The organism is Streptomyces sp. NPDC001920, from assembly GCF_053594495.1.
On record NZ_JBSFEP010000006.1, the window covers coordinates 1 to 57,671 of the forward strand.

43 protein-coding genes, 9 tRNA genes, 1 pseudogene and 1 riboswitch (1 of these 54 running past the window's edge) are annotated in these 57,671 nt (G+C 71.0%); of the genes and pseudogenes, 29 read left to right on the forward strand and 24 right to left on the reverse strand.

What is annotated here, in order from left to right:
* Nucleotides 1–515: 515 nt before the first annotated feature.
* Nucleotides 516–1,064: a MarR family winged helix-turn-helix transcriptional regulator gene (locus ACWCPI_RS11490; protein WP_451037941.1), complete on the reverse strand. Its 549-nt coding sequence runs from the start codon at nt 1,062–1,064 to the stop codon at nt 516–518.
* Between the two features lie 132 nt (nt 1,065–1,196).
* On the opposite strand from ACWCPI_RS11490, the gene ACWCPI_RS11495 reads away from it, so the two are divergent.
* Nucleotides 1,197–2,465, forward strand: a complete 1,269-nt coding sequence (locus ACWCPI_RS11495) for an MFS transporter (RefSeq protein WP_451038211.1) — start codon at nt 1,197–1,199, stop codon at nt 2,463–2,465.
* Nucleotides 2,466–2,495: 30 nt separating this feature from the next.
* Here ACWCPI_RS11495 and ACWCPI_RS11500 read toward each other — a convergent pair whose 3' ends face one another.
* Both ACWCPI_RS11500 and ACWCPI_RS11505 read right to left on the reverse strand, forming a co-directional pair.
* Nucleotides 2,496–4,160, reverse strand: coding sequence for an ATP-binding SpoIIE family protein phosphatase (locus tag ACWCPI_RS11500; RefSeq protein WP_451037942.1), 1,665 nt, complete (start codon nt 4,158–4,160; stop codon nt 2,496–2,498).
* Between the two features lie 190 nt (nt 4,161–4,350).
* On the reverse strand, nt 4,351–5,730 hold the full coding sequence (locus ACWCPI_RS11505; RefSeq protein WP_451037943.1) for an NAD(P)/FAD-dependent oxidoreductase: 1,380 nt from the start codon (nt 5,728–5,730) through the stop codon (nt 4,351–4,353).
* Between the two features lie 384 nt (nt 5,731–6,114).
* Between ACWCPI_RS11505 and ACWCPI_RS11510 the strand changes: the two genes are divergently transcribed.
* Both ACWCPI_RS11510 and ACWCPI_RS11515 read left to right on the forward strand, forming a co-directional pair.
* Nucleotides 6,115–6,897: a TetR/AcrR family transcriptional regulator gene (locus tag ACWCPI_RS11510; RefSeq protein WP_451037944.1), complete on the forward strand. Its 783-nt coding sequence runs from the start codon at nt 6,115–6,117 to the stop codon at nt 6,895–6,897.
* Nucleotides 6,898–7,455: 558 nt separating this feature from the next.
* Complete coding sequence (locus tag ACWCPI_RS11515) at nt 7,456–9,468, forward strand: sigma-70 family RNA polymerase sigma factor (RefSeq protein WP_451037945.1); 2,013 nt, start codon at nt 7,456–7,458, stop codon at nt 9,466–9,468.
* Between the two features lie 186 nt (nt 9,469–9,654).
* On the opposite strand, the gene ACWCPI_RS11520 is transcribed toward ACWCPI_RS11515, so the two are convergent.
* A complete protein-coding gene (locus ACWCPI_RS11520; protein WP_451037946.1) occupies nt 9,655–11,754 on the reverse strand; it encodes an asparagine synthase-related protein in 2,100 nt (699 codons plus the stop codon).
* A 713-nt stretch (nt 11,755–12,467) separates the two neighbouring features.
* Here ACWCPI_RS11520 and ACWCPI_RS11525 point away from each other — a divergent pair.
* From ACWCPI_RS11525 to ACWCPI_RS11540, 4 genes are all read left to right on the forward strand, one after another.
* Complete coding sequence (locus ACWCPI_RS11525) at nt 12,468–13,892, forward strand: MFS transporter (protein ID WP_451037947.1); 1,425 nt, start codon at nt 12,468–12,470, stop codon at nt 13,890–13,892.
* A gap of 165 nt (nt 13,893–14,057) precedes the next feature.
* Nucleotides 14,058–15,266 (forward strand): L-2-hydroxyglutarate oxidase, encoded by a 1,209-nt coding sequence (lhgO, locus tag ACWCPI_RS11530; protein ID WP_451037948.1) that lies wholly within the window; start codon nt 14,058–14,060, stop codon nt 15,264–15,266.
* Nucleotides 15,267–15,350: 84 nt separating this feature from the next.
* Nucleotides 15,351–16,205: a tRNA (guanosine(46)-N7)-methyltransferase TrmB gene (trmB, locus tag ACWCPI_RS11535; protein WP_451037949.1), complete on the forward strand. Its 855-nt coding sequence runs from the start codon at nt 15,351–15,353 to the stop codon at nt 16,203–16,205.
* An 84-nt stretch (nt 16,206–16,289) separates the two neighbouring features.
* A complete protein-coding gene (locus tag ACWCPI_RS11540) occupies nt 16,290–17,693 on the forward strand; it encodes a PrsW family intramembrane metalloprotease (RefSeq protein ID WP_451037950.1) in 1,404 nt (467 codons plus the stop codon).
* A 172-nt stretch (nt 17,694–17,865) separates the two neighbouring features.
* Here the strand turns inward: ACWCPI_RS11540 and ACWCPI_RS11545 are convergent, their stop codons facing one another.
* The 4 genes from ACWCPI_RS11545 to ACWCPI_RS11560 all read right to left on the reverse strand — a co-directional run bounded on the left by ACWCPI_RS11545 (nt 17,866) and on the right by ACWCPI_RS11560 (nt 21,804).
* On the reverse strand, nt 17,866–18,810 hold the full coding sequence (locus ACWCPI_RS11545) for an aldo/keto reductase (protein ID WP_451037951.1): 945 nt from the start codon (nt 18,808–18,810) through the stop codon (nt 17,866–17,868).
* Nucleotides 18,811–18,997: 187 nt separating this feature from the next.
* A complete protein-coding gene (locus ACWCPI_RS11550) occupies nt 18,998–20,020 on the reverse strand; it encodes a M23 family metallopeptidase (RefSeq protein WP_451037952.1) in 1,023 nt (340 codons plus the stop codon).
* Between the two features lie 11 nt (nt 20,021–20,031).
* A riboswitch (cyclic di-AMP (ydaO/yuaA leader) is annotated at nt 20,032–20,196 on the reverse strand.
* 325 nt (nt 20,197–20,521) lie between these two features.
* Nucleotides 20,522–20,595, reverse strand: a tRNA-Met gene (locus tag ACWCPI_RS11555).
* A 75-nt stretch (nt 20,596–20,670) separates the two neighbouring features.
* On the reverse strand, nt 20,671–21,804 hold the full coding sequence (locus ACWCPI_RS11560) for a dihydrofolate reductase family protein (protein WP_451037953.1): 1,134 nt from the start codon (nt 21,802–21,804) through the stop codon (nt 20,671–20,673).
* Nucleotides 21,805–21,895: 91 nt separating this feature from the next.
* Between ACWCPI_RS11560 and ACWCPI_RS11565 the strand changes: the two genes are divergently transcribed.
* Together ACWCPI_RS11565 and ACWCPI_RS11570 are read left to right on the forward strand one after the other, a co-directional pair.
* Nucleotides 21,896–22,411, forward strand: a complete 516-nt coding sequence (locus ACWCPI_RS11565; protein WP_451037954.1) for a MarR family winged helix-turn-helix transcriptional regulator — start codon at nt 21,896–21,898, stop codon at nt 22,409–22,411.
* Between the two features lie 132 nt (nt 22,412–22,543).
* On the forward strand, nt 22,544–23,188 hold the full coding sequence (locus ACWCPI_RS11570; RefSeq protein WP_451037955.1) for a GTP cyclohydrolase II: 645 nt from the start codon (nt 22,544–22,546) through the stop codon (nt 23,186–23,188).
* A gap of 112 nt (nt 23,189–23,300) precedes the next feature.
* On the opposite strand, the gene ACWCPI_RS11575 is transcribed toward ACWCPI_RS11570, so the two are convergent.
* Nucleotides 23,301–26,582 (reverse strand): S8 family serine peptidase, encoded by a 3,282-nt coding sequence (locus ACWCPI_RS11575; RefSeq protein ID WP_451037956.1) that lies wholly within the window; start codon nt 26,580–26,582, stop codon nt 23,301–23,303.
* Between the two features lie 215 nt (nt 26,583–26,797).
* The gene (locus ACWCPI_RS11580) at nt 26,798–27,577 is read right to left on the reverse strand and encodes an MBL fold metallo-hydrolase (RefSeq protein WP_451037957.1); all 780 of its coding nucleotides are present in this window, start codon (nt 27,575–27,577) and stop codon (nt 26,798–26,800) included.
* A gap of 292 nt (nt 27,578–27,869) precedes the next feature.
* On the opposite strand from ACWCPI_RS11580, the gene ACWCPI_RS11585 reads away from it, so the two are divergent.
* Together ACWCPI_RS11585 and ACWCPI_RS11590 are read left to right on the forward strand one after the other, a co-directional pair.
* The gene (locus ACWCPI_RS11585) at nt 27,870–28,085 is read left to right on the forward strand and encodes a hypothetical protein (RefSeq protein WP_451037958.1); all 216 of its coding nucleotides are present in this window, start codon (nt 27,870–27,872) and stop codon (nt 28,083–28,085) included.
* Nucleotides 28,086–28,094: 9 nt separating this feature from the next.
* Nucleotides 28,095–28,271, forward strand: coding sequence for a hypothetical protein (locus ACWCPI_RS11590; protein WP_451038224.1), 177 nt, complete (start codon nt 28,095–28,097; stop codon nt 28,269–28,271).
* Nucleotides 28,272–28,501: 230 nt separating this feature from the next.
* Here the strand turns inward: ACWCPI_RS11590 and ACWCPI_RS11595 are convergent.
* From ACWCPI_RS11595 to ACWCPI_RS11610, 4 genes and pseudogenes are all read right to left on the reverse strand, one after another.
* A pseudogene (locus ACWCPI_RS11595) lies at nt 28,502–28,660 on the reverse strand (transposase); the annotation flags it as partial.
* 837 nt (nt 28,661–29,497) lie between these two features.
* Nucleotides 29,498–29,570: transfer RNA gene (locus ACWCPI_RS11600), tRNA-Lys, on the reverse strand.
* 223 nt (nt 29,571–29,793) lie between these two features.
* Nucleotides 29,794–31,890 carry a DEAD/DEAH box helicase gene (locus ACWCPI_RS11605; protein WP_451037959.1) on the reverse strand — a complete coding sequence of 699 codons (2,097 nt, stop codon included), beginning with the start codon at nt 31,888–31,890 and terminating at the stop codon, nt 29,794–29,796.
* A gap of 935 nt (nt 31,891–32,825) precedes the next feature.
* Complete coding sequence (locus ACWCPI_RS11610; protein WP_388802840.1) at nt 32,826–33,176, reverse strand: metallopeptidase family protein; 351 nt, start codon at nt 33,174–33,176, stop codon at nt 32,826–32,828.
* A gap of 83 nt (nt 33,177–33,259) precedes the next feature.
* On the opposite strand from ACWCPI_RS11610, the gene ACWCPI_RS11615 reads away from it, so the two are divergent.
* The 8 genes from ACWCPI_RS11615 to ACWCPI_RS11650 all read left to right on the forward strand — a co-directional run bounded on the left by ACWCPI_RS11615 (nt 33,260) and on the right by ACWCPI_RS11650 (nt 40,531).
* Nucleotides 33,260–34,822 carry a metallophosphoesterase family protein gene (locus tag ACWCPI_RS11615; RefSeq protein WP_451037960.1) on the forward strand — a complete coding sequence of 521 codons (1,563 nt, stop codon included), beginning with the start codon at nt 33,260–33,262 and terminating at the stop codon, nt 34,820–34,822.
* A gap of 80 nt (nt 34,823–34,902) precedes the next feature.
* Nucleotides 34,903–34,975 (forward strand) — tRNA-Glu (locus ACWCPI_RS11620).
* A 37-nt stretch (nt 34,976–35,012) separates the two neighbouring features.
* Nucleotides 35,013–35,087: transfer RNA gene (locus ACWCPI_RS11625), tRNA-Asp, on the forward strand.
* 25 nt (nt 35,088–35,112) lie between these two features.
* Nucleotides 35,113–35,186 (forward strand) — tRNA-Phe (locus tag ACWCPI_RS11630).
* A 328-nt stretch (nt 35,187–35,514) separates the two neighbouring features.
* Nucleotides 35,515–35,853, forward strand: a complete 339-nt coding sequence (locus tag ACWCPI_RS11635) for a DUF6233 domain-containing protein (RefSeq protein ID WP_451037961.1) — start codon at nt 35,515–35,517, stop codon at nt 35,851–35,853.
* 134 nt (nt 35,854–35,987) lie between these two features.
* Nucleotides 35,988–39,965: an ATP-dependent RNA helicase HrpA gene (gene hrpA, locus ACWCPI_RS11640; protein WP_451037962.1), complete on the forward strand. Its 3,978-nt coding sequence runs from the start codon at nt 35,988–35,990 to the stop codon at nt 39,963–39,965.
* A gap of 93 nt (nt 39,966–40,058) precedes the next feature.
* Nucleotides 40,059–40,133: transfer RNA gene (locus tag ACWCPI_RS11645), tRNA-Asp, on the forward strand.
* A 200-nt stretch (nt 40,134–40,333) separates the two neighbouring features.
* Nucleotides 40,334–40,531, forward strand: a complete 198-nt coding sequence (locus ACWCPI_RS11650) for a DUF6274 family protein (RefSeq protein ID WP_451037963.1) — start codon at nt 40,334–40,336, stop codon at nt 40,529–40,531.
* 538 nt (nt 40,532–41,069) lie between these two features.
* On the opposite strand, the gene bldC is transcribed toward ACWCPI_RS11650, so the two are convergent.
* Nucleotides 41,070–41,276, reverse strand: coding sequence for a developmental transcriptional regulator BldC (gene bldC / locus ACWCPI_RS11655; protein WP_003949541.1), 207 nt, complete (start codon nt 41,274–41,276; stop codon nt 41,070–41,072).
* 575 nt (nt 41,277–41,851) lie between these two features.
* Nucleotides 41,852–42,694: a hypothetical protein gene (locus tag ACWCPI_RS11660; protein ID WP_451037964.1), complete on the reverse strand. Its 843-nt coding sequence runs from the start codon at nt 42,692–42,694 to the stop codon at nt 41,852–41,854.
* A gap of 220 nt (nt 42,695–42,914) precedes the next feature.
* On the opposite strand from ACWCPI_RS11660, the gene ACWCPI_RS11665 reads away from it, so the two are divergent.
* Nucleotides 42,915–44,003 (forward strand): Leu/Phe/Val dehydrogenase, encoded by a 1,089-nt coding sequence (locus ACWCPI_RS11665; RefSeq protein WP_451037965.1) that lies wholly within the window; start codon nt 42,915–42,917, stop codon nt 44,001–44,003.
* 318 nt (nt 44,004–44,321) lie between these two features.
* A complete protein-coding gene (locus tag ACWCPI_RS11670) occupies nt 44,322–44,573 on the forward strand; it encodes a DUF3073 family protein (protein ID WP_019753413.1) in 252 nt (83 codons plus the stop codon).
* A gap of 69 nt (nt 44,574–44,642) precedes the next feature.
* Here the strand turns inward: ACWCPI_RS11670 and purM are convergent, their stop codons facing one another.
* From purM to purS, 7 genes are all read right to left on the reverse strand, one after another.
* On the reverse strand, nt 44,643–45,716 hold the full coding sequence (gene purM / locus ACWCPI_RS11675) for a phosphoribosylformylglycinamidine cyclo-ligase (protein ID WP_451037966.1): 1,074 nt from the start codon (nt 45,714–45,716) through the stop codon (nt 44,643–44,645).
* Nucleotides 45,717–45,750: 34 nt separating this feature from the next.
* Nucleotides 45,751–47,280 (reverse strand): amidophosphoribosyltransferase, encoded by a 1,530-nt coding sequence (gene purF / locus ACWCPI_RS11680; RefSeq protein ID WP_451037967.1) that lies wholly within the window; start codon nt 47,278–47,280, stop codon nt 45,751–45,753.
* A gap of 61 nt (nt 47,281–47,341) precedes the next feature.
* A complete protein-coding gene (locus ACWCPI_RS11685) occupies nt 47,342–48,109 on the reverse strand; it encodes an META domain-containing protein (RefSeq protein WP_451037968.1) in 768 nt (255 codons plus the stop codon).
* Nucleotides 48,110–48,188: 79 nt separating this feature from the next.
* Nucleotides 48,189–48,986, reverse strand: coding sequence for a sterol carrier family protein (locus ACWCPI_RS11690; protein ID WP_451038212.1), 798 nt, complete (start codon nt 48,984–48,986; stop codon nt 48,189–48,191).
* Nucleotides 48,987–49,522: 536 nt separating this feature from the next.
* Nucleotides 49,523–51,781 carry a phosphoribosylformylglycinamidine synthase subunit PurL gene (gene purL, locus ACWCPI_RS11695; protein WP_451037969.1) on the reverse strand — a complete coding sequence of 753 codons (2,259 nt, stop codon included), beginning with the start codon at nt 51,779–51,781 and terminating at the stop codon, nt 49,523–49,525.
* Nucleotides 51,778–52,458, reverse strand: coding sequence for a phosphoribosylformylglycinamidine synthase subunit PurQ (gene purQ / locus ACWCPI_RS11700; protein WP_451037970.1), 681 nt, complete (start codon nt 52,456–52,458; stop codon nt 51,778–51,780). Before purQ ends, purL begins: the two co-directional genes overlap by 4 nt.
* Entirely contained in the window at nt 52,455–52,718 is a 264-nt protein-coding gene (gene purS, locus ACWCPI_RS11705; protein ID WP_003991326.1) for a phosphoribosylformylglycinamidine synthase subunit PurS, read from the reverse strand. The genes purQ and purS overlap by 4 nt, the downstream gene beginning before the upstream one ends.
* 333 nt (nt 52,719–53,051) lie before the next feature.
* Here purS and ACWCPI_RS11710 point away from each other — a divergent pair, with 333 nt between their 5' ends.
* The 8 genes from ACWCPI_RS11710 to ACWCPI_RS11745 all read left to right on the forward strand — a co-directional run bounded on the left by ACWCPI_RS11710 (nt 53,052) and on the right by ACWCPI_RS11745 (nt 57,540).
* The gene (locus ACWCPI_RS11710) at nt 53,052–53,369 is read left to right on the forward strand and encodes a histone-like nucleoid-structuring protein Lsr2 (RefSeq protein ID WP_030947653.1); all 318 of its coding nucleotides are present in this window, start codon (nt 53,052–53,054) and stop codon (nt 53,367–53,369) included.
* Nucleotides 53,370–53,504: 135 nt separating this feature from the next.
* Nucleotides 53,505–53,576, forward strand: a tRNA-Gly gene (locus tag ACWCPI_RS11715).
* Nucleotides 53,577–53,656: 80 nt separating this feature from the next.
* A tRNA-Gly gene (locus ACWCPI_RS11720) sits at nt 53,657–53,729 on the forward strand.
* Between the two features lie 126 nt (nt 53,730–53,855).
* Nucleotides 53,856–54,818, forward strand: a complete 963-nt coding sequence (locus ACWCPI_RS11725) for an ABC transporter ATP-binding protein (protein WP_451037971.1) — start codon at nt 53,856–53,858, stop codon at nt 54,816–54,818.
* Nucleotides 54,815–55,591 carry an ABC transporter permease gene (locus tag ACWCPI_RS11730; RefSeq protein ID WP_451037972.1) on the forward strand — a complete coding sequence of 259 codons (777 nt, stop codon included), beginning with the start codon at nt 54,815–54,817 and terminating at the stop codon, nt 55,589–55,591. The genes ACWCPI_RS11725 and ACWCPI_RS11730 overlap by 4 nt, the downstream gene beginning before the upstream one ends.
* A gap of 18 nt (nt 55,592–55,609) precedes the next feature.
* Nucleotides 55,610–56,833 (forward strand): sensor histidine kinase, encoded by a 1,224-nt coding sequence (locus tag ACWCPI_RS11735; RefSeq protein WP_451037973.1) that lies wholly within the window; start codon nt 55,610–55,612, stop codon nt 56,831–56,833.
* Nucleotides 56,830–57,444, forward strand: a complete 615-nt coding sequence (locus tag ACWCPI_RS11740; RefSeq protein WP_019757310.1) for a response regulator — start codon at nt 56,830–56,832, stop codon at nt 57,442–57,444. The genes ACWCPI_RS11735 and ACWCPI_RS11740 overlap by 4 nt, the downstream gene beginning before the upstream one ends.
* A 23-nt stretch (nt 57,445–57,467) precedes the next feature.
* Nucleotides 57,468–57,540: transfer RNA gene (locus ACWCPI_RS11745), tRNA-Gly, on the forward strand.
* Between the two features lie 45 nt (nt 57,541–57,585).
* Here the strand turns inward: ACWCPI_RS11745 and ACWCPI_RS11750 are convergent.
* A protein-coding gene (locus ACWCPI_RS11750) for a phosphoribosylaminoimidazolesuccinocarboxamide synthase (RefSeq protein ID WP_451037974.1) crosses the window boundary here: on the reverse strand, nt 57,586–57,671 show its final stretch. Its footprint extends 814 nt past the window's final position; only the last 86 of its 900 coding nucleotides appear in the window; its start codon lies beyond the right edge, outside the window; it ends in the stop codon at nt 57,586–57,588.

Below are 57,671 nucleotides of genomic sequence, written 5' to 3' on the forward strand. Positions count from 1 at the left end.
GGCGTTGACTTTTGGCACGCTGTTGAGTTCTCAAGGAACGGTCGCTTCCTTCGTACTCACCCTCTCGGGCTTTCCTCCGGGCGCTTCCCTTCGGTCTTGCGTTTCCGACTCTATCAGATCTTTTCTCGATCCGATTTCCTCGGTGCTTTCCAGGTTCCCGCTCTCGCGTTTCCCTTTCCGGCGCTTCCGACTTTATCAGATCTTTCCGGGTCTGACTCCCAGTCAGCGGGGTCTGTCTTCGCGGCTGTTGGGCCGTTCCGACGTCTCAAACCTTAGCGGATCCTCTCGGCGATTCCCAATCGGGCCGCCGAGTCCCAATTCGAATTGAATTCGGGCACGCCGAAATCAACCCCGTCGGGAGATCGTGCTGATGGTTTGGTTTGCCGCTGTCGCGGCGGGAGGTGCTGTCGCAGAACCGTTACGGCTCCGCGGCAACCCGAAGAACTTTACGGATCGGGGAGGAGGGTGTCAAGCACCCTCTGTCAAGATCTTTTGCGGCGGCGACAGGGGCCGCGTCAGTCGAGGTCGGTGAGGCGTCCGCCGGCGTCCGGCTGGGCGTGCTCCACCCTGCGGAGCAGGCGTGTGAGGACCTCGCCGAGAGCGGTGCGCTCCTCGGGAGAGAGGTCCTGGAGCAGGTCCTCCTCGAAGACCGTCGCAAGTCTCATCGCCTCCAGCCACTTCTCGCGCCCCTCGCCGGTCAGCTCCACGATGACGCGGACGCGGTTGGACTCGTCCCGTTCACGGGTCACCAGTCCTTCGGCGACCATGCGGTCGATCCGGTGGGTCATGGCGGCCGGCGTGAGGCCGAGCCGCTTGGCGAGGTCGCTCGGGCCCATGCGGTAGGGGGCGCCCGACAGGACCAGGGCCTTGAGGACCTCCCACTCGGCGTTGCTGATGCCCAGGGCCGCGGTCTGGCGGCCGTAGGCGACGTTCATGCGCCGGTTCAGGCGGGACAGCGCCGAGACGATCTTCTCGACCTGGGGGTCGAGGTCCTGGAACTCGCGCTGGTAGGCGGCGATCTGCTCTTCGAGGGTCGGCTCGCTGAGGCCGGAGGGGTCGCCCATGGGCCGAGTATCGCATGGGCGTGCTTGGCGTCGAAGTCCTTCGATGTGTACTGTTTACCTTCGAAGTTTAGCTTTGAAGTCTTCACATCTATAGCGAGAGAGGTGAACGTGACCAGGGCGATGGGCGCAGCGATGCGCCGGATCCACGTGGGCAACGCACTCAGCGCGTTCGGGCTCGGTTTTACCGTCCCCTACCTGTACGTCTATGTCGCGCAGGTACGAGGGCTCGGTGCCATGACCGCGGGGCTGGTCCTCGCCGTCTTCGCCGTGGCCGCGCTGGTGGTGCTGCCGTTCGCCGGGCGGGCCATCGTCCGGCGGGGCCCGCTGCCGGTGCTGCTCGCCGCTCTGGTCACCGCCGCGCTGGGGTCGTTGTGCCTCGGGCTCGCGGGCGACGCCGTGTCCGTCCTGCTGTCGGCGGCGGCGCTCGGGGCGGGGCAGGCCGTGATGCAGCCGGCGCTCGCGACGATGATCGTGGACTGCTCGCCGTCGGAGACCCGGTCGCGGGCGTTCGCGATGCAGTTCTTCCTGCAGAACCTGGGGCTCGGGGTCGGCGGCCTCATCGGAGGGCACCTCGTCGACACGTCGAGTGTCTCGTCCTTCACTGTGCTGTTCGCGATCGAGGCGGCGATGTTCCTGCTGCTCGTCGTGGTGATGTCGACCGTCCGGATGCCGCGTGCGCCTCGGATCGAGGGTGCGCCGGGCGGCGGGCCGGTGAAGGGCAGCTGGAGGCAGTTGCTCGGGAACCGGGCGATGGTCCAGCTGTGCGTGCTGGGCTTCGTGCTGTTCTTCGCCTGCTACGGGCAGTTCGAGTCGGGGCTCGCCGCGTACGGGGTCGAGGCGGCCGGGGTTTCGACCTCGGCGCTCGGGACCGCGCTGGCGGCCAACACCGCGATGATCGTGGTGGCGCAGTTCGCCGTGCTGAAGTTCGTGGAGCGGCGCAGGCGGTCCCGTGTGATCGCGGCCGTGGGGCTGATCTGGGCGGTGGCCTGGGTCGCGGCCGGGTATGCGGGGCTCGGTCATGCGAGTCAGGCGATGGCCACGGCGGCTTTCGTCTCGACGTATGCGCTGTTCGGGCTGGGTGAGGCCATGCTCTCGCCGACGGTGGCTCCGCTGGTGGCCGATCTGGCCCCGGAGGGCATGGCCGGCCAGTACAACTCCGCTTTCGCCCTGGTGAAGCAGCTCGCTCTGGCTGTCGGGCCGGCGGTGGGCGGCCCGATGGGGGCGGCGCTGCACGGGCCGTATGTCGTGACGTTCTTCGGGTTCTCGCTGGCCATCACCTATCTCGCGTTGCGGTTGGGGCGCCAGCTCAGCGCCGTTCAGGACCAGCCGTCGTCGGCCAGGAGCCGGGTGGTGGCGCAGGGGACCGCGTCGCCGTCCGGGCAGGCCCGCACCCACGCCTGATTCTGTCGCCGCCGCACGGCGGGCCGGCTGCTACGAGCTCCGGTTCCCGCCTCCCGGCAGCACGAACTCGCACCACACCGCCTTTCCGCCGCCCGGTGTCCGGCGGCTCCCCCAGGCGGAGGCGATGGTGGCGACGATGGCGATGCCCCGGCCGGATTCGTCGCCCGGCTCGGCTCTGCGGCGGCGGGGCAGGTGGTCGTCGCCGTCGGTGACCTCGATGATCAGGCGGCGGTCGGTGCGGCGCAGGCGCAGCCGCATGGGGGGTGTGCCGTGCTGGAGGGAGTTCGCCACCAGCTCGCTCGTCGCCAGGACTCCCAGGTCGTGCAGGTCCGCGGGGAAGCGCCAGCTCGTCAGGACGCCGGAGGCGAAGGCGCGGGCTCGGGGGGCCGCCTCCACACCGCCCAGGAGTTCGAGGGCCGCGTTGCGGAAGAGGTCGCTGTCGGGGCCGGTGCGGGCCGGGTGCTGGAGGACCAGGACCGCCACGTCGTCGTCGTGGTCCGCGGTGACGCCCGCGCTGCGGACCAGGCGGTCGCAGACCACCTGGGGGGTGCCGGTCGCGCCGGCCAGGGCTCGTTCGAGGGAGGCGATTCCCTCGTCGAGGTCCTCGTCCCTGCGTTCCACCAGGCCGTCGGTGTAGAGGACGGCCGTGGAGCCGGGGCTCAGGGCGATCGAACCGGACGCGTGCATCCACCCGCCGGTGCCGAGGGGCGGGCCGGTGGGTTCGTCGGCGCGTTCGACCTGTCCGTTCTCGTCGCGGACCAGGATCGGTAGGTGGCCGGCGGAGGCGTACACCAGGCGGCCCTCGTTCGGGTCGTGGATGGCGTAGACGCAGGTGGCGATCTGGTTGGCGTCGATCTCCATGGCCAGGCCGTCGAGGAGCTGCAGGATCTCGTGCGGGGGGAGGTCCAGGCGGGCGTAGGCGCGCACCGCCGTACGGAGCTGGCCCATGACCGCCGCCGCCCGTACGCCTCTGCCCATCACGTCGCCGATCACCAGGGCCGTGCGGCCGCCGCCGAGGGTGATCACGTCGTACCAGTCGCCGCCGACCGCGGCCTCCGTGCCGCCCGGGTGGTAGGTCGCGGCGATGCGCAGGTCGTCCGGTTGTTCGAGCTCCTGGGGGAGGAGTGAGCGCTGGAGGGTGACGGCTGTTTCGCGCTGGCGGCGTTCGCTGGCGCGCAGGCGTTCGGCGGCCTCCGCGTGGTCGGTGACGTCGGTGGCGAAGACGAGGACACCGCCGTCGCCCTCCGTCACGGGGGTGCAGGTGAAGGTGTAGGAGCGGCCGCCGGGGGCCTTGCGGGACTTGAGGGTCCGGGGCCTGCCGCTGCGCAGGACCTGGTCGAGGAGGGGGAGCAGGCCCAGTTCGGCCAGTTCGGGGAGGGACTGGCGCGCGGGTTCACCCGGGAGGCGTACACCGAAGGCCGTCACATAGGCGTCGTTGACGTACGCCAGGCGGTGGTCGGTGCCGTGGACGAGGGCGACCAGCGACGGGATGCGGTCCAGGACCTCGCGGACCGGCAGCTCGTCCAGGGCGGGGACGGGCTGGGAGTCGTCGGTGAGGGGTTCGGCACGGGCGGCGGGGACGGCGCCCGGGCTCTCTCCCCGGCGGTCCTGGGCGACCGCCGCCGCGGGTTCGGTCCGCGCTGCGGCGCGGCGCTGCGTTCCGGGGAGCCGGGCGCTCCAGCGCGTGAAGTTCACGAATCCTTGCCTCGTGTCGTCGTCTTCGGCCAGCTCCGGACCGGGCCGGGGGTCTGCGGGGCGGCACCCCGGGGTTGCAGCACGGTGGGTCGTCCAGGGTCGGGATCGGTTCGGGGTCAGTCTGGCAGTGCGGCCGACCTGGCCGACACCCGTCAGACGCCCGCCCGGTCGATGGAGTTCCTGGGTCCGGTCAGGACGACCCCTTCGGGTCGCCTTCGGGCTTGTGGGGATGTTTTCCACCGGCCGCGAGTTCGAACTCCGCTCGGGGATGTTCGAGTGAACCGAGGGAGACGACTTCCCTCTTGAAGAGTCCCGACAGCGTCCATTCGGCCAGGACGCGGGCCTTGCGGTTGAAGGTCGGCACCCTGCTGAGGTGGTAGACGCGGTGCATGAACCAGGCAGGGTAGCCCTTGAGCTTGCGCCCGTAGACCTGTGCGACGCCCTTGTGGAAGCCGAGGGAGGCGACCGAGCCCGCGTACGTGTACGCGTACGTCTCCAGGGGCTCGCCGCGCAGGGAGTGGACGATGTTGTCGCCGAGCACCTTCGCCTGGCGCAGGGCGTGCTGGGCGTTGGGGGCGCAGTGCGCGCCGGGCTCGCCGGCGGTGACGTCGGGGACGGACGCGGCGTCTCCGGCGGCCCACGCGTGCGTGGTGCCCTCGACGGCCAGCTCGGGGGTGCACTTCAGTCGGCCGCGGTCGTTGCGGGGCAGGTCGGTCGCGGCGAGGATCGGGTGGGGTCTGACGCCGGCCGTCCAGACGACCGTGCGGGTCGGGAAGCGGGCGCCGTCGCTGAGGACGGCCACGCGGTCCGCGCAGGAGTCGAGACGGGTGCCCAGGCGTACGTCGATGTTGCGGCGGCGCAGTTCGGTGACGGTGTAGCGGCCCAGGTCCGTGCCGACCTCGGGCAGGATGCGGTCCGATGCCTCGACGAGGACCCACTTCATGTCCTCGGGCCGGACGTTGTGGTAGTACCGCGTGGCGTACCGGGCCATGTCCTCCAGCTCGCCGAGTGCCTCCACGCCCGCGTAGCCGCCTCCGACGAAGACGAAGGTGAGGGCCGCGTCGCGGATCGCGGGGTCGCGGGTTGAGGAGGCGATGTCCATCTGCTCGATGACGTGGTTGCGCAGGCCGATGGCCTCTTCGACGGTCTTGAAGCCGATGCCGTGGTCGGCGAGGCCGGGGACGGGCAGGGTGCGCGAGACGGAACCGGGGGCGAGCACGAGTTCGTCGTACGACAGCTGTTCGGTGCCCGTGCCCTCCTCCTCGGTGGCGAGGGTGGTGACGGTCGCGGTGCGCTTCGCGTGGTCGATGGCGGTGGCCTCGCCGATGATGATCCGGCAGCCGGGCAGGACGCGGCGCAGCGGTACGACGACGTGACGTGGGGAGATGGACCCGGCGGCCGCCTCGGGGAGGAACGGTTGGTACGTCATGTACGGGTCGGGGGTGACCACCGTGATCTCGGCCTCGCCCCGCGCGAGTTCCTGTCTGAGTCTCCGGGTCAGACGCAGGGCCGTGTACATCCCGACGTAGCCGCCGCCGACAACGAGAATGCGCGCACGTTCCTTCACCATCCCATGACGCACCCGACGCTTGCGTTTGTCCACAGGCTCGACAATTTGTGTGACCGGAGGCCGGTGGTGCCGCGATTTGGCCGAAATGCCGGAGTGCGGGGAGAGTCCGCAGGTCAAGGGGTGCGCGCCGAGGGATCGCGGGTGGCGCAATCTGGGCGTAAACGACCCGTACTCCGATCGAGGGGAGCTCCGTGCGGAACCTGCCCCTTCTGAATTGACCCCCTCTCAACTATGTTCGTGTGTCGACGGGGTGTAGGGGGATGCGCTCTTCGAGTCCGCGAGTCACACAGGGCGAACTCGTTGTCCGGGCTTGTTCCGCGACGCTCCGGCTTGCAATGACGGGGAGTGTCTCCGGGGGGAGACGTCATTACCGGGGGATCGCTTATGCATGTTCAGGATTCTCGTTGGTCTTCCGCGTCCGCCATCGCAACGGGCGGCGGAGCGGTGAGCGGCACGATGAGCGCGGCTGCGGGCAACGGACGCGGGGACAGCTCGCGTACGACGCCGCTGCGCGTGGACGCACAGCGCAATCTGGAGCACGTGCTGCGTGCGGCGCGCGAGGTCTTCGGCGAGCTGGGATACGGCGCGCCGATGGAGGACGTGGCGCGGCGCGCGCGGGTCGGCGTCGGGACGGTGTACCGGCGTTTCCCGAGCAAGGACGTCCTGGTGCGGCGGATAGCCGAGGAGGAGACCTCCCGGCTGACCGACCAGGCGCGGGCGGCGCTCGGCCAGGAGGACGAGCCGTGGTCGGCGCTGTCGCGCTTCCTGCGCACGTCGGTGGCCTCGGGCGCGGGCCGGCTGCTGCCGCCGCAGGTGTTGCGGGTCGGGGTCGCCGAGGACGGCGCCGCGCTCGACGATGCCCGGGTGCCGCAGCAGCGGATACAGCCGGGCGCCGGTGAGCTGCGTCTGGTGCCCGAGCCGCCCGCGGTGGTGACGGCGAACCCGGTGGACGACGCGGGGGCGGCGGCGCTGCTCGACGTGGTGGGCCAGCTCGTGGAGCGGGCCCGTGCGGCGGGCGAGCTGCGGGCCGACGTGTCGGTGTCGGACGTCCTGCTGGTGATCGCCACGGCGGCGCCCTCGCTGCCGGACGCGGCGCAGCAGGCCGCGGCGTCGGCGCGGTTGCTGGACATCCTGCTGGAAGGGCTGCGGTCGCGGCCCCAGGCATGAGTCGGCGGTCGCGGCCCCAGGCATGAGTCGGCAGGCGGTCGTGAGCCTGCCGGGGTGACCGAGAGGCGGGGCGGACCCCGCGCCGTCCTCGCCTCGAACGCCGCGGCGGGCACGACCGGGGGCTGCAGCCGCCGGACTCGACTCCCGTCGAGACAGGGCCGCTTGAGCTCAGCCCGTACGGGCGCGGGCAGGTCCTGTCCGCGAAATCCTGTCGTCCGCCCGGAGGGTGGGCGCCGCGGGGTCCGGTGCGTGCTCTGGGGCTGCCCCCGGCCTGAGGCCGGGGGAGTGCCGGGCGGAAGCACTCGTACTGGTGGTGCGTGACCCTTTCGGGCGGTACGGCGGGAGGCCGCCTCCCCCGCCCGTCGGACAGCGGGGAACGTGCCAGGCGCCGCGGGGCAGGCGGGACTTCGCGGGCACGGCCCGGTACTGCCGTACCGCCCTGCGGGTAGTCCCCACGGACGGGTGGATGTCCGTACGCATGGATCGTGACCCGAAGCCCATGTGGCACCCTGACCCGGTGGCCTGGACTGGTGGAGCTGGCGGCAGGGGCTTTCCGCGATGAGTGTTGACGGGCGGGACGAGTCGCACGGTGACGATGACTCGTCGACTCCGCAGGTGCCGAGTCAGGGCGGACGAGCGGACCTGCCGCCGGGCGGCGGTGCCGCGGAGGACCGCACACGAGGACACGCGCAGGGACGCGCCGGGGGCGGTGTCCCGGCCCAGCGCGACCGGCGTGAGGACAGCGCGCTGCCGTCGCCGCGCCGGCTGCCTCCCTCGGACGCCGACCTGGTCGGGCGGATGCGTTCCGGCGACGACACCGCGTACGAGGAGCTGTACCTCAGGCACGCGGAGGCGGTCCGCCGGTACGCGCGCACCTGCTGCCGTGACGCCCACACCGCCGACGACCTCACGGCCGAGGTCTTCGCCCGTATGCTCCAGGCGGTCCGCGGCGGCTCCGGTCCCGAGCACGCCGTACGCCCGTATCTGCTGACCTCGATCCGGCGTGCCGCGGCCGATTGGACACGGTCGGCGCGGCGCGAGCAACTCGTCGACGACTTCGCGGTGTTCGCCGCGCAGTCGGCGCGCGCCTGCGATGTCCCGGACGACGACACCGTCGACCTGGGCGCGGACGTGCGGGCGATGCACGAGGCCGAACGATCCCTGGCGATGCGTGCCTTCCGGTCGTTGCCGGAGCGCTGGCAGGCGGTGCTGTGGCACACCGAGGTCGAGGACGAGTCCCCCAGCGAGGTCGCCACGCTGTTCGGGCTCGACGCCAACGGCACGCGCGTGCTCGCCAGCCGTGCCCGCGAGGGACTCAAGCAGGCCTACCTACAGGCCCATGTCAGTGCCAGCCTCGCCGGTGACGAGGGGTGTGCCCGCTACGCCGACCGGCTCGGCGCCTACGCCCGGGGCAGCCTGCGTGCCCGTGCCGAGCGGGGGCTGCGCAAGCACCTGGAGGAGTGCGCCAGGTGCCGGCTGGCCGCGGGCCAGATCAAGGAAGTCGCCGGCGGCATCCCCGCCGTCGTGCCGGTCGCGGTCATCGGCTGGTTCGGCGCCGCCGGGTACGCCAAGGCGGCCGGGCTCATCGCCGGTGGTGCCGGGGCGGGCGCGGCCGGTGCCGCGGGAGCGGCCTCGGCGGGCGGCTCGTCGGGCGGTGCCGGGGCGACCGGCGGGGCCGCGACCGGCGGTGGTTCGTCCGGTGGAGCGAGCAGCGGCGCGGTGGCATCCGAGGGGCTCGGGGCGCCGCTGAAGGCCGGGATCGCGGCCGGTGTGGTCGCCGTGGGCGTGGCCGCGGCGCTCGTGCTCGGGCTGTCCGGCGGCGACACACCTGCCGGCCGGGAGGACGCCAAGCAGCCCTCCGTACCGACTCCCATCGTCGAGGGCCCCCCGACGCCCGAACCGCCGACGCCAACACCCACGCCCACGCCGACACCGACACCGACGCCACCGAAGCCGTCGGCGAAGGAACCCGCTCCGCGCCCCCCGGCGATCGTCCCCGCCGCCGGGCCGAGGCCGGCACCGACACCGACCGGGACCCCGTCACCCACGCCCCGTCCGAAGCCTCCGGCCACGCCGGCGCCGGCCCCCACACCGACACCGCCGCCGCCTCCCGCGCCTGCTCCCCCGCCCGCCCCTGCCGTCTACCAGTGGAGCGAGCTGTCGTACGACATCGCGGGCGACGGCAGCGCGCCGGAGATGCGGATCGGCCAGAGCAGCTGGGTGTGGCAGCGGTACGGCGGCGTGTCGATCGCCGGCAAGCGGTACACGCACGGCGTCACCGTGCACGGCCGGTCCTCCGTCACCATCGACCTCAACCGGGAGTGCTCCGCCTACGAGGCGCTGGTCGGCGTCGACGACTCGGCCCTGGGGCTCGGCGCCTTCTCCTTCTCCGTCCACGCCGACGGCGTCCGGCTGTGGCGGTCCGGGCCGCTCAAGGGCGGGGACCCGGCGGTACCGGTCCATGTGAACCTCGCCGGGCGGGAGACGGTACGGCTGGTGGTGGAGCCGCGCAGCACGGCCGACACCCTGCTCCTCGCGGACTGGGCGGAGTCGAAGTTCAGCTGCGTGTGAGGAGGCTGGTCGCGTCGCGCGGTGGGCGGGTGGCCGGGACCGGAACAGACGGGGCGCGGCCGGGACCAGGACCGGGGCGCGGCCGGCAGACGACCGTCGCCGCACCACGTGCGGGACGCACCTGACCGGCAGACCACCGAAGCGGGCGCACGGGCCGACAGGCACCCGTGAGCTGTCACACGCCCTCTAGGCCCGCCGCGCCGCGGCCCCCGCCCCCAACGCCCCCCGCTGCGGCATGATCCCCGCCGGTACCGCCCGTTGGCGTGCCGGGGTGCCCGTCCAGCAGGTGCCCCGGCGGGCGAGCAGGCGGCGCAGCCAGAGTTCGAGGGAGACCAGGTCGGCCAGGCCGTCCAGGGGCAGGGGCTCGCCCTCGGCCGCCGCGCGGAGGGCCTTGCGGACGACGCGGGCTTCCACCAGGCCCGCCTGGGCGAGCAGGGGGGTGCCGAAGAGGGACATCAGCGGGTCGGCGGCCACCCGCATGCCGGTACGCGCCGCTACCGCCGACGACCCGTGCGACGGGGCACCCCAGCCGACGGGGAGGTCGGCCACTCCGGCGCCCTCCAGGACCGTACGGAGAATCGCGGCGCGGGCGCCGGGCTGAACGCGCAGGGCCTCCGGGAGGGTCCGGCAGGCGCGCACGACCTGGTTGTCGAGGAACGGGGCGTGCAGGCGCTGGAAGCGGATCTCCGCGGCCTGTTCGAGGACGCGCAGGTCCGCCGCGTGCCGGGCGAGGGCCGCACGCGCGCGGTAGTCGCCGGGGCGCTGGCCCGGGCCGACCCCGTTGCGGTTCGTGGCCGCTTGCAGGCGAACCGATACTTCGGCCAGTGCCTCTCCGGTCAGCCAGCGGGCCGCCGGCCCCGGTCTGGCCCAGGTGAGCGCGGCGAGCGAGGCCCCCACGGCGCCTCCGGGCTCGTCGAAGCGGCGGTGCATGAGGCGGTCGGCCAGAAAGTCCAGGCCCGTCCGGTACGGGGTGCGGGCGAGTTTGCGCGCCGCGCCGTACACGCGTGCGGGGACCAGCACCGAGCCGTCCGCCTTCGCCAGCGCCGCGACCGGGCGGACGAGATGCCGTCGCTTGCGGTCCATCAACAGGTCCGCGAGGCGGGCCGGGTGGGCGTCCAGGACCTGGCGGGCGCCGTATCCGGTGAAGTGGTCCGCGCTGCCGGACGCCAGGCGCGCGCGGTGCCGCGCCGCCGTCACCAGACTCGGGCCCGGCTCGTCCGTGAGCGGACCGTCCAGGTCGGCGTACGGCAGTGTCTCCTCGCCGCCCGCCACCACCACGTGGTGCAGGCGCGGGTTGGCCGCGAGGGCGCCCGCCCGCTCCAGTTCGGCTTCCCGGCCGCCGACCGCGAGGTCGTTGAAGGTGACCGCGAGGAGGCGTTCCCCCGCGCCCGTGCCGTGGCCCAGGACGGTGCCCGGCATGCCGGGGAGGCCGGCGGCCAGCAGCGCCAGCGTCGCCGACGCGGGGCCGCCGGACAGGTCGGCGCCGATGCCCGGCACCGGCATCCCGCGGGCCGCACGCCGCTCGGCGGGGCCCATCCCCGGCACCGGGCCCGGGTCTATGTCGGCGCCGGGCACATGGCGGGGCGCGGACAGCCGGGTGCGCACCGCCTCCACGAGGGCGTCGCGCACGGCGTCCACCGCGCTGTCCGGGTCCGTCGTCGGGGCGGCCACGGCGAGCGAGGCGACCGGCTCGTACCCGGCGATCTCACGGGCCCCGGTGCGCAGAATCAGCGCATGCCCCGGCGGAATGCGCCGCACGCCGTCGTACGGGGTGGAGTCGTGCAGGGCCGCCGGTACGTCGGGGGCGGCGAGCAGGGCGGCGAGGTGGCCGAAGTCGAGGTTGGCCTCGATGAGGTCGGCGAGCGGGAGCGCGGCCGTCGCGTACGCCGTGCCCCCCGCCCAGGGGGTGTAGAACACGGGCCGCGCGCCTGCCAGGTCGCCGCACACCGTGATCCGGCGGCCGACCTGGACGACGGCCGTGTAGCTGCCGGGCCACGCCGTCAGGTGTCGCAGCGCCCCGCCGCGCGCGGCGAACAGACCGACCCGCAGTTGTTCGTCGCTCGCCCCGCAGGTTCCCAGCACCGCGATCCGGGTCTGCGCGTCGGCCTTGACCACGCGCACCTCGTCGGGGCGCCAGTCGCCGACCGCCCACAGCGGGTCGGGGTCGCCCCACAGGAGCTGGGACCCCACCGGGTGCAGGGTCTCGCCCTCGCTTCCGGTGGCCCCCGCGGAACCGATCCCGGCGGCCACCGCGGCGGTGCTGCTCCACCCCACCAACCACCGCATCGCCGCCTCCACAGGCTGTGGACAACCAGTGCACCGTACGAACCGGTTCACCATGCTGCCATGAAGGACGCCTGCCGGAGCGGCGACGGAGCCGCTCGAACTCCCCCAATTGCGCCCGCGCGGGCGCCCCTGTGACGATCGTGAAGAGTTCGAACTCCCGGGCGGACCAGGAGGTTCGCGCGCCGCCTGCGATGCGAATGCGCCCCCGGTACGCTCCCCGAGAACGCCCTTCGCGCCCTCAAGTTCCGTGGTGGGAGCGGTAATCACCCCGAAAGGCGGGGTCGATTTTCGGCCAAATCGGCGCTGCGACGCCGGGCGCGCGCACACAGCGTGCAACTCCCGCACGCTACTCGCCGTGCTCACGGACGCGCGCAGTCCGGGGAACGCGGCACGCCCCCCGGACCGTTCCGCCGCCCGCGGGGATGAAGGCGGCGGAATCCCCCAGCCCACTGGATCCAGTACAGCGGGCCGACCCACGCATGAGCCATGGAACCGCTCCCCCGATGGCCGGAGAAGAGCGCACGGACGGGCGCACGGCCACACAGCGGGAGCACGTCACAACTGTGCGTGCAGGGCGCGCACTTGAGTGCGGACCACAATCCCGCCATCCGGAACAATGCCCCTTAACGCTTGGGATGCGGCGAACTACGCTGGGTTTACGAATGCCGCGTGGTTATGCCAGCGCGGCAGCCGTCTGTGTCGAGGGGTGGCGCATGTCCAGGGAGCAACGCGGGCCGAACGAAAAACTCGGCGCCGTTCTCGCCCTCGCGGGAATCAGCAACGCAGGCCTCGCGCGGCGCGTCAACGATCTTGGCGCTCAGCGGGGACTGACACTTCGCTACGACAAGACGTCGGTGGCGCGCTGGGTGTCGAAGGGCATGGTGCCGCAGGGTGCCGCGCCTCACCTCATCGCCGCGGCCATCGGCCAGAAGCTGGGCCGACCGGTGCCGCTCCACGAGATCGGCCTGGCGGACGCGGACCCCGCACCCGAAGTGGGCCTCGCCTTCCCCCGGGACGTCGGACAGGCGGTGAAGTCGGCGACGGAGCTCTACCGTCTCGACCTCGCCGGACGACGCGCCGGCTCCGGCGGCATCTGGCAGTCGCTGGCCGGATCATTCGCGGTGAGCGCATACGCAACGCCTGCCTCACGGTGGCTGATAACGCCGGCCGACAGTTCGGTGGCGCGCGAGGTGAGCCCGTCCGAGAGCTCCGGCGCACCGCTCAAAGTCGGCCACAGCGATGTGCAGAAGCTGCGGGAGGCCGCCGAGGACGCCAGGCGCTGGGACTCCAAGTACGGAGGCGGCGACTGGCGTTCGTCCATGGTGCCCGAGTGCTTACGCGTGGAGGCGGCTCCGCTGCTGCTCGGCTCCTACTCCGACGAGGTGGGCCGGGCGCTGTTCGGCGCCTCCGCCGAACTCACGCGCCTCGCCGGGTGGATGGCCTTCGACACCGGACAGCAGGAGGCCGCGCAGCGGTACTACATCCAGGCGCTGCGGCTCGCCCGCGCGGCGGCCGACGTGCCCCTCGGCGGGTACGTGCTGGCGTCGATGTCGCTCCAGGCGACCTACCGGGGCTTCGGCGACGAGGGCGTCGACCTCGCGCAGGCGGCCCTGGAACGCAACCGGAGCCTGGCCACCGCCCGCACCATGAGCTTCTTCCGCCTCGTCGAGGCACGCGCGCATGCGCGTGCGGGGGACGCGCAGGCGGCCGGAGCCGCGCTGAAGGCGGCGGAGGGCTGGCTGGAGCGGTCGCGGGAGGGCGACAACGACCCGTCGTGGCTCGGGTTCTACTCCTACGACCGGTTCTGCGCGGACGCCGCCGAGTGCTACCGGGACCTGAAGGCACCGCGGCAGGTACGGAGGTTCACCGAGCAGGCACTGTCGAAGCCGACGGAGGAGTTCGTGCGCTCGCACGGGCTGCGGCTCGTCGTCTCGGCGGTCGCCGAGCTGGAGTCGGGCAACCTCGATGCCGCGTGCGAGCAGGGCGTGCGGGCGGTGGAGGTCGCGGGGCGCATATCGTCCGCGCGCACCACCGAGTACGTGAAGGACCTGCTGCACCGGCTGGAGCCGTACGGCGACGAGCCGAGGGTCGTCGAGCTGCGCGAGCGGGCGAGGCCGCTGCTCATGACCCCGGCATGACCACCTCGGCCCGGGACCGGCGGCTCGCGCGTCCGAGCCGCCGGTGCCTGTGCTGCGTCGAAGGCCCACCTGATGTGCGACCCGAGCGGCGCCGGGGGCGCCCCACCCTGGTTTGAGGGCGTTGTCAGTGGCGCAGTGCATTATCGAACCCGGGAGGTGGAGCAGGTGCGGGCGATCGCTTACGACTGTGACGTGCTCGTGATCGGCGGTGGGATCGTCGGGCTGGCCACGGCGTACGCGATCACACGTGCCGCGCCGGGCACGAAGGTGACCGTGCTGGAGAAGGAGCCGGGCCCGGCACGGCATCAGACGGGGCGCAACAGCGGGGTCATCCACAGCGGGGTCTACTACCGGCCGGGATCCCTGAAGGCGCGGTACGCGGTGCGGGGCGCCGCCGAGATGGTCAAGTTCTGCGCGGAGTACGGCATCGCGCACGCCGTCACCGGCAAGCTGATCGTCGCGACCGAGCGGGAGGAGCTGCCGAGGCTGCACGCCCTGGTGCAGCGCGGCCGGGAGAACGGCATCCCGGTACGTGAGCTGGGCGCCGCGCAGATCGCGGAGTACGAACCGGAGGTGCGGGGGCTCGCCGCGATACACGTCGGGACGACGGGGGTGTGCGACTTCGTCGGGGTCGCCCGGCAGCTGGCCGAGGCGTCGGGTGCGGAGATCCGGTACGGCGCGCAGGTCGAGCGGGTCGACCGGCGGGCGGAGCTGGGGGTCGCCGTACGCACCTCGCGCGGAGATGTCGTGCGGGGGCGGGTGCTGGTGAACTGCGCCGGGCTGTACTGCGACGAGGTGGCCCGGATGACCGGGGACGAGCCGGAGGCGCGGATCGTGCCGTTCCGGGGGGAGTACTACGAGCTGGCGCGGCCCGAGCTGGTGCGGGGGCTGGTGTACCCGGTGCCGGACCCGGCGTTCCCGTTCCTCGGGGTGCACCTGACACGCGGGATCGACGGCGGTGTGCACATCGGCCCCAACGCGGTGCCGGCGCTGGCCCGGGAGGGATACAGCTGGGGGATCGTACGGCCGCGGGAGGTCGGGGCGACGGTGGCCTGGCCCGGGGTGTGGCGGATGGCACGGCGGCACTGGCGGTACGGGGCCGGGGAGCTGCGGCGGTCGGTGTCGCGGGGGGCGTTCACGGAGGCGGTGCGCAGGTTGCTGCCCGCGGTGACCTCCGACGACCTGGTGCCCGTGGCGGCGGGGGTGCGGGCGCAGGCGGTGCTGCGGGACGGGACGCTGGTGGACGACTTCCTGATACGGGAGGGGGCCAGGGCCGTGCACGTGCTGAACGCACCGAGTCCCGCGGCGACCGCGTCCCTGCCGATCGGGCGGGAGGTCGCCCGGCGGGCGCTGGCGGTGCTGGAAGGGGCGTGAGCGGGGTGGGCTGCCGGGGCCGGCGCCGGCGGGTGACCGGCGCCGGACGCCGACCGGTGACGGCGACGTAAAATCGACCGCACTGTGTCTGACTCCCTCAACGCCCCCGAAGCCTCCCGGCCCGGCACGACCCCCGATCTGCCCGGCGGCCCCGGCGAGCACCCCGACCACACCCCCGGCGTCTCCGTCCGGCACACCCGGGCCAAAGGTGAGCCACGGTTCCCCGACGGGCCCAGAGCCGATCCGGCCGGGTCGCACTTCGAGCGTCGTATCCGCAGTTTCCAGCCGCGGCGCAGCCGGGTGACCGCGGGGCAGGCGGACGCGTTGCAGCGGCTGTGGCCCAAGTGGGGACTCGACATCGACGGACAGCGCGTCGTCGATCTCGGTGAGCTGTTCGGGAACGGCAACCCGGTCGTCCTGGAGATCGGCTTCGGGATGGGGGAGGCCACCGCCCAGATGGCCGCCGCGGATCCGGACACCAACGTCCTCGCGGTCGACGTGCACACCCCGGGGCAGGGGAATCTGCTCAATCTCGCCGACCGGAACGGACTGTCCAATCTCCGGGTCGGCAACGGCGACGCGATCATCCTGCTGCGCGAGATGCTCGCCCCCGACTCCCTCGACGGGCTGCGCGTCTACTTCCCCGACCCCTGGCCCAAGAAGCGCCACCACAAGCGCCGCCTCATCCAGCCGGAGTTCCTCAGCCTTGCCGCGACCCGGCTGAAGCCCGGTGCCCTCGTGCACTGCGCCACCGACTGGGAGCCGTACGCCGAACAGATGCTCGAAGTCCTGACGGCGCATCCCGACTTCGAGAACACCCAGGCGGACGGCGGTTTCGCGCCCCGTCCCGAGTTCCGGCCGCTGACCCGTTTCGAGGGGCAGGGACTGGACAAGGGTCATGTGGTGAACGACCTGCTCTTCCGCCGCGTACAGCGGTAGGAGCAGCACCGACAGCACCCCCACCGGCGCCGGGCCCCCTCGCGCTGCTGCGGGCGGTGCCCCTGTCTCGTTAGGGTCGATGCCGTGGCCACCCGTCCCCCGTACCCGACGCATCCCGCCGGTCCCGCCGGCGGCGCGCTGCGGCATGCGCACTGGTGGCAGAGGCGATGGGTGCGTTACGGCGCGCTCAGCACCCTGCTCGCCCTGTCCGGGCTGGTCATCCTCGCCCTGGTGCGGGAGCAGACGGGCACCGAGGGCTTCCTGGTCGGGCTGGGGCTCGCCGTGCTGCCCGTGCCGCTGCTGGTCGCGTCCTTCCGCTGGCTCGACCGGGTCGAGCCGGGCCCGTGGCGCAACCTGGTGTTCTCCTTCGCGTGGGGCGCCTGTGCGGCGGCGCTGATAGCGATCATCGCCAACAGCTTCGCGACCCAGTGGATAGCGACCGCGACGGCCGATCCGTCGCACGCGGACACCCTCGGCGCGACCGTCATAGCGCCCGTCGTGGAGGAGACCGCCAAGGCCGCGGCTCTCCTGCTGGTGTTCCTCTTCCGCAGACAGGACTTCACCGGGATCGTCGACGGCGTGGTGATAGCCGGCGTCACGGCCACCGGCTTCGCCTTCACCGAGAACATCCTCTACCTGGGCACCGCCTTCGGCACCGACCAGCTCACCGGCGACAGCGGCATCGCCTCCGTCACGGCGGCCACCTTCTTCGTCCGCATCATCATGTCGCCCTTCGCACACCCGCTCTTCACGGTCCTGTGCGGCATCGGCTTCGGCACAGCGGCCCTGTCGGGCGAGCGGCAGCATGCGCGGCGCGTCCTCCTCCCCCTCCTCGGACTTCTGCTCGCCATGGGCATGCACGCCATGTGGAACGGCTCGTCCAGCTTCGGCGAGTACGGGTTCTTCGCCGTGTACGCGGCCTTCATGGTGCCCGCCTTCGGGCTGCTCACCTGGATGGTGATCTGGACCCGGCAGCGCGAGCTGCGGACCGTGCGCGAGGAGTTGCCCGCCTACGTCGTCGCCGGGTGGCTGTCTCCCGGCGAGCCGTTCGTGCTCGGCTCGATGCGCGCGCGGCGGGTGGCCCGGCAGTACGCGCGCGGCCGTGGCGGACGGGCCGCGGCGCGGGAGGTGGCGCGGTACGAGGCGTACGCCACGTCGCTGGCGTTCCTGCGGCACCGGGGGCGCCGCGGCCGGGCCGGCGCCGACTTCGTCGGACGGGAACGGGAGTTGCTGCAGGAGCTGTGGCGCCGGCGGGAGATCGCACGGCCGGCGCTGGAGCACGCGGGCGCCACCGCGCAGCCCTGGCCGGGGTACGGGTACGGGTACGGGTACGGGTACGGGCCGTCGGCGCCGGTGCCTTGGCAGTCGTACGGCCAGGCTCCCGGAGCGGTCCAGGGGCCGGCGTACGGGCCGGTGCACGGGTCGGCACACGGGCCGGTGTACGGGCCGGTGGGGCCGTACACCGCGTACAACCCGTACCGGACGTGACCGGGAGAGATCGGCAGTGGATACCGGCTGAGGAGACGCGCGGGGACCACCGGGGAATCCGACGGACCGGTCAGGCAGACCAGGCGGCCCCTCCCCGACCCCGTCCCGGCCCCCCGACCCCGTCCCGGCCCCCCGACCCCGGTCCTGATCACGGCCCCCGCCCCCGCCTGAGTCAGGCGGACGCCGCCGTCAACCGAGCCAGCTCCTCCTCCGTCAGCCTCAGCTCCGCCACCCCGAGCAGCGCCGGCAGCTGCTCCACCGTCCGGGCCGAGGCGATCGGGGCCGTGACCGACGGCTGGGCCGCAAGCCAGGCCAGGGCGGCCGTGGCCACCGGCACCTCGTGGGCGCGGGCGACCCCGTCCAGGGCGTCGAGCACCCGGCGTCCCCGCTCGGTCCCCAGGTGCTTGGCGGCACCTGCGGCACGGGCGCTCCCCACCGTCGTACGGGCACGGTACTTGCCGGTGAGGAACCCCGAGGCCAGGGCGGAGTACGGGACCGCCCCCAGGCCCTCACGCTCGGCGAGATCCCGGAGTCCGCCCTCGTAGGTGTCCCGGGAGACCAGGTTGTAGTGGGGCTGCAGGGCCACGTACCGGGCGAGGCCCTCGCTGGCGGAGAAGTCAAGGGAGGCCTTCAGCCGCTCGGCGGAGATGTTGGACGCGGCGATGTACCGGACCTTGCCCGCCTTCACCAGGTCGTCCAGGGCGCCGATGATCTCCTCGACCGGCACTTCGGGCTTGTCGAAATGGGTGTAGTACAGGTCGATGTGATCGGTGCCGAGGCGGCGCAGGGAGGCGTCGGCGGCGGCCTTGATGGTGGCCGCGCTCAGGCCCTGGAAGTCGGGGTGCTGGCTGACCTTGGTGGCGATCACGACGTCGTCCCGGTTGCCGCGCGCCTTCAGCCATGAGCCGATGATGGTCTCGGACTCGCCGCCCCCGTTGCCCTGGACCCACGCGGAGTACGAGTCGGCGGTGTCGACGAAGTTGCCGCCCGCCGCCGTGTAGGCGTCGAGCACGGCGAAGGACTGGGCCTCGTCGGCCGTCCAGCCGAAGACGTTGCCGCCGAGGCAGAGGGGGAAGACCCGCAGGTCGGTGGAGCCGAGTGTGCGCAGTGAAGTCATGCTTCACCTCAACCGCCACGAGGGAGTGGACCATTCCGGGGCGGCGACGTTCCCGTGGGCCCGGCCCTCGCCGCCGGTCCGGCGCACCGGCGCACGGACCGGCGGCCCTGACGTCGGGGGGTCGTCGTCAGGGCCGCCGGGGATGAGTCGTGGGGTGTCCCGAGTGCCGCCTCGCAGCGGCCGGGTGTCAGACCGTCAGGCCCTTTCCGCGCAGCCAGGCCATCGGGTCGATGCCGCTCCCGCTGCCGTCGGGGTGGACCTCCAGGTGGAGGTGGGCGCCGGTCACGTTGCCGGTGGCGCCCACGCGGCCGATGACGTCGCCCGTGTTGACCTTCTGGCCGACGCTCACGCTGATCGAGGACTGGTGGGCGTACCAGATCTCGGTGCCGTCCTCCAGGGTGAGGACCGTCTTGTAGCCGTAGGAACCGTCCCAGCCTGCGAAGGTGATGGTGCCGGTGTGCACCGCCTTGATCAGGGTGCCGGAGGGGGCGGCGAAGTCGAGGCCCGTGTGGTAGCCGGAGGACCAGTAGGGGCCGGCCTGCCCGAAGGTCGAGGTGACGGTGTACGAGGAGGTCGGCAGCGCGTACTGCTTGGCCAGCTCGGCGAGGCGCTCGGCCTCGGCCTTCTTGCGGGCCTCCTCCTCGGCCTTGGCCTTGGCGGCGGCGGCCTTGGCCTCCGCCTCCTTCTCCGCCTTGGCGGCCGCGGCGGCGGCTTCCTTCTCGGCGGCGGCGACCGCTTCGGCGGCAGCCTTGCTCTCGATCTGGTCCTGCTGCTGCTCGACCTGGGCGATGATCCGGGCCCGCAGCGCCTCACCGGCGTCGCCGGTGCCCTGGGTGGTCTCCTCGGTGGTCGCGCCCATGGTGCTCAGCGCGGTGCCGGTGTCGGCGGCCGGGGAGTCGTCGTCGGAGATGAGGGGCAGGTCCGGCATGCTGATGGCGACCGGCGGCTTGCCCGTCTGCGCGGTGGCCATGCCGCCCGCGCCGACGGCGGCTATGACGCCGACGCCGAGAACCGTGGAGCTGCGGGCGAGTCCCCCGCCGCGCTGCTTGGCGACGCGATGCCTGCCGCGTACGGGGCGAATGGATTCCGCGGTGGGGTTCCACTCCTCGAACGGGCCCTCGTCAGTGCGGTAGCGGTCGTAGCCGAAGGTGTCGTCGGTGCGCTGACTCGGCACGAACGGGGCTTGCGTAGCAGGCCTGTTGGACGCCACGTGGGCGTGCTCCTTTCCTTCCTTCTCGCCTACCGGGTTAGCTGACGGGTTCGGAGCAGGAAGGTCTCCTACGCGCGTATACCGGCCGTGACTCCACGGCGGCTTCAGCGCGATTCACCCCAGGGTGGTGGTTCCCCGGTTCCCGTACGGGGTACAGGATTCGGCGCGTGCGCACGGAGCCGCCTCTTGTGACGGCTGGGACGACCGCGCTGCGTTATCGAACGTTAATAGACGCGGGGTACGGATTCCAAGCTGTTCTACTTGATCGTTAACGAATTTCGGGCGGACTTACAGGTCATGAGCCCCCCAAAACGGGCGAGTTGACCAAGGCTCCGCAGCCACACAGGTACTGACGGTGTGTCAGTTGTGATGCGGAGGGCGGTCGCCCGGTCACCGTTGGTGACAACACTCAAGGGTCGTCACGGCGGCGAAAGCAGAGAAAAAGCGGGCCCGAACACACTCAGGGCCGGAACTGAATCAGTTCCGGCCCTGAGCCATCAGTAGCGGGGACAGGATTTGAACCTGCGACCTCTGGGTTATGAGCCCAGCGAGCTACCGAGCTGCTCCACCCCGCGGCGATGACTCCATAGTACGCCATCCGCGGGACCGGACGCACACGGCTTTCCGGCGGCAGGCTCCCACCGGCCTTTTCATGGCAGCAGGTGCCCGTTCGGCGCCTTGGCCCGCTCCTCGAACTCGGGCAGGACCACGACGTCCACCCCCTGCTCCGCCAGCGCCCCGCTTCCGTCGGCCCCCATCACGAACGTGTCCGGCTCCCGCCAGGCCGTCACCACCCGCCGCACTCCCGCGTCGAGGATCAGCCGCGCGCAGGGCAGCGGGCGGGACGCCCGCCGCGTGCAGGGCTCCAGGCTGGTGTACACCGTCGCGTCCGCCAGTCTCGGATCGTCGGCGCCGATCTTCGCGAGGGCCGCCTCCTCCGCATGCACCACCGGGTCGCCGGCCTCCCGGGAGTGGCCGCGCGCCAGCTCGGTCCCGTCGGCGGCCACCACCACGGCGCCCACGCTGAACGCCGTGCGCGACGGCGGGCACTGCGCCGCGAGGTCGCACGCGAGCGCCAGCCAGTGCCGGTCCGCGGCGGCGGGCAGCGCGCCGACGCCGGGCGCCGTCGGCTCGTAGCGCATCAGCACGACGTCCTCGATCCGACGGGTCTCCAGCAGCCGCAGCCGCCCGCCCTGGTACCCGCCCGGCCCGAACAGCCGTGGCGCCTTCGGGTCGCCCACGAACAGCGGCGCCAGCACCAGCTGCACCTCGTCGGCCAGCCCTTGCTGGAGCAGCTGGGTGTGGATGAGTCCGCCGCCCTCCACCATCAGCCGCTCCACGCCGCGCACCTCACGCAGATGCGTCAGCAGGTCCCGCCAGTCCAGCTCCGCGCCCAGCGCGACCACGTCCGCCGCGACCGGGGCCCGCCGCAGCCGCTCGGCGCCCTTCTCCGTCGTGTAGACGACCTTCTCGCCGCCCGTGTGCCAGAAGTTCGCCGTCGGATCCAGCTCTCCGGACGCGCTGACCGTGACCTTCAGCGGATACTCCGGCTTGCCCGCCGCCACCCGCGCGGCCCGCCGCTCGGCCGAGTACACCAGCAGCCGCGGGTTGTCCGCCCGGATGGTGCCGGCGCCGACGAGGATCGCGTCCACGGAGGCCCGGACCTCGTCGACCCGGTCGAAGTCGGCCGGACCGGACAGGAGCAGCCGCTCGGCCGTGGTGTCGTCGAGGTACCCGTCCAGTGAGACGGCGGCGGACAGCAGGACGTAGGGGTACGAGGGCATCGGCGCGCTCTCCGCTCGGCGAACTCGGTCGTGGTTCACGGTCTTGGTTCACGTTCTTGGTTCAAGTTTGAAACAAACTTACACTGGGGGCATGACGACTCGCTGGCTCACTCCCCAGGAGCAGCGCGCCTGGCGCGCGTACATCGCCGCCGCCGCGCTCGTGGAGGACGCGCTGGACCGGCAACTCCAGCAGGAAGCCGGCATGCCCCACCTGTATTACTCCATCCTCGCCACCCTGTCCGAGGCGCCGGAGCGCCGGCTGCGCATGACCGACCTCGCGGAACGGCTGAAGATCACACGCAGCCGGCTCACGTATGCCGTCTCCCGGCTGGAGAAGGACGGGCTGGTGCGGCGCGAGGACTGCGGCTGGGACAAGCGCGGCAGCATCGCGACCCTCACGGAACAGGGCATGCGAACGCTGGAGCAGGCGGCACCCGGCCATGTGGAGACCGTGCGGTCGCTGCTCTTCGACCGGCTGACACCTGCGCAGGTCGGACAGCTGGAGGAGATCTTCACGGCGATCGGCGCGGGCTTCACCGGGGACGGCGCGCACGCCACCGCGGACGAGGTGCCCTGGCGGCGGCGCTCCGGCAGGTCGTGCCCCTGAGGCGTTCGCCGCGCCCGTGACGTACACGACAAACCCATTGCTTCAAATTTAAAGCATGGGGTAGGGTCCCGAACCGAGAAGCTGCTTCAAATCTGAAGCAGACGGCCCTCGTACGGAACCCGGAGAACCCGCATGCCCGACTTCATCGCCGCCGCCACCCAGCGCGCCCGCGTCCGGGTCCCGCTGCGCTTCCACGACGGCTACCGCGTCGACACCGAACTGGTCACCTTCCACGGCCTGGCCGACGGCCGCGAGCACGTGGCCGTCGTCCTCGGCGACCCGGCGCCCGGCACCACCCCGCTGGTCCGGCTGCACTCCGAGTGCCTGACCGGCGACGTGTTCGGATCGGCCCGCTGCGACTGCGGCCCGCAGCTGCGCGAGGCCGTCGAGCGCATCGCCGAGCGCGGCGGCGTGCTGCTGTACCTGCGCCAGGAGGGCCGGGGCATCGGCCTCTACAACAAGCTCGACGCGTACGCCCTCCAGGACCAGGGCCTGGACACCTACGCCGCCAACACCGCCCTGGGCCTGCCCGAGGACGCCCGCGACTACACGGCGGCAGCCCAGATGCTCACCGCCCTCGGCATCGGTGAACTCGACCTGCTCTCCAACAACCCCGACAAGGCCGACCAGTTGCGCACCCTGGGCGTCGAGGTCCGCGACCGTGTCCCCACCGGGGTCTTCGCCACCCCGGACAACGTCCGCTACCTGCGCGCGAAGGTCCTGCAGACCCAGCACACGCTCCCCCTGGGCGACCTCGCCGGGCTCGGCGTGGGCTGAGCGGACGTCGTCCGCGCACACGGCGATCCGCGCACAGGGCGATCCGCGCACAGGGCAAGAGGAAGGGCGGGTGCCCGGCACCGGACACCCGCCCCTCAACCGTGTGCGACGGCTACGGCGTGACCTTCTCGATCGTCACGCCACCCACGCCCGCGGTCGTCCCGCGCGCGTTCACCAGCCTCACCTCGCCGAGGAGTTGACGGCCCTCGGCCACCGCCTTCGCGACCGTGACCTGCGCCGAGACCTTCGTCGTGGCACCCGTGCCGAGCTTGACCGGCACCGACTCGTCGACGGCGACCTTGCCGAGGACGGAGGAGAAGAACACGTCCCGGTAGTCGTACGCGGTCGAACCGGACGGCACCTCGAAGCCCACGACCTCCACGGTGTACGTACCGGCGGCCGGGTTCGCGATCGAGACGGACTCGTCCGAGTCACCGTCCGCCGACTGGCCCGCGACCTTGCCCTGGGCGTCGTACACCGTCAGGTCGAGGTCGGCGCCCGCGTCGGAGACCCCGCCGATGGCGACGTCCAGCGACGTGGTGCCCTCCGGCACCTCCAGGGTGCTGGTGTGCGTCTCACCGCCCTTGATGGTCGGCCGCTCGGTCTTCGACGAGCCGAGGGCGCCGCCCTTCAGGGTGCCCTCGACGGCCGCCAGCTTGTTGGCCACCGTCCAGGAGGCGTCGACCGGCGTGCCGACCTTGGCCTCCGGCACGGTCACCGACTCCGGGTCGAAGGACGCGCCGTACGCGGTGACGTCCAGCTTGTACGGGTTGTCCAGCGGCACCGAGGTGCGCCGCGCGTCGACCTCGATCTCCCAGACGCCGGGCAGCGGGTCCGCGTAGGAGGCGATGTCCGTGGTCTTGGTGTCGTTGTCGGCGACCGGGACGCCGTACGGGTTGATGGCGCTGAACACCGTCCGGCTGCCCTCCTTCAGGCCGCCCAGCGTCACCTGGAGCGACTTCGCGCCCTCGGGGACGGTGACGAAGTACGACCTGAAGCCGTTGCGCTCCACCGAACCGGAGGCTGTGAAGGTGTGCTTCACCGGGGTGGAGACCACGACGGTGTTGAGGATCTGCTTGTCGACGCCGACCGTCCTCGGGTCGTCGGCCTCCAGGATCACGCTCTTGATGCCCGCGTGCTTCGGCGCGGCCTGGAGCTTCACGGTCACCGGCTTGTTCAGCGGCAGCTTCACCGCATGCGGGCCGAGGATCTTGAAGGTGCCGGCCTTGTTGTTGGCCAGCCGCAGGGTGTGCGGGAGCGAGCCGGCCGGGCCGGACGTACGGGTGATGGTGACGTCGTACGTCTTCTTCTTCTTGGCCTTCAGACCGCCCTCGCGGTCGTAGACGCCGGTGCCGAAGCCCGGCGTCTTCAGCGCCTGGTCGAGCGCGGTGTCGACCGGGGCCTTGACCGTGTAGTCGTGCGCGGTGGCGCCCGCCCGGATCGCCTTCCAGGCGTCGACGACGTCGATGAGGCCGGCACCCTCCTCGTACGCCTGGAGCCCCTTGATGTGCCGGGCCGTCGAGGTGAGCGCGGTGCGCAGCTTCTCGGGGGTGAGGTCGATGCCCTTCTGCTTGGCGGCCGACAGCAGCAGGGCGCTGGAGCCGGCGGCCTGCGGGGCCGCCATCGAGGTGCCGTTGTACATGGCGTAGCCGGCCGGCAGCTTCCAGCCCGCCTCGGCGATCGGCGCGCCGGGCATCCAGGCCGGGATCGTGCTGACCGCGGCGCCGGGGGCGACGACGGTCGGCGTGAAGCCGCCGTCCTCACGCGGGCCGCGCGAGGAGAAGTTGAACAGCTGGTACGCGTTGCGCACGCCGGTGCCGTAGTTGGCGGCGAACGTCTCCTTGGAGACGCCCGCGCCGACCGAGAGGACCTTGTCGGCGAGGCCCGGGTCGCCGATGGTGTTGGCGCCGGGGCCGGAGTTGCCGCCGGAGATGACGAGCTGGACGCCGTAGGTGTCGATCAGCCGGGTGTACATCTCGGCGCGGGCGTTGTTGCCGTCGTTCAGCGGGGGCAGGCCGCCGATGGACATGTTGACGATGTCGACGCCGCGGTCGGCGACGAGGTCGATCATGCCCTCGGTGAGCGCGACGTTGGAGCAGCCGGGGCCGAAGACGCAGGCCCGGGACGAGACGATCTTGGCGCCGGGGGCGGCGCCGTTCATCTTCTTGCTGCCCAGCAGGCCGTGGGCGGCGGTGATGCCGGCGACGTGGCTGCCGTGCGATCCGGCGGTGAGGCCGATGTTGACGAAGTCGGTCTTCTTGCCGACCCAGTCGCCGCCCAGCGGGTCCATCGGGACGTCCTTGCGGACCTGCACCACGAAGTCCTGGCTCTCGGGGATGTCCGTGGCCGGGTTGTCGGTGCCGAAGCGGCCGACCTGGTGGCCGTCCTTGTACGGCTTCATCGGGGTGTCGTCGGTGAAGTCGCCGTTGTCGTTCACGTCGACGGTGACCGTGCCGGCGGCCGGGTCGTAGAGCACGCCCCAGTCGTCGGTGGTGTCGCCGTCGCGGTTGACGTCACCGTCGGCGTCGCCCTCCGCGGCGCTGCCCTGCGCGGTGACGGCCTCGCGGAAGGTGCTGATCCGGTACGAGCCCTCGGGAGCCTTCCAGCTCTTGTCGCCGAAGGTGAAGGCAGGCCCGGCCACGGAGGTGGTCATCGCCCGCCAGGTGCCGTCACCGTCGACGATCGGGTCGGTGGCGGTCACCCAGTCGACGATCTTGCGCTCACCGGTCGTCGTCTTCTGCAGCGCCGGGCTCGCGAGGTCGACACCGGAGTCCAGGACACCGATGGTCACGCCGCGGCCGTCGGCCTTCGGGTTCTTCTTCACGAAGTCGACCGCGCCCGTCTCGAAGGACGGGTTGTACGGGTTCTTCGCGGGGGTCTTCCTGCCGGGGCCGGGGTAGGTCGCCGCGGAGGCACTCGACCTGCCGCCGCCGTCGAGGACCGGCTCCTCCAGGGGTATCTCGTCGCGCAGGTCGATGGCCTGCACGGAGGAGAGCCTGGCGGCGGCCGCGATGGCCGAGTCCGCCCTGCCGGTCGGCACGGTGGCCCGCACGTAACCGAGCTTGTCGTACGTACGGCCGACGGAGCCGCCCTTGACCGCGTCCAGCTCCTCGGCGACCTTCTCGGTCTGCCCGGGTGCCGTGGCGATCATCATCGTGACCGTCTTGTCGCGTTGCGCCTTGGCCTCGGCGAGGAGGTCGGCGTCGTCCGAACCGAGCTTGTCATGAGCGGACTTGACGCCCGGGTCGGCCACGGGGGCGGCGGGGCCGTCCGCGGCGAGGGCGAGGGGTACGGGCCCGGCCGCGGAGAGTGCGGCTACGAGGCCGGCGGCCACAGCGATACGGACGACGCGTTTCGCGCCCGGTATCGGGGCCGGGTGGGGGGTGGTGGGCATGGTGATCCCTGGTGCTGAAGGAATGTAGGCATCGGCGGCCGTATCGAGCACCTTCGACCGCCGCGGTCCGGAATGTGACCCCGGATGATCGCCTAGCTTCCCTCAAGGGATCTGTTTCTGTTGTTACTTCAGAGTCAAGAGATCACCAGCTGACGCAAACTCGCCATACGTCACTGGGGACTTAGTGGCACATGCTGCGACATTCCCCTGAGAGGTCAGTCGAGCCCGAGTCGTTCGCTCAGCCCTGCCTGCGCGAACGCCGCCACCAACTCCGCCCGGCCCTCGGTGAAGTGGGCCCAGCTGTCGAAGTGGACGGGAACGACCCGGCGGGCCCCGAGTATCCGGGCGGCCTCGGCGGCACGGGCGCTGTCGAGGGTGAGCAGCCGGCCGTCGAGGACGGCCCCGCGGGCGGCGCCCGCGAACAGGACCGCGGTGTCCACCGGCCCGAACCGCTCGGCGATCTCCCGGACCGGGTCGAGCTGGGCGTTGTCCCCGCTGACGTAGACCGTGGGCGGCCCGTCCCCGGTCAGCACGAACCCGACGACCTGCCCGATGACCGCTTCCAGTTCCTCACGCTCCCCCGGCCCGTGCAGCGCCGGCACCCCGGTCACGGTGATCGCGCCCCCGCCGGGCCGCTCCACCTCCACGGACTCCCAGTCCCGCAGCCCCCGGGCAGTACCGCCGAGGCGTTCCGCCCCGCTCGGCGTGGTCAGGGTGAGCGGCACGTCGGCCAGCAGTGCCCGCCCGGAGACGTCGAGGTTGTCGGGGTGCTCGTCGTGCGAGAGCAGCACCACGTCGACGGGGCCGAGCGCGGCGGGCGAGACGGAGGAGGCGGCGGTCTTCGTCAGCCCGTGTCCGCCGCCCAGGGGGTAGTCGCCCGGCGCGTCGAAGGTGGGGTCGGTGAGAAACCGCAGGCCGCCGTACTCGATGAGGGCGGTGGGGCCGCCGAAGACACGGACGGGAACCTGCTCGGCGGTGGCACGGGTGACGGTCATCGACAAACCTCACGGTTGAAGGGTGGCTTATCCGTGAGCCAAACCTAGCCGCATCTCACGGAAAGCCGCAAGCGAAAACGTGAGAAAGGGAAAGTCGCCCGGCGCGGGCAGGCGTACGGCTCTCACCCCTCGACGCCCTGGACGGCACACACCGGCCTGTCCCCATCCGGTGGACGACCTCGCGGGCAAACGCTCGACCAGCGCGTCCCGGCACCGGACCTCGGGTCGGACGACACGGCTGACGGGCAACGGCATTGCACGGCACCCGAGTTGACGCGAGGGAGCGGGGGGAGTGCACCAGAGGGCGGCGACGCGCCGGGCCCGGGCGGCATGGATCACGACGGTCGCCGATCGACTACGGGTGGTCGACGGACTGCAACGACGGGGCGGCACCTACACCAACTACCCTGTGATGCAGGGCCACGCCAGCGGGATCGGCTGGAGCCCGAAGATCCGCTCCGACAACGAACTGCGCAAGGGATGCGGGACCAGGTCTCCGAATCCGTAGGAGAGGCGCATGGTCGAACAACCCCCCACGCGGTACTCACCCGAAGGCACGCCGCTGGGGCGCACCGCGGACAACATCCGGCTCGGCAACAGCTACGCCACTGACGCTCCGCGGGCCCGCAAGCTGTGGTGGTGCATCAGGGACGTACTGCGCCGGCCGGTGAAGAACAGCGGGCAGCGCCACTGACGTGGGAACACGGACGGGCCCTCTCCGCAGGAGCACCCTGCGGAGAGGGCCCTGTTGGTGCGGTCCCCGCCCACGTCGTTGAACTTGCGGTAACCGGAGTTGCAGTTCCTCCGGTACTTCTCGGCGTACGCGCCATGTCGTTGCAGTCGTGACCCGCCCGGACGGTGGCCTTCGCCTCGGTCCGGACGCGAGGCTCGTTCGTGCCGGCCGGCGCCTCCTCGGGGGCGGGCCCGTTCGGGCGGGTCCCGCCAGGCCGCCCCCGAGGACAACTTCCACAGGATGCCGTTGAGGACCTGCCGCCGGTCGCGGACCGGGCGGCCCATCCGCGGCGGAGCCGGCAACGGCTCAATGACCGCCCATGCCTGATCAGTCAGCTCGTGACGACGCACCCGAACAGTCCAAGGCACCAACCACTGTGCGGAAACGACCTGGTTGGCGGTGTGCGGGCCCGTCTTGCCCGTGAACGGGAAGAGCGGATAGCTCTCCACGCATTGACCCTCGGGTGGGTGATAAGGCCAGCCCATCCCAAACCGGTACAGGAGGGTCAGCATGATGGCCACTCCGAGCGGGGCGAGCCACATGGTTGCCCGCCCGCCGGGAAGAGGCCGCCTTCGCAGTGCGAGTTGGGTCAGAAGCAGCAACAGGGCCATGCAAAGCCACACGACGGGCATCATCATCTGCAGCCCGATGTTGTTGCTGAAGTTGTTCCCGAGCGGGCAGTCCGCCCACGATCGAACAGTCCACACTGTGCCGCCGTACACGCCGACGGCAGAAAGAGCGGGGGCCAGCAAATACCAGCCGCAACCCGGCGCAGAGGTGATCGCCCCGTCCTGCCCCCGCGAAACGTGCATCCCGTTGCCTCCACTGAGCGACTGCGGCGCCGGCTACCAAACAAGCTGACCGGCCGACTCCCCCACGCGGCGACCGAGCTACTTCACTCACGCTGACCAAAGAGACCATCAGTCGGTTCCCGCTTGAGCCGCCGTCTCATGATCGGCCGGACAAGTCCTGGTCGCGACGCTCGCGTACCGCCGATCCGGATTGGCTCAAGCAGTTCGATCTGCCGGCATGAGCAAGCCGAAGGCACTCCAGGCGGCGCGTCCCCCGCGCATCCGCTCACGCATCGCTCACGCACAGCCCCGAGAACGAAGCAGCGCCCGAGCCGACCGAAGCCGACTCAGGCGCTGCCCAGCAGGTCAGAGGGCACTGCCCCCGCCCACCACCGGTAGGCCCTGTGGGACTCGAACCCACAACCAATGGATTAAAAGTCCACTGCTCTGCCAATTGAGCTAAGGGCCCAGGCGATGTTGCCACCCCGAGCATAGCCGGACGTTGCCGCATCGCCGATCGGGTATCGGGGTCACGGCCGCGTCGGCGGTGGCGGAGGGCGGTGGGAAGAGCCGTCCGGCCACATCTGACGGCCTGCCAGACACACCGGAGCGGGTCAGGCGTCCAGGGGCGGCGGACGCGGAAGGGCCCGCACGACGGACATCGTGCGGGCCCTTCCCGGGATCAGTCGGCGTCAGCCGTTGCGCTTCCAGCGCGGCTTGTCCTCGCGGCGCCCGAAGGAGCCGCCGCCGCGGTGGTCGTCACGACGACCGTACGGCCGCTCGTGGCCGCCGGAGCGGAAGCCGGGCCGGTCGTCGCGGCGGTCCCGGTTGAAGGGACGGTCGCTGCCTCGGTGACCGCCACGCTCGTCGCGCCGGTCGAAGGACCGTCCGGCCCGGTCGTCCCGGCGGAAGCCGCCGCGGTCTCCGTCCCGACGCTCGAAGGAACGCCCACCACGGTCGTCGCGGCGCTCGAAGGAACGCCCACCACGGTCACCCCGGTCGTCCCGGCGGAAACCACCGCGGTCGCCGTCCCGACGCTCAAAACCACGCCCACCACGGTCGTCGCGGCGCTCGAAGGAACGCCCACCACGGTCACCCCGGTCGTCCCGGCGGAAACCACCGCGGTCACCGTCCCGACGCTCGAAGCCACGGTCGCGGTCCCGGTCGCGGTCCCGGTCGCGGTTGAACCCGCCCCGGTCGTCCCGGCGCTCGAACGAACGCCCACCCCGGTCACGGTCGAACGAACGCTCCCGGTCCCGACCGAAGTCACGGTCACGGCGCTCACCGCGCTCGGCCCGGTCGACGTCCTGCGCGGCCGGCTGCTCGGGCACGACCACCTCGACGGCCTCGACCACCGCGGAAGCCTGCTCCGCCTGGGCCTCGGCCACCGCTGCCGACGGGTCCTCGCCCCGCTCACGCGCGACCCGGGCGACCAGCCGGTCGGCTTCCTCACGCAGCTCCGCGGCACGCCGCTGCGCCCGCTCCAGCTGCTTGGTCAGCTGTGCCACCTCGCGCTCGGCCTGCTGAGCGGCGTTGCCCGCCGACTCCGCCTGCACCTCGGTCATCGAACGGGCGCCGGTGATCTCGGCGACCTCCGGATCGAAGGCGGCACCGCCCTGGATGATGTGGCGCGAGGCGTCGACGCCCGCGTCCTCCATCAGCCGGAAGATCTGCCGGCGCTGGTGCGGCAGCGACAGGGAGACGACCGTGCCCGTGCGCCCCGCACGCGCCGTACGGCCGGCCCGGTGCAGGTAGTCCTTGTGGTCACCGGCCGGGTCCACGTTCAGGACGAGGTCGATGCCGTCGACGTGGATACCGCGAGCGGCGACGTCGGTCGCGACGAGCACGTTGACGTACCCGTCCTTGAAGTCGGCCAGCGTCCGGGTCCGCGCGCCCTGCGTCATGCCGCCGTGCAGCGCGTCCGCCTTCACGCCGGCGTCGCGCAGCTGCTCGGCGACACGGTCGGCGCCCAGCTGGGTCCGCACGAAGATGATCGTCCGGCCCTTGCGGGAGGCGATGGCGGCGGTGACGGGCGCCTTGTCCTTCGGCTTCACGATCAGGATGTGGTGCGACATGGTCGTCACCGCGCCCTGCGCCGCGTCCACCTCGTGCAGGACCGGATCGCTCAGGTACCGGTCGACGAGGGTCTTGATCTCGTTCTCCATCGTCGCGGAGAACAGCATCCGCTGACCGCCCGCCGGAACCTGGTCCAGCAGCTCGGTGACCTCGGGCAGGAAGCCCAGGTCGGACATCTGGTCGGCCTCGTCGAGGACGGCGACCTCGACGTCCTGCAGGGAGCAGGCGCCGCGGTTGATGATGTCGCGCAGCCGGCCCGGGGTGGCGACCAGCACGTCCACGCCCCGCTCCAGGGCGTAGATCTGGTTGCCCATGGACGTACCGCCGCAGACGACCTTCATCTTCAGGCCGAGCTGGTCGCCGTAGGGCTGAAGCGCGTCCGCGACCTGCATCGCGAGCTCACGGGTCGGGGTGAGGATGACGGCGCGCGGCTTGTGCTTCTCGGTGCGGCCGCCGGACAGGCGGGCCAGCGTCGGCAGGCCGAACGACAGCGTCTTGCCGGAGCCGGTGCGGCCACGGCCGAGGATGTCCTTGCCGGCCAGGGCGTCCGGGATGGTCGCCGCCTGGATCGGGAAGGGCACGGTCACGCCGTTCTGCGCGAGCTTGCGCACGACGCCCTCGGGGAGACCGAGGTCGCCGAAGGTGATCTCGGGGGCAGCCGTCTCTTCGGTGCTCTCGGGCACGACGACGTGATCAGTACTGGAAATGGACATGCGTATGCGAAACCTTCCGGAGTCTCGTCGGCACGCGCCCGTCAACTCCGTGATTCGCTATACGACCGCCTCAATGCGGTCCGCCACGGCAAGGGAGAGTACGCGCCACACGGCGCGCTCTGTGGTGGCGCCGGGCAAATGGGATCAAACGATCTACCACCATACGCACCCCCAGCCCCCGAAGGCAAACCGGCCGTCACCCGTGTAGGCAACGTCACGTGCCACCGCCCCCACGCCTCCGTCGGCGCTACCCGGTCCGAGCCGGGCGAGCCCGCCGCCCACGCCTCACGCCGGCGCCCCCGCGGCCGGAGCGGGCTCCCGCTGAGCCAACTGCGGCCCGGTCTCCTCATGTGCCGACGACGACGGCTCGGCCTGCGTGGGCGTCGGCGAGACGGGCGTCGGCTGCTCCGTCGGCGTCGGGTCCGGATCCGGCGTCCGCGTGGGCGTCGGCTCGACCGGACGCGTCGGACCCGGCTTCGCGCTCTGTCCCGGCCCGCCCCCCGCGGGAGCGGACGCGCTCACCCCGGCCGACGGCGAGACGGCCGGAGACGCCGACCTCGCGGCCCGCTCCTTCTCCTTGCCCTTCCGCTTGCCCTTGCCGTCCTTCCCCCGCCGAGGCTTGCCGGCTTCGGCATGCGCGCCGACCCCGGATCCGCCACCCGACACCGCCGACCCGCCGTCGGGCGCCTCACCACCCCGGTGCCCCGCGGACGGCGACGGCTTCGCATCACCCCCACCGCCGTCATCGCCCACGCTCATACAGCCGGCGGCGGCAGCCACGGCCACAGCCGCGGCGGCCAGACGGACGGATACGTACAAGGGGCGCACGGAAGCCACCTCCAAGGGCGGGCGAAGAAGTCAACCTGCCCAACTCCCGCCGCCCACAAGAGGACACGCGCCCCTCGGCACGGCCTCAGGCCCCCACCGGCACCCGCTCACCCGTACCCGAGCGCGTGCAGCCGGGCGTCGTCGATCCCGAAGTGATGGGCGATCTCGTGCACCACCGTCACCTCGGTCTCCTCGACGACCTCCTCCCGGGACTCGCACATCCGCAGCGTCGGACCCCGGTAGATCGTGATGCGGTCCGGCAGGACCCCGGCGTACCACTCCCCCCGCTCGGTCAGCGGCGTCCCCTCGTACAACCCGAGCAGTTCGGGATCGTCCGACGGCGGCTCGTCCTCCACGAACACCGCGACGTTGTCCATCAACCGCGTCAACTCCGGCGGAATCCGGTCCAGCGCCTCGGCAACCAGTTCCTCGAACTCCTCGCGCGTCATCTCCAGCACAGGCCCATTGTCCGCCACGCCCCCCGCCAAGGAGCCGCCAACGGCCCCGCATATCCGGCCCGGCACCCGGGCATACGGCACCAATGGCCCGCGTCCCCGCCGCAGTCATGAACGTCCTCGGGCACCTCCCCAGGGCGCCCCGCGCCCTCGCCCGCCGCTACGCCACCCGCCGGCCCCACCCCACCCCGGAACTCGTCACCCGGCCCCACCCCTGGACCCGCGCCGTCGGCCTGGTCACCGTCGTCCTGCTCGGCACCTGGCTCGGCCTGCTCGTCGTCGGCAACGTACGCGTCCCCGTCGGCCCCATGAACACCACGATGACCCTGCGCCCCTCCCTCACGGGCGGCACGAAGATCAACATCTCCCCGCTCGGCGCACTCCAACTGGACAGCCACATCGCACCCGTCCGCCTGGACGTCAACGTCGACCAGCTCGACCCCGAACGCGCCCAAGCCCTCGTCGACCACCCCGAACGGCTCTCCGGCCTCCAGGACGAGATCGCCCAGGACATCACCGACGGCACCCGCGACCTCGCCCTGCGCAGCTGCGTCGCCGTCGTCACCGGCGCCGCGGCCCTCAGCCTCGCGATCCACCGCCGCCCCCGCCGCGCCCTGGCCGCCGGCGGTCTCGCCCTCACCGTCCTTGCGGCCTCCGGCGGCACCGCGTTCGCCACCTGGAACCCCGACTCGGTCCTGGAACCGAAGTTCTCGGGCCTGCTCTCCTCCGCACCGTCCGTGGTCGGCAACGCACGCAGCATCGTCACCGAATTCGACGTCTACCAGAAGGAGTTGGCGCGCCTGGTCACCAATGTGACCAAGCTCTACGACGCCACCTCCACGCTCCCCGCCTACGCCCCCGACCCGAGCACCATCCGCGTCCTGCACGTCTCCGACATCCACCTCAACCCGGCGAGCTGGAAGATCATCGCCTCGCTCGTCGACCAGTACGAGGTCAACGTGATCGTCGACTCCGGCGACACCATGGACCACGGCACCGCCGCCGAGAACGGCTTCCTCGACCCCATCGAGGATCTGGGCGCCCCCTACGTCTGGGTCCGCGGCAACCACGACTCCCGGGAGACCCAGCGCTACCTGCGGGGCCTGAAGAACGTCCACGTCCTGGACGACGGCAGGGCGAAGACCGTCGCCGGGCTGCGCTTCGCCGGCATCGGCGACCCCCAGTTCACCCCCGACCGCTCCACGGTCCCCGGCGGCGACGCCGCCAACGAACTGGCCGGCGCCCGCCTCGCCACCGCCCTGCGCGACCAGAAGACCGCCGGCACCCCCGCCGACGTCGCCGTCGCCCACGAACCGGTCGCCGCCCGGCAGACCGACGGCGAGGTCCCCCTCGTCCTGGCCGGCCACGTCCACCACCAGGAAATGGAGCTCCTCCCGTACGGCACCCGCCTGCGCATCGAGGGCTCCACCGGGGGCAGCGGCCTGCGTGCCGTCGAGGGCAAGCACCCCGACCCCATCCAGACCTCGATCCTCTACTTCGACCGCGACACCCGCCGCCTCCAGGCCTGGGACGAGATCGAACTGGGCGGTCTCGGACTGACGACGGCGGAGGTGAGGCGCCACCTCGTCGAGGAGAACCAACCCGGCGCGACCGGCTCCCCGAGCGCCCCCGTCAGCCCCTCCCCGTAAACCGTTTTGGCGATACCTCCCGCCATCCCATATGCTTCTCACGTCCCCGACGCGCTGAGAAGCGCCCAGGCGGGCCGATAGCCCTCATCGTCTAGCGGCCTAGGACGCCGCCCTTTCAAGGCGGTAGCACGGGTTCGAATCCCGTTGGGGGCACGCAACATCGTGTGCAACACTGTCGTACACATCGCTTGGTCCTGTGGAGCAGTTTGGAGTGCTCGCCACCCTGTCAAGGTGGAGGCCGCGGGTTCAAATCCCGTCAGGACCGCTGAGGCTTTACACAAAGCCTCGACGGCTGGGTAGCTCAGTTGGTACGAGCGTCCGCCTGAAAAGCGGAAGGTCGCCGGTTCGACCCCGGCCCCAGCCACCGTCAGCCCACCAGGGCATACGGCCCCACCGAAGATTTTCGGTGGGGCCGTTTTCGTGTCGGGTGCGCCAGGTGATGTCACTGCGGCGGTTGCCCCTGGCGCAGAGAAAACCCTTCAGCGCCGCGAGCGCCAGGGCGCCGAGGGCTGTCGTCACGAGGACGGCGAGCGGTCGGTGGACAGCCGTACCGGGCAGGGCAGGGCGTCGTGTCATGCACACAGAGTCGGGTGAAGGCACTCCGCTGCACGAGCAGGCGTGCTCAGCATCAGGACCGGCGGACGGGGGGCCGTGTTCACCGCGGGGACACCGCGGCGCATAGAATCGAACACGTGAACGACCCTGTCCCGTCGAGACTCGTGCTGCTCCGCTTCCTGGAGCGGGTGCAGCTCAGGGACCTGGAGCGCACCCGCCGGTGGATCGCGGACGAGGAACGGCGCGACGCCGAGCGGCAGCGCGGCATGAACGCCCGGCCGGCGGCGCCGGAATGGCTTCTCGAACGGGGCCTGTCCGGGCGGGCCCCCGCCTACGTCCATGTCGGCGGCTGCTGGAACGCCGGCAAGCGGTCGAAGGGCATCACACGGGACCAGGCGCTGCGAGCACTCACGGAGCAGGGTGTGCCGCAGTGCCCGCACTGCCGCCCGGACACCGCGCTGGGCATCCTCGACTGAGCGCCTTCGGCGCGCTCCACCACGCCCCCCGTGGCCGAAGTCACAGCACATGGCGCGCCCGGTCGGCCCGTCCGGTGAGGCGAGGTCAAAAGCGTTCGCCAGGGATTTCGGTGGGATGAGATCCTGGATCGCGTATGTCTACGCATCCTGCCCCCGCCCTCGGCCCCCTCGCCCCCCGTCTGAACGAGCTCTCGCTGCGTGACGCGCAGCGGCTCGGGCGGCGGCTCGACGGTGCCCGCAAGATCCGTAAGCCGGAGGCACGGGCCGCCGTGCTCGCCGAGATCGAGGCCGAGGTCGCCAAGGGCGAGGAGCGGATCGCCGCCCGGCGCGGCCGTGTGCCCGCGGTCCGGTATCCGGAGCAGTTGCCCGTCAGCCAGAAGAAGGACGACATCGCGGCGGCCATCCGCGACCACCAGGTCGTGATCGTCGCCGGTGAGACGGGTTCCGGTAAGACGACGCAGATCCCGAAGATCTGTCTTGAGCTGGGGCGTGGCGTGCGCGGCATGATCGGGCACACGCAGCCCCGGCGTATCGCCGCCCGTACGGTCGCCGAGCGGGTGGCGCAGGAGCTGGACTCCCCGCTGGGTGAGGCCGTGGGCTGGAAGGTCCGCTTCACCGACCAGGTGAATCCGGAGGCCACGTTCATCAAGCTGATGACGGACGGCATCCTCCTCGCCGAGATCCAGACCGACCGCGAGCTGCGCGCCTACGACACGATCATCATCGACGAGGCGCACGAGCGGTCCCTGAACATCGACTTCCTGCTGGGGTATCTGGCCCAGCTGCTGCCGAGGCGGCCCGACCTGAAGGTCGTCATCACCTCGGCGACCATCGATCCCGAGCGCTTCTCCCGGCACTTCGGGGACGCGCCGATCATCGAGGTCAGCGGACGCACGTACCCGGTGGAGGTGCGGTACCGCCCCCTGCTCGAGGAGGACTCCGACGACTCCGACCGTGATCAGATCACCGCGATCACGGATGCCGTCGAGGAGCTGATGGGCGAGGGGAAGGGCGACATCCTCGTCTTCCTCTCCGGTGAGCGGGAGATCCGGGACACGGCGGACGCGCTGACGAAGAAGCAGTACCGGTTCACCGAGATCCTGCCGCTGTACGCCCGGCTCTCCCATGCCGAGCAGCACCGGGTCTTCCAGCCGCACACCGGACGCAGGATCGTTCTGGCGACCAACGTGGCGGAGACGTCCCTGACGGTCCCGGGCATCAAGTACGTCATCGACCCCGGCTTCGCCCGGATCAGCCGCTACAGCCACCGTACGAAGGTGCAGCGGCTGCCCATCGAGCCGATCTCGCAGGCGAGCGCGAACCAGCGCAAGGGTCGCTGCGGCCGGACCAGCGACGGTATCTGCATCCGGCTGTACTCGGAGGACGACTTCCTCTCCCGTGCGGAGTTCACGGACGCCGAGATCCTGCGCACCAACCTGGCCTCGGTGATCCTCCAGATGACGGCGGCCGGCCTCGGCGACATCGAGAAATTCCCCTTCATCGATCCGCCGGACCACCGCAACATCCGCGACGGCGTGCAGCTCCTGCAGGAGCTGGGGGCGCTGGACCCGACGCAGAAGGATGTACGCAAGCGGCTGACGGACACCGGCCGCAAGCTCGCCCAGCTGCCGGTCGACCCGCGTCTGGCGCGCATGGTGCTGGAGGCCGACCGCAACGGCTGTGTGCGTGAGGTCATGGTCATAGCGGCCGCGCTGTCCATCCAGGACCCGCGTGAGCGCCCGGCCGACAAGCAGGCGCAGGCCGATCAGCAGCACGCCCGGTTCAAGGACGAGACGAGTGACTTCCTCGCGTTCCTGAACCTGTGGCGTTACGTCCGTGAGCAGCAGCGCGAGCGCGGTTCGTCGTCGTTCCGGCGGATGTGCAAGCAGGAGTACCTGAACTTCCTTCGCATTCGCGAGTGGCAGGACATCTACACCCAGCTGCGTACGGTGGCCAAGCAGATGGGCATCCACCTCAACGAGGAGGACGCCCCCGCCGACCGTGTCCACGTCTCCCTGCTGGCCGGTCTGCTGTCGCACATCGGCATGAAGGACGTGAAGGAGTCCAAGGACTCCGGTCCCGGCGCCCGCAAGGACGGCGGTCGCAACGAGTACCTGGGTGCCCGGAACGCCAAGTTCGCGATCTTCCCGGGTTCGGCCCTGTTCAAGAAGCCGCCGCGCTTCGTGATGTCGGCCGAGCTGGTGGAGACCTCCCGTCTGTGGGCCCGCGTCAACGCGAGGATCGAGCCCGAGTGGGTCGAACCGCTCGCCGAGCACCTCCTCAAGCGCACGTACTCCGAGCCGCACTGGGAGAAGGACCAGGCGGCGGTGATGGCGTACGAGAAGGTGACGCTGTACGGCGTCCCGATCGTCGCGCAGCGCAAGGTGAACTACGGCCGGATCGATCCGGAGGTCAGCCGCGAGCTTTTCATCCGCAACGCACTGGTCGAGGGCGACTGGCGCACGCACCACAAGTTCTTCGCGGACAACCGCAGACTCCTCAGCGAGGTCGAGGAGCTGGAGCACCGGGCGCGGCGCCGGGACATCGTGGTCGACGACGAGACGCTGTTCGACTTCTACGACCAGAAGGTCCCCGAGCACGTGGTGTCCGGGGCGCATTTCGACTCGTGGTGGAAGCGCAAGCGGCATGAGCAGCCGGACTTCCTGGACTTCGAGCGCGAGATGCTCATCCGGGAGTCGGCCGAGGCGGTCACGAAGGCGGACTATCCGGACTCCTGGCGGCAGGGCACGCTGAAGTTCCGGGTGACGTACCAGTTCGAGCCGGGTGCGGACGCGGACGGCGTGACGGTCCACATCCCGCTCCAGGTGCTGAACCAGGTCACCGACGAGGGGTTCGACTGGCAGATCCCCGGTCTGCGCGAGGAGTTGGTGACGGAGCTGATCCGTTCCCTGCCGAAGCCGATCCGACGCAACTACGTGCCGGCGCCCAACTTCGCCAAGCGGTTCCTGGAGCAGGCCGTCCCCGGGCAGGAGCCGCTGACGGTGACCATGGCGCGCGAGTTGAAGCGCATGGTCGGAGTGCCCTTCACCGCGGACGACTTCGACTGGTCGAAGGTCCCGGACCATCTGCGCGTCACGTTCCGGGTCGTCGACGAGCGGCGTCGCAAGCTCGCCGAGGACAAGGACCTGGAGGCGCTGCGGCTCCGTCTGAAGCCGAAGGCCCGCAAGGCCCTGTCGCAGGCCGCCGCGGCCACCGCGTCCCGTCAGGGCGGGGAGTCGCTGGAGCGCACGGGCCTGACGGACTGGACGATCGGCACACTGAGCCGGGTCTTCGAGACACGGCGGGCCGGGCAGCCGGTGAAGGCGTACCCGGCGCTGGTGGACGACGGTGACACGGTCTCGGTCCGGCTCTTCGACACGGAGGCCGAGCAGCAGCAGGCGATGTGGCGGGGCACGCGGCGGCTGATCCTGCGCAACATCCCGGTCAACCCGGGGAAGTTCGCGAGCGACCACCTGACGAACGCCCAGAAGCTGGCGCTGTCCGCCAACCCCCACGGTTCGATGCAGGCCCTGTTCGACGACTGTGCGCGGGCGGCGGCGGACAAGCTGATCGGTGACTTCGGCGGCCCCGCCTGGGACGAGGAGTCGTACCGGAAGCTGTACGAGAGGGTGCGCGCCGAGATCGTCGACACGACGGTCCGTACGGTGGGCCAGGTGCAGCAGGTCCTGGCCGCCTGGCAGGCCGCTGAGCGCCGTCTGAAGGCGGTGAACAGCCCTGCCCTGCTGGCGAACCTCACGGACGTCCGCAAGCAGCTGGACGCCCTCGTGAGGCCGGGTTTCGTGACGGATGCGGGTCTGCGGCGGCTGCCGGACCTGATGCGGTACCTGATCGCGGTGGACCGCCGTCTCCAGCAGATGCCGACCAACGTGCAGCGGGACACGACGCGCATGCAGAAGGTCCACGAGATGCAGGACGAGTACGCCTGGCTGCTGGAGCAGATGCCGCAGGGCCGCCCCGTCCCGCAGCAGGTCCTGGACGTCCGCTGGATGCTGGAGGAGCTACGGGTGAGCTATTTCGCCCACGCGCTCGGTACGGCGTACCCGGTCTCGGACAAGCGGATCGTGAAGGCGATCGACGCGCTGGCGCCGTAACGGGTCGTGCACGTTGGGTGAGTTCGACCAGGGGCTCACCCTCCTGTACAGTCTCTTCTCGCAGCGCAACGCACGAATAGCGCAGCGAAACCTGGTCCTGTGGAGCAGTTTGGAGTGCTCGCCACCCTGTCAAGGTGGAGGCCGCGGGTTCAAATCCCGTCAGGACCGCAGAAAGAAGAAGGCCCGCACCCGCGAGGGATGCGGGCCTTCTTCATGTCCCGGCAAGTTGCGGTGACATCCCGGCGCACGGACCCGGCGCGGAAAGTGACGACCGCGCCCGGCGGGGCCCCCGGCCACCTTGACGGAGTCACATTCGCTCGGTACCCACGAATCAGGGCACCTTCCCGCGCAGCCCCCGGAGGTGGCGTATGGCGGCATCGGTTAGGCACGAGACGCGGGCCCTGCTCCGCGCGCACCTGTCCGCCGCCTCCTCCTACCGGCGGCACCTGACCCGCCATTGCCCGATCTGCCATCACCTGCTGCGTCTGGCGATGGACCTGCCGCCGCGCACCGCCCAGTCGACCGAAGGCCAGGTCGCGGACGGAGAAAGCCCTTCCACCGCGTGACCGCCGAGGCGGGCGTCGCGGGTCTCAACTCCCGTGCCGCCATGGGGCGCTGACACACCCGCACCCCTTTAGCGCACTTGGGCAAGCGGCAACAAGAACCGGGGCATGTGACGGGTGTCACCGCATGAGTTTCCGGAAGTGCGGTACTTACACCCCGCCTACAAGTGGTCAATTTAATATGTGCAATTGCACCAGCTTCCCGTGTTCGCCCTGTGTACGCTGAGCGACCATCCCGGGCAGGCCCACAGGAGATCCGGCCCGCGCATCCAGCCCTCGGAGGGCCCGCCCGCAGGGCCGACGGCCGGTCACCGGCCGGCACTCGACCCCCCGGCCCAGCACTCTCCGCACACAAAAAAGGGATCGCGCTGGACCCGGCGGAGTCCAGCGCGATCCACGACGCACCCTTGTTGCGTGCCTCACGTGCTCTGATCGGCTTGGGCGTGAGCTCTGTTGGGGCAGAACCCGCGTCGCTTGGAGCTAGAGTTCGGGCGCCACGGCGAGTTGGGGGAACTGCCTGTTTGCCCGGTTATGGAGTTGTTCAGGCCTCGCTGCGCTGCTGCGGGATGCCCGCGAGCAGTGCGCGGACCTCGGCCTCGCGGTAGCGGCGGTGCCCGCCGAGCGTACGGATGGAAGTGAGCTTCCCAGCCTTCGCCCACCGCGTGACCGTCTTCGGGTCCACACGGAACATGGTGGCGACCTCAGCCGGGGTCAGCAGCGGCTCGGCATCAGGGGTGCGAGCGGTCATGAGCGGCCTCCTCGGGAGAACCGAACCTTCTCGGTTCTTTCCTCTAAATTCTGCACCTTGACCCGCGTTGCCCGAAATGGCGGACGCGAGTCGAGTCGGTTATAGGACGAACGGCTTGTCCTCGGCACTACAACTACACCATCTGTCCAGCCGCGTCGGCCAAACCGATGGAATTGCCCTCCCAGGTGTTCATCAGCGACGGAAGCCGATGGACCATGCCATAGCGGACAGTCACGCCACTGTGACGATCAGTCACAGTGGCGTGCAGGAGTCTCAAGACCCCCCAAAGCGTGCAATGTCGAGCTAGAGCCCTCCCCGGACTCCTTGTCCTATTTTGGCACGAGGGGGGGTTAGGGGCGCAAGGGCCGCGTACGTGCGGTCCATCACGCTTACGCGCGTTGAAGCCTGGTTGATGCATACGCCCGGATCGGGCCCTACATCCCTTGTTGACGAGGCATCAAGAACCCCAGAACGAGCACGAAACCCCAAAACGGGCGTGCCGTCAAACGCCAGTTCGTTATGTCACGCAGTGGGCTACGTCACAACAGCCTCGGCGGTACGTCACACCGGACCGCTCAGTTCGCCGACTGCCGGTCGCGCACGGACCGCCACCGCTCCACGAGCCGCCCGTAGGCCTCGCCCGCGGCCGCCCCGTCGCCGCGCCGCAGCGCGTCGATGCCGTGGGCCACGTCGGCCGCCGAGTGGTCGTCCTCCAGCTCGCCGGCCGGCAGGGCGTGCACCAGGCCGCCGTAGTCCAGCTCGACCAAGGAGCGCGGGTGGAACTCCTCCAGCCAGCGCCCGACGTCGACCAGTCCGTCGATGAGCGGCCCTTCGTCGATGGCGTCCTTCAACGTCCGCAGAGCCCGCGCCACCCGCCGCCGCGCCTCCACCATCGGCGTCCGGTAGCGCAGCATCGGCGGGACCTCGCCCGAGCCCTTGTCGAAGCGCCGCTCCTCGTCGGACACCAGCACGAACCAGTGCAGCGGCACCTGCCAGGTCGAGGTGCGGATCCACGGCCGGGCGTCCGGGTTGCGGGCCAGCCACCGCTCGTAGTCCTGGGCCGCCTGCCGCCGTACGACCTCCGGCAGCACCGCGTCCAGGACCGCCCTCGGCAGCTCCTCGGCCAGCTCCCCGAGGGCCTGCCAGCCGCGCAGCCGGGTCCGCCAGGGACACACGCACAGCACCCCGTCCACCTCCAGCACGAAGGCGTCGCTGCTCTCGTGCACCGGCACGGGGATCGGCGGGGTCGGCAGCAAGTCCGCCAGGGAGCGGCGCAGTTCGTCCTGGTACGAGGGGCGGTCGGGACGGCGGGCATAGCGGTCCCAGTGGCCGCGCTCCGGCTCGGGGAAGGCGGCCAGCGGCTCGTACACCCGCAGATAGGTCGCGTACGGGACGATCACCGAGGACACCTTGGGCACGCCTGCTCCCTCCCCCGCCGTCTGCCAGGAAAACCTGCGAAACCCGCTCACAAACGGGCGGGAAAACTATGCAAATCGTCGCACGGTTGTACTCCGGGAGTAGGTGATCCTGAGCACTGCGGGTTCAGCGGGCGCTCACGGGTCTAATCTCATGCTCACAGCCCCCGCCACCCGTACGGGAGCCAGCTCCTTTCGCCGCAAGTACTCAGGAGTCACCACAGTGACCGACGTAACACACGGCGTCCTGCACACCCTGTTCCACTCGGACCAGGGGGGTCATGAGCAAGTCGTGCTCTGCCAGGACCGCGCCACCGGCCTCAAGGCCGTCATCGCCATCCATTCCACCGCTCTGGGCCCCGCCCTCGGCGGTACGCGCTTCTACCCGTACGCGACCGAGGAAGAGGCCGTCGCCGACGCGCTGAACCTCGCGCGCGGGATGTCCTACAAGAACGCCATGGCCGGTCTCGACCACGGCGGCGGCAAGGCCGTCATCATCGGCGACCCCGAGAAGATCAAGTCCGACGAGCTGCTGCTGGCCTACGGCCGGTTCGTGGCCTCGCTCGGCGGGCGGTACGTCACCGCGTGCGACGTCGGTACGTACGTCGCCGACATGGACGTCGTGGCCCGCGAGTGCCGCTGGACGACCGGGCGCTCCCCGCAGAACGGCGGCGCGGGCGACTCCTCCGTGCTGACCGCCTTCGGGGTCTACCAGGGCATGCGGGCCAGCGCCCAGCACCTGTGGGGCGACCCCACCCTGCGCGGCCGCAAGGTCGGCATCGCGGGCGTCGGCAAGGTCGGCCACCACCTGGTCGAGCACCTGCGCGCGGAGGGCGCCGAGGTCGTCGTCACGGACGTGCGCGAGGAGGCCGTCGGCCGGATCCTCGCGGCCCACCCGACCGGCGTCACCGCAGTGGCGGACACCGCGACGCTGATCCGCGTCGAGGACCTCGACATCTACGCCCCCTGCGCGCTCGGCGGAGCCCTGAACGACGACACCGTGCCGGCGCTGACCGCCACGGTGGTGTGCGGCGCGGCCAACAACCAGCTCGCCCACCCGGGTGTGGAGAAGGACCTCGCCGACCGCGGCATCCTCTACGCGCCGGACTACGTGGTGAACGCCGGCGGTGTCATCCAGGTCGCCGACGAACTGCACGGCTTCGACTTCGACCGCTGCAAGGCGAAGGCCGCGAAGATCTACGACACCACGCTGGCCATATTCGCACGTGCGAAGACGGACGGGATTCCGCCGGCTGCCGCGGCCGACCGGATCGCCGAGCAGCGGATGGCGGAGGCGCGCGGGGCGCTCTGATCCGCCCGATCCGCCGAACGGATCCGACCCATGACACGGGTTTGGCCGGTACCCGCCGGTGGGCAGTTGGAGAGAACTCTCACTTTCACCGGCGGGTCGACCGTCGATAAGTGGTTAAAATCGCGGTTGACCAGCGAGGACGGGGCGCCTCGAAGGTCCTGTGCACACGCGCGTGCTGCGGGCGACGTACCGTATGGGCGCGGGCTCAGGTACCGTGGAAGCCCTACGGACCGGCCTCTCCACGGAGAGTCCGTTCCGGATCATGAACGCGTGTCAGACTCTGGGGCCGTCGAGCCCCGTCGTTGAGGGGGTCGAGCCATGGGGCGCGGCCGGGCCAAGGCCAAGCAGACGAAGGTCGCCCGCCAGCTGAAGTACAACAGCGGTGGGACTGACCTCTCACGCCTGGCTGAAGAGCTGGGCGCATCGACATCGAACCAGTCGCCGAACGGCGATCGTTTCGAGGACGATGAGCAGGACGACGACCTGTATTCGCGGTACGCCGACCTCTATGAGGACGGCGACGAGGACGAGGACGACGAGGGATCCTCGCAGCAGCGTCGCGGCGCTTGACCTCGCACTGAGCACTCACCCGGTCGGTGACTCCGGTCACCGACCGGGTTCTGTGCTGCCTGCGGGGGATCAGGCGGAGTAGTCGCCGACCAGGGCGGCGCCCGTCTCGTGGTCGCCCCTGTCCGTGATCTCGCCCGCGACCCATGCCTCGACCCCGCGGTCGGCCAGTGTCGCCAGGGCGGCCTCCGTGGACTCCTCGGGCACGATCGCGATCATGCCGACGCCCATGTTCAGCGTCTTCTCCAGCTCCAGGCGCTCGACGGAGCCGGTGGTGCCGACGAGGTCGAAGATCGGGGCCGGGGTCCAGGTGGTGCGGTCGACGATCGCGTGCAGGCCGTCCGGGATCACCCGGGCCAGGTTGGCCGCGAGGCCGCCGCCCGTGACATGGCTGAAGGCGTGCACCTCGGTGGTGCGGGTGAGGGCCAGGCAGTCCAGCGAGTAGATCTTGGTGGGCTCCAGCAGCTCCTCGCCGAGGGTGCGGCCCAGTTCGTCGATCCGCGTGTCCAGGGCAAGACCGGCCTGGTTCAGCAGGACGTGCCGGACGAGCGAGTACCCGTTCGAGTGAAGACCGGACGCCGCCATGGCGATCACCGCGTCACCCTTACGGATGCGATCGGCGCCCAGCAGCCGGTCGGCCTCCACGACGCCCGTACCGGCGCCGGCGACGTCGAAGTCGTCCTCGCCCAGCAGGCCAGGGTGCTCGGCCGTCTCGCCACCCACCAGGGCGCATCCGGCGAGCACACAGCCCTCGGCGATGCCCTTGACGATGGCGGCGACCCGCTCGGGGTGGACCTTGCCGACACAGATGTAGTCGGTCATGAACAGCGGCTCGGCGCCGCACACCACGATGTCGTCCATGACCATGGCGACCAGGTCGTGGCCGATGGTGTCGTAGACGCCCATCTGGCGCGCGATGTCGACCTTGGTGCCGACGCCGTCGGTGGCGGAGGCGAGCAGTGGGCGCTCGTAGCGCTTGAGGGCGGAGGCGTCGAAGAGGCCGGCGAAACCGCCGAGGCCGCCGAGGACCTCGGGGCGCTGGGTCTTCTTCACCCACTCCTTCATCAGCTCGACCGCGCGGTCTCCCGCTTCGATGTCGACGCCGGCAGCCGCGTAGGAAGCACCGGGAAGGGCAGTCTCAGACATTGCCTGGGATCTTTCGGGTTGGGTTCTACGGGGCTTACGGGCGACGGATCGCGTCGACGGCAGCCGGGGCGGCCGTGCCGGCCGCGAGCTCGGTCTCCAGGAGCTGCTTGCCGAGCAGCTCGGGGTCCGGGAGCTCCATCGGGTACTCACCGTCGAAGCAGGCACGGCACAGGTTCGGCTTGGCGATGGTGGTCGCCTCGATCATGCCGTCGATGGAGATGTACGCCAGCGAGTCGGCGCCCAGCGAGGTGCCGATCTCCTCGATGGTCATGCCGTTGGCGATGAGCTCGGCGCGGGTGGCGAAGTCGATGCCGAAGAAGCAGGGCCACTTCACGGGCGGCGAGGAGATCCGGATGTGGACCTCGGCCGCGCCCGCCTCGCGGAGCATGCGGACCAGGGCGCGCTGGGTGTTGCCGCGCACGATCGAGTCGTCGACGACGACCAGGCGCTTGCCCTTGATGACTTCCTTCAGCGGGTTCAGCTTCAGGCGGATGCCGAGCTGGCGGATCGTCTGCGAGGGCTGGATGAACGTACGACCGACGTACGCGTTCTTCACGAGCCCCGCGCCGAACGGGATGCCGCTGGCCTCCGCGTAGCCGATCGCGGCCGGGGTGCCGGATTCCGGGGTCGCTATGACCAGATCGGCCTCGACCGGGGCTTCCTTGGCGAGCTTGCGGCCCATCTCCACCCGGGAGAGGTAGACGTTCCGGCCGGCGATGTCGGTGTCCGGGCGGGCCAGGTACACGTACTCGAAGACACAGCCCTTGGGCTTCGCTTCCGCGAACCGGGAGGTACGCAGGCCGTTCTCGTCGATGGCGACGAACTCGCCGGGCTCGATCTCGCGGACGTAGCTGGCGCCGACGATGTCGAGGGCGGCGGACTCGGACGCGGCGACCCAGCCCCGCTCCAGGCGGCCGAGCACCAGCGGGCGGATGCCCTGCGGGTCACGGGCGGCGTAGAGGGTGTGCTCGTCCATGAAGACGAGGGAGAAGGCGCCCTTGACCTGCGGGAGGATCTCGTGGGCCGCCTCCTCGATGGTCAGCGGCTTGCCGTCCTCGTCCGTCTGGGCCGCGAGCAGCGCGGTCAGCAGGTCGGTGTCGTTGGTGGCCGCGACGCGCGGGGTGCGGCCGCCTTCCTGCTTGGGCAGGTCGGCGACCATCTCCGCGAGCTGGGCGGTGTTGACGAGGTTGCCGTTGTGGCCGAGCGCGATGGAGCCGTGCCCGGTGGCGCGGAACGTCGGCTGGGCGTTCTCCCACACGGAGGCACCGGTGGTCGAGTAGCGGGCGTGTCCGACCGCGATGTGACCCTGGAGCGAACCGAGCGAGGTCTCGTCGAAGACCTGGGAAACGAGGCCCATGTCCTTGAAGACGAGGATCTGGGAGCCGTTGCTGACCGCGATTCCCGCGGATTCCTGGCCCCGATGCTGGAGGGCGTAGAGCCCGAAGTACGTGAGCTTTGCGACCTCTTCGCCCGGAGCCCAGACACCGAAGACGCCACACGCGTCCTGGGGGCCTTTCTCGCCGGGAAGTAGATCGTGATTGAGTCGACCGTCACCACGTGGCACGGTTCCGAGTGTAGGCGAGGTCGACCACTGGTCCGAATTGGGGATACGCGACCGTAAAGGATCACTCAGCGGCGGTCGCGTTGACGCTCTGGCCGTTTTCGCTGGTCAGAGTGAGGTTCCGGTGATCCAGTCGGTAGGTCACGGTGCCGTCGAAGAGCCGGAGGAGGGTCTTCTCCGTTTTCATGAGTGAGGTGTCGCACATCATTCGGGTGGTGGACGCGGTGCCCAGCGTGATACTGCCGTCGCTGACCGTTGCCTTCGCCCTCACCCTGTTGCAGCCGAGGCTGCCGCTGACCTGCCCGGTCTTCTCGTCGAAGGTGAGGTGCGCCTTGCCGTCGGCGTCGGGGCTGGTGATGGTCCACTTCGTGCCCTTGAGCGGGGCCGCCTCCTGCTTGGTGAGGGCCACCTTGTCGCCGTCCTTCGTGGTGAGGGTGAGCTTGTCGCCGTCGACCTCGGTGGTGAGGTCGCCGTCGGCGAGGACGCGCGAGAGGGTCTGCTCGAAGTTCGGGGGCACGCCCTCACAGGCCATCTCGGTCGCGTGGAGCTTGTCGAAGGTGACGTGGCTGTCCTCGAAGGAGGCGTCGGCTCCGAAGTTGTTGCAGCCGAGGTTGCCCCTGACCTCACCGCCGTCGGCGATCCGCAGGTAGGCGCCGCCCGGGGCGGCGCTCTTCCTGCCGTCGACGGTGACGTCGTCCACCGACCAGTGGGCGCCGGAGACGGAGGCCGACGCGCCGGCGCCGACCGAGTCGCTGTCCGCCTTCTCATTGCCGCAGGCGATGGCGAGCGGGAGCAGGGTCAGTGCGGCGAGGGCGGTCAGTCGCTTGTCCATGCGGAGGGTGCCGAATGTGTTCATGCCGGTGGGACGGGAGGGACACGGGACCGGTTCCGCCGGGTTCCGCCTGCCGGTGTCAGCCCATGAGCGGCAGCAGTCCGCCCAGGTCGGCCCGCTCCCCGCTCGCGCTCACCCTGGCCTGCGCGAGCGCGTCCCGCCACCGCAGCCGTCCGGTCGCGAGCCGGATCCAGGTCAGCGGGTCGGTCTCGACGACGTTCGGCGGCGTCCCCCGGGTGTGCCTGGGCCCCTCGACGCACTGCACGACGGCATACGGCGGGATCCGCACCTCGGTGGAGCCGCCGGGCGCCCTGGCGGCGAGCGCGTCGGCGAGCAGGCGGGTGCAGGCGGCGAGGGCCTGGCGGTCGTACGGGATGTCGAGGCCGGGGACGGCGGCGTTCAGGTCGTCGGTGTGGACGACGAGTTCGACGGTACGGGTGACCAGGTAGTCGGCGAGGGTCATGGCGCCGGTGCGGGCGGCGAGGAGGCGGTCGCCGGGTGCCTTCGCCAGCCGGTGCGTGAGGCGCTCCTCGGTGCGGGCGTACAGGGCGTCGAGGCCGGGGTCGGCGGCGGACAGTTCCCGGGTGTCCTCGGCGATGTCGCCGGCGCGGGCGGCGGTGGCGAAGGGCCAGTCCAGCAGGATGAGCTCCGCCTTGGCCGGCTCGTCGCGGTCGAGGTTGCGGCTGACGGTCTCCACGCCCATGGCCACGTGCGCGGCCAGGTCCCGTACGGTCCAGCCGGCCAGACGCGTGGGCAGGGCGAGTCGGTCGTCGGTGAGGGTGGGCACGGCCTGCCGGACGTTCCCGAACTGGGCGAGGACCGCCGTGCGGATCTTGGCGGGGTCGTAGGTGCGGGCGCGCTTCTTGGCCGGGGACATGGCGGTGAGCCTAGTCGTCGTGGCCAACTGGCCGACGGTGAGCGCCCTCGGCCCACCTCGTCGCGGCGCCCGCCGAGTCCCGTACTGCAACCAGCGCGACCGCGCAGGCGCAGCGCCAGCCGCAGGCCGGTGTGTTCGTCACCGACGGTGACCGCGTGCACGTCTCCTCGACTCCGCCGCCGACCGCCGCCACGGCTGGTGGAAGAAGATCTCCGGTCCCGGCACCAAGGCCAAGGTCACCACGACTGCTCGTGCACGGTCGGCTGACCCTGCACCCGTGGACCGCCACCGCTCAACGGGCCGGACGGCGGCACCCGGTTGCGGGCCGTCCTGCGGGAATGGTCCCTCGAAGCCGTCGTGTGGGTGCTGGAGATCGTCACCGACGCCCTGCGTGAGACAGGGCTGACGGCACAAGCGCGGGTACGGGTCGCCCTGTGACCTGCCCGCCGCACGCGAAGGCCCCGCCCGAGTCCTGGACTCGGGCGGGGCCTTCGCCGTCGTACCGCTACGACCGTCGGCGCGTGACCGGCCTGCGCTTACGCGAGCAGCGCCGGGATCGTCCCCTCGTGCGCCTCGCGCAGCTCCTCCAGGGTGAGCGCGAACTCGCCCTGGACGTCCACCGAGTCGCCGTCGACGACACCGATACGGGTGGCCGGCAGGCCGCGGGCACCGCACATGTCGTTGAAGCGGACCTCCTCGGAGCGGGGCACGGCCACGACCGCGCGGCCCGCCGACTCCGAGAACAGGAAGGTGAAGGCGTCCAGACCGTCCGGAACGATCAGGCGGGCGCCCTTGCCGCCGAGCAGGGCCGACTCGACGACCGCCTGGATCAGACCGCCGTCGGACAGGTCGTGCGCGGAGTCGATCATGCCGTCGCGGGAGGCGGAGATCAGGATCTCGGCCAGCAGGCGCTCGCGCTCCAGGTCCACCTTCGGAGGCAGACCGCCGAGGTGGTCGTGCACCACCTGCGACCAGGCCGAACCGCCGAACTCCTCACGCGTGTCGCCGAGGAGGTAGATCAGCTGCCCCTCCTCCTGAAAGGCGACCGGCGTGCGCCGGGCGACGTCGTCGATGACGCCCAGCACGGCCACGACGGGGGTGGGGTGGATGGCCGCCTCGCCCGTCTGGTTGTAGAGGGAGACGTTGCCGCCCGTGACCGGGGTGCCCAACTGCAGGCACCCGTCGGCCAGTCCGCGCACCGCCTCCGCGAACTGCCACATCACCGCGGGGTCCTCGGGCGAGCCGAAGTTCAGGCAGTCGGACACCGCGAGCGGCTTGGCACCGGTCGTGGCCACGTTGCGGTAGGCCTCGGCGAGGGCGAGCTGGGCGCCCGCGTACGGGTCCAGCTTGGCGTACCGGCCGTTGCCGTCGGTCGCGATGGCGACGCCGAGGCCGGTCTCCTCGTCGATGCGGATCATGCCGGAGTCCTCGGGCTGGGCGAGGACGGTGTTGCCCTGCACGAAGTGGTCGTACTGCGAGGTGACCCACTTCTTGGAAGCCTGGTTGGGGGAGGCGACCAGCTTCAGGACCTGGTCCTTCAGCTCCTCGCTCGTCCCCGGCCGGGGCAGCTTGTTCGCGTCGTCGGCCTGCAGCTCGTCCTGCCAGGACGGGCGGGCGTACGGGCGCTCGTAGACCGGGCCCTCGTGCGCCACCGTGCGCGGGTCGACGTCGACGATCTTGCCGCCGTGCCAGTAGATCTCCAGGCGGTCGCCGTCGGTGACCTCACCGATGACGGTGGCGATGACGTCCCACTTCTCGCAGATCTCCAGGAACCGGTCGACCTTCTCCGGCTCCACGACCGCGCACATGCGCTCCTGCGACTCGCTCATGAGGATCTCCTCCGGCGAGAGCGTCGAGTCACGCAGCGGTACGTCGTCCAGCGTCACGCGCATACCACCGGAGCCGTTGGAGGCGAGCTCGGAGGTGGCACAGGAGAGACCGGCGGCACCGAGGTCCTGGATGCCGACGACCAGCTTCTCCTTGAAGGCCTCCAGGGTGCACTCGATGAGGAGCTTCTCCTGGAAGGGGTCGCCGACCTGCACCGCCGGGCGCTTGGACGGCTTGGCGTCGTCGAAGGTCTCGGAGGCCAGGATCGACGCGCCACCGATGCCGTCGCCGCCCGTGCGGGCCCCGTACAGGATGACCTTGTTACCGGCGCCGGACGCCTTCGCGAGGTGGATGTCCTCGTGCCGCATGACGCCGATGGCACCGGCGTTGACCAGCGGGTTGCCCTGGTAGCAGGCGTCGAAGACGACCTCGCCGCCGATGTTGGGCAGGCCGAGGCAGTTGCCGTAGCCGCCGATGCCGGCGACGACGCCGGGCAGCACGCGCTTGGTGTCGGGGTGGTCGGCGGCGCCGAAGCGCAGCGGGTCGACCACGGCGACCGGCCGTGCGCCCATCGCGATGATGTCGCGCACGATGCCGCCGACGCCGGTGGCCGCGCCCTGGTAGGGCTCGACGTACGACGGGTGGTTGTGCGACTCGACCTTGAAGGTGACCGCGTAGCCCTGGCCGACGTCGACCACACCGGCGTTCTCGCCGATGCCGACGAGCATCGCGTCGGACTCGGGGGCCTTCTCTCCGAACTGGCGGAGGTGGACCTTGGAGGACTTGTACGAGCAGTGCTCGGACCACATGACCGAGTACATGGCGAGCTCGGCACCGGTGGGCCGGCGGCCGAGGATCTCGACCACGCGCTCGTACTCGTCCTTCTTCAGGCCCAGTTCGGCCCAGGGCAGCTCGACGTCGGGGGTCGCGGCCGCGTGCTCGACCGTGTCCAGAGGCGTCCGGCTCATGCGTTGACCAGCTTCTTGAGGATCGAGGTGAAGAACGGGAGGCCGTCGGTGCGGCCGGTGCCGATGAGCGGCTCCACCGCGTGCTCCGGGTGCGGCATCAGACCCACGACGTTGCCGGCCTCGTTGGTGATGCCGGCGATGTCGTTGAGCGAGCCGTTGGGGTTGAAGTCCAGGTACCGGAAGGCGACCCGGCCCTCGGCCTCCAGCTCGTCCAGCGTGTACCGGTCGGCCACGTAGCGGCCGTCCATGTTCTTCAGCGGGATGTGGATCTCCTGGCCGGCCGTGTAGTCGGTCGTCCAGGCGGTCTCGGCGTTCTCCACCCGCAGCTTCTGGTCACGGCAGATGAAGTGCAGATGGTCGTTGCCGAGCATCCCGCCGGGCAGCAGGTGGGCCTCGGTGAGGATCTGGAAGCCGTTGCAGATGCCGAGGACCGGCAGACCGGCCTTGGCCTGCTCGATGACCGTGTCCATCACCGGCGAGAAGCGGGCGATGGCCCCGGCCCGCAGATAGTCGCCGTAGGAGAACCCTCCGCACAGCACCACGGCGTCGACCTGCTTGAGGTCCTTGTCCTTGTGCCACAGGGCGACGGGTTCGGCGCCCGCGAGCCGGATCGCACGCTGGGTGTCCCGGTCGTCGAGAGAGCCCGGGAAAGTGACGACGCCAATACGAGCGGTCACTTCGCGGCCTCCGCGACTTCCTCGACGCGGACGGTGAAGTCCTCGATCACGGTGTTGGCGAGGAAGGATTCCGCAAGATCGTGGATGCGGGCGAGCGCGGCCTCGTCGACCGGCCCGTCAACTTCCAGTTCGAAACGCTTTCCCTGACGGACGTCCGAGATGCCGTCGAAACCCAGCCGCGGCAGTGCGCGCTGCACCGCCTGGCCCTGGGGGTCGAGGATCTCCGGCTTGAGCATGACGTCGACTACGACGCGTGCCACGTGCACTCCCGGTGGTGTGGTGCTGAGCAGGTTCCTGCAGTGGTTTCAGACTACCTGCACAAAATTTCTACGCGCGTCGACTCGTAGGAAGCTACGTGATCGCGGTCACGCTGCGGAACATGGGCCTCCGTCGGCGAAAAGTTCCGGAAAAGATCCCGGATCGACACCCGATACCTATTGCGCACGCCCCTCTCCCGCCACCACCCTTCAATCGAAGTCGCTGCGCTCCCTCTTGATTTTGGACACGCGGGAGGATTTAGTCGAGCTTCACATTGCATTGTCGGGCACGGTACAAATGAATTGTCAGCGTGCCGTACGAAGGGACCGATATTCGTGGCGCAGAAGGTCGTGGTCACTCTCTTTGACGACATCGACGGCTCAGAAGCGGCGGAAACGATCGCCTTCGGACTCGACGGCAAGTCGTACGAGATCGACCTGAATGAAGCCAATGCCAAGAAACTGCGTAAGGCGCTCGCACCGTACGTGGAAGCCGGCCGCAAGCGGTCGAAGTCAGGCAAGGCGTACAAGCAGACCGAGGTCGCCCCGGACCCGGCTGCCGTCCGGGCCTGGGCCCAGGCCAACAAGATGGAGGTCCCCGCTCGCGGCCGGATCCCCAAGAAGGTCTACGAGGCCTTCGCCTCCGCGCAGTGAGGTGACCCGGGAGCACGCCCTCAGGGTCCGTCAGCGGGCCCCGGGGGCAGCCGACTTGCGCTACCCCCCTGCCGATCAGCTAATGTCTGGGACACGCCGCCGAGCGGGGCAGAAAAGCCCAGCTCGCGAAGGCATGCGGGTGTAGTTCAGTAGTAGAACATCCCCCTTCCAGGGGGAAGGCGCAGTGTGCAATTCCTGTCACCCGCTCTGCACCGCCGTACGGACCACTGTTGTGGATCAGGTAGGCTGGTGCTCGCACCGATCGGTGAGAGCCGGTCGGGGGCAATGCGGACGTAGCTCAGTTGGTAGAGCGCAACCTTGCCAAGGTTGAGGTCGCGAGTTCGAGCCTCGTCGTCCGCTCTGACGGAAAACCCCGGTCCACTGGACCGGGGTTTTTCTGTGCGTGTCCACCCGCCTGACATTTGTCATGCGGAGTCATGACAGCGTGCACTGCTGCCGCACCCCGGTCGCCGGGACGCTTATGTCATGAACATCGACGAACGCGAACACGTGATTGAGGTCACTGACCTGCGGCGTGTGTACGGGGGCGGGTTCGAGGCGGTGCGCGGAGTGACCTTCCGCGTGGACCGCGGCGAGATCTTCGCACTGCTCGGTACCAACGGCGCCGGCAAGACATCGACCGTCGAACTGCTCGAAGGACTCGCCGTACCCGCCGGGGGGCGGGTACGGGTGCTCGGGCACGACCCTTACACCGAGCGGGCCGCCGTACGGCCGCGGACCGGGGTGATGCTGCAGGAAGGCGGCTTCCCGTCCGAGCTGACCGTCACCGAGACCGCGCGGATGTGGGCCGGGTGCGTCAGCGGGGCACGGCCGCCGCGGGAGGTGCTGGACATGGTCGGGCTGGCCGGGAAGGCCGGTGTACGGGTGAAGCAGCTGTCCGGGGGTGAACGGCGGCGGCTGGACCTGGCGCTCGCGCTGCTCGGCGACCCCGAGGTGCTGTTCCTGGACGAGCCGACGACCGGCCTGGACGCCGAAGGGCGCCGGGACACCTGGGAGTTGGTGCGGGCACTGCGCGACTCCGGTACCACCGTGCTGCTGACCACGCACTACCTGGAGGAGGCCGAGGACCTCGCCGACCGGCTCGCGATCCTGCACGAGGGGCGGATCGCGGCCACCGGGACACCGGCCGCCGTGACCGCCTCCCAGCCGTCGCGGATCTCCTTCGAGCTGCCCGAGGGCTACTTCCTCGGGGACCTGCCGCCGCTGGGGGAGCTGGGCGTGACCGAGCACCAGGTCGACGGCCGGACCGTCCGGCTGCGGACCCGCCTGCTGCAGCAGGCGGCGACCCGGCTGCTGGTGTGGGCCGAGACGGCCGGCGTGGAGCTGCGCAGGCTGGATGTGCGCTCGGCCTCGCTGGAGGAGGCGTTCCTGGGGATCGCCCGCGAGGCGTCCAGGGATTCCGTCGATGTGAAGGAGTACGCGGCATGAGCAGGACCGCCACCACGCCCATGGGGCGCGTCGCGGCACTCGGACGGGCCGAGTTGACGCTGTTCATGCGCAGCAAGGCCATGATCTTCGCGGCGCTGGTCGTGCCGCTGGTGCTGCCGTTCAGCACACGGACGTTCGTCGAGGACATGGACCTGAAGGGGACCGGGCTCAGTATCGGGCTGGTGCTGCTGCCCGGTGCCATCGGGTTCTCGCTGCTCTTCGCGGTGTACTCGGCGCTCCTCAACGTCCTCGTCGGGCGGCGCGAGGAACTCGTCCTGAAGCGGCTGCGCACCGGAGAGGTGCGGGACGTCGAGATCCTCGCCGGTGCGGCGGCCCCGTCCGTCGCCCTCGGCCTCGTCCAGTCCCTGGTCCTGGCGGTCGGCTGCAGCGTGCTGCTCGACGTCCCGGCCCCGAAGGCGCCCCACTTCGCCGTCGTCGGACTGCTGCTGGGCCTGGTGGTGTCCGTGGCCCTGGCCGCCGTCACCTCGGCCTTCACCCGGACCGTGGAGAGCGCCCAGGTCACTTCACTGCCACTGGTGCTGGTCTCGATGATCTGCTCCGGGATGGCCGTCCCGCTGGAGGTGCTGCCCGACCGGGTGGCCTCGGTCTTCGAGCTGTTCCCGCTGTCGCCGGCGATCACGCTGATACGGGCCGGGTGGACCGGGGACCTCTCCCTGTACGAGGCGGTGGGGCCTGTCATGACCGCGCTGGCCTGGACGGCCCTGGGAGTGTTTGCTGTACAGCGGTGGTTCCGCTGGGAACCCAGGCGCTGACGTAGGGGGAGCTGGGACATGCGCAAGGCGGGGGGCTGGTGGCGGCGAAAGAGCACGCCGGAGAAGTTCGAGGCGTACATCCGGTGGTCGTTCCACTCCCTCGCCGCCACCGAGATCCTGCTGGTCGGGCCGTCCGCCTTCGCCGGGGTCGGGCCGCGGCTGGGCGGCTGGGTGTTCCTCCTGGTGTGCATGCACTCGGTGCTGTGCTGCCTGACCGTCTCGCGAGGGATGAGCTGGGGGCGCGGCCGGCGTGAACGGCCCACGGCACTGCTGTGGGCGCTCGGCGTCGCCACCGCCGCGGCCGGTACCGCGGCGCTCGCGGTGGCCCGGTACGGCCCCGGCGGCGAGGCCGTGGACTCCGCGGCGGGCGGTGTCTTCGGCATCGTGCTGATCTACGGGGTGGGGGTCCTCGTGTTGGGGGTGCGCAGCCGGCGACACGTCATCGCGACCGTCGGGGGCTTCGCCGCGGGCGCGGCGCTGGTGACGCTCGCCCTGGGCGGGCCCGCCTGGGCCGCCCTCGTCGGTGCGCTGGCGGTGCTGGTCGGCGGCGGGTTCGTGGCCGCCACGGCGGTGTTCTCGCTCTGGCTGGTGAACGCCGTCTACGAACTCGACGAGGCCCGCGAGACCCGCACCCGGCTCGCCGTCGCCGAGGAGCGGCTGCGGTTCGGGCGGGATCTGCACGACGTGATGGGGCGGAACCTGGCTGTCATCGCGCTCAAGAGCGAGCTGGCCGTGCAGTTGGCGCGACGGGGACGGCCCGAGGCCGTGGAGCAGATGATCGAGGTGCAGCGGATCGCGCAGGAGTCGCAGCGCGAGGTGCGGGATGTCGTACGCGGGTACCGGGAGGCCGATCTGGGGGTCGAACTCACCGGTGCGCAGGGCGTGCTGACGGCGGCCGGGATCGAGTGCGAGGTGACCGGGGAGGCGGCCGGGCTGCCCGCCGAGGTGCAGTCGGCGCTGGCGTGGGTCGTGCGGGAGGCGACCACCAACGTGCTGCGGCACGGAGATGCCGGGCGGTGCACGGTGGGAGTGCGGGTGACGGAGGGGCACGTGAGGTTGACGGTGGAGAACGACGGCGCTGTCGAGTCCGCCGACGGCGGTGGGGGCTCCGGGCTGGCCGGGCTGCGGGAGCGGCTGGCGGCCGTGGGCGGGACGCTGGAGGCCGGGCCCGCCGGGGAAGGGGCGTTCCGGCTGGTGGCGCAGGTCCCGTTGGCGGCGGGCGTGCGGGAGGTCGCCGTATGACCGCCCCTGTACGGCTGCTGCTCGCCGACGACGAGCATCTGATCAGGGGCGCGCTCGCCACGCTGCTCTCCCTGGAGGACGACCTCGTGATCGTCGCCGAGGCGGCCACCGGACCCGAGGCACTGGCGATGGCGCGGGCGCACGAACCCGACGTGGCCGTCCTGGATCTTCAGATGCCCGGGGCGGACGGTGTGAAGGTCGCCACATCCCTGCGTGCCGGGCTTCCCGGCTGCAAGGTGCTGATAGTGACCAGTCACGGGCGGCCCGGGCATCTGAAGCGGGCACTGGAGGCCGGTGTGAGGGGGTTCGTCCCGAAGACGGTCAGCGCTCAGCGGCTCGCGGAGATCATCCGGACCGTGCATGCCGGAAACCGTTACGTCGACCCCGAGTTGGCGGCCGACGCGATCGCCGCCGGGGACTCGCCGCTGACCGCGCGGGAGGCCGAGGTGCTGGAACTCGCCGCCGACGGGGCACCCGTCGCGGAGATCGCGGAGCGGGCCGCGCTGTCCCAGGGGACCGTACGGAACTACCTGTCGTCCGCCGTCTCCAAGCTCGGGGCGGAGAACCGTCATGCGGCAGTGCGTCTCGCGCGGGAGCGAGGTTGGGTATAGTTGCTCTCGCGCCACGGCGCAGTGCGGACGTAGCTCAGTTGGTAGAGCGCAACCTTGCCAAGGTTGAGGTCGCGAGTTCGAGCCTCGTCGTCCGCTCGGGAAAAAGACCCCGGCCCTGATGGGCCGGGGTCTTTTCGTGGTCTAGGTCCAGCTCGTACCGGTCAGGCGCTCGTACGCCTCCACGTACTTCGCGCGGGTCGCGTCCACCACGTCCTGCGGCAGCGGGG

Coding starts and splice junctions, on each gene's coding strand:
- ACWCPI_RS11490 (WP_451037941.1), bottom strand. CDS start 1,064: ATGGGCGACCCCTCCGGCCTCAGCGAGCCGACCCTCGAAGAGCAGATC.
- purL (WP_451037969.1), bottom strand. CDS start 51,781: ATGAGCCGGACGCCTCTGGACACGGTCGAGCACGCGGCCGCGACCCCC.
- ACWCPI_RS11730 (WP_451037972.1), top strand. CDS start 54,815: ATGAGCAGGACCGCCACCACGCCCATGGGGCGCGTCGCGGCACTCGGA.
- ACWCPI_RS11525 (WP_451037947.1), top strand. CDS start 12,468: ATGTCCAGGGAGCAACGCGGGCCGAACGAAAAACTCGGCGCCGTTCTC.
- ACWCPI_RS11520 (WP_451037946.1), bottom strand. CDS start 11,754: ATGCGGTGGTTGGTGGGGTGGAGCAGCACCGCCGCGGTGGCCGCCGGG.
- ACWCPI_RS11575 (WP_451037956.1), bottom strand. CDS start 26,582: ATGCCCACCACCCCCCACCCGGCCCCGATACCGGGCGCGAAACGCGTC.
- ACWCPI_RS11510 (WP_451037944.1), top strand. CDS start 6,115: ATGCATGTTCAGGATTCTCGTTGGTCTTCCGCGTCCGCCATCGCAACG.
- ACWCPI_RS11570 (WP_451037955.1), top strand. CDS start 22,544: ATGCCCGACTTCATCGCCGCCGCCACCCAGCGCGCCCGCGTCCGGGTC.
- ACWCPI_RS11615 (WP_451037960.1), top strand. CDS start 33,260: ATGGCCCGCGTCCCCGCCGCAGTCATGAACGTCCTCGGGCACCTCCCC.
- ACWCPI_RS11690 (WP_451038212.1), bottom strand. CDS start 48,986: ATGTCCCCGGCCAAGAAGCGCGCCCGCACCTACGACCCCGCCAAGATC.
- ACWCPI_RS11560 (WP_451037953.1), bottom strand. CDS start 21,804: ATGCCCTCGTACCCCTACGTCCTGCTGTCCGCCGCCGTCTCACTGGAC.
- ACWCPI_RS11565 (WP_451037954.1), top strand. CDS start 21,896: ATGACGACTCGCTGGCTCACTCCCCAGGAGCAGCGCGCCTGGCGCGCG.
- ACWCPI_RS11580 (WP_451037957.1), bottom strand. CDS start 27,577: ATGACCGTCACCCGTGCCACCGCCGAGCAGGTTCCCGTCCGTGTCTTC.
- ACWCPI_RS11605 (WP_451037959.1), bottom strand. CDS start 31,890: ATGTCCATTTCCAGTACTGATCACGTCGTCGTGCCCGAGAGCACCGAA.
- ACWCPI_RS11650 (WP_451037963.1), top strand. CDS start 40,334: ATGGCGGCATCGGTTAGGCACGAGACGCGGGCCCTGCTCCGCGCGCAC.
- ACWCPI_RS11670 (WP_019753413.1), top strand. CDS start 44,322: ATGGGGCGCGGCCGGGCCAAGGCCAAGCAGACGAAGGTCGCCCGCCAG.
- ACWCPI_RS11495 (WP_451038211.1), top strand. CDS start 1,197: ATGCGCCGGATCCACGTGGGCAACGCACTCAGCGCGTTCGGGCTCGGT.
- ACWCPI_RS11590 (WP_451038224.1), top strand. CDS start 28,095: ATGGTCGAACAACCCCCCACGCGGTACTCACCCGAAGGCACGCCGCTG.
- ACWCPI_RS11735 (WP_451037973.1), top strand. CDS start 55,610: ATGCGCAAGGCGGGGGGCTGGTGGCGGCGAAAGAGCACGCCGGAGAAG.
- hrpA (WP_451037962.1), top strand. CDS start 35,988: ATGTCTACGCATCCTGCCCCCGCCCTCGGCCCCCTCGCCCCCCGTCTG.
- ACWCPI_RS11740 (WP_019757310.1), top strand. CDS start 56,830: ATGACCGCCCCTGTACGGCTGCTGCTCGCCGACGACGAGCATCTGATC.
- purM (WP_451037966.1), bottom strand. CDS start 45,716: ATGTCTGAGACTGCCCTTCCCGGTGCTTCCTACGCGGCTGCCGGCGTC.
- ACWCPI_RS11515 (WP_451037945.1), top strand. CDS start 7,456: ATGAGTGTTGACGGGCGGGACGAGTCGCACGGTGACGATGACTCGTCG.
- ACWCPI_RS11545 (WP_451037951.1), bottom strand. CDS start 18,810: ATGACTTCACTGCGCACACTCGGCTCCACCGACCTGCGGGTCTTCCCC.
- ACWCPI_RS11685 (WP_451037968.1), bottom strand. CDS start 48,109: ATGGACAAGCGACTGACCGCCCTCGCCGCACTGACCCTGCTCCCGCTC.
- bldC (WP_003949541.1), bottom strand. CDS start 41,276: ATGACCGCTCGCACCCCTGATGCCGAGCCGCTGCTGACCCCGGCTGAG.
- ACWCPI_RS11505 (WP_451037943.1), bottom strand. CDS start 5,730: ATGGTGAAGGAACGTGCGCGCATTCTCGTTGTCGGCGGCGGCTACGTC.
- ACWCPI_RS11725 (WP_451037971.1), top strand. CDS start 53,856: ATGAACATCGACGAACGCGAACACGTGATTGAGGTCACTGACCTGCGG.